The 57,252-nt window shown below is 68.9% G+C and carries 49 protein-coding genes (2 of these 49 only partly in view); 19 read left to right on the top strand and 30 right to left on the bottom strand.

Features of this window, described 5'->3' with window-relative positions:
• From DM194_RS21185 to DM194_RS21195, 3 genes are all read right to left on the bottom strand, one after another.
• On the bottom strand, positions 1–994 hold the 5' portion of the coding sequence (locus tag DM194_RS21185) for an ABC transporter ATP-binding protein (RefSeq protein ID WP_111069542.1). It extends 80 nt beyond the left edge of the window; the window shows 994 of its 1,074 coding nt (coding positions 1–994); the start codon lies at positions 992–994; its stop codon lies off the left edge, out of view.
• A 187-nt stretch (positions 995–1,181) separates the two neighbouring features.
• A complete protein-coding gene (locus DM194_RS21190; RefSeq protein WP_111069543.1) occupies positions 1,182–2,231 on the bottom strand; it encodes an ABC transporter substrate-binding protein in 1,050 nt (349 codons plus the stop codon).
• A 249-nt stretch (positions 2,232–2,480) separates the two neighbouring features.
• Positions 2,481–3,434 carry a LysR substrate-binding domain-containing protein gene (locus DM194_RS21195; RefSeq protein WP_111069544.1) on the bottom strand — a complete coding sequence of 318 codons (954 nt, stop codon included), beginning with the start codon at positions 3,432–3,434 and terminating at the stop codon, positions 2,481–2,483.
• Positions 3,435–3,781: 347 nt separating this feature from the next.
• On the opposite strand from DM194_RS21195, the gene DM194_RS21200 reads away from it, so the two are divergent.
• Genes DM194_RS21200 through DM194_RS21230 form a run of 7 tightly spaced genes read left to right on the top strand, consistent with a single transcriptional unit; the run spans position 3,782 to position 9,384 of the window.
• On the top strand, positions 3,782–4,915 hold the full coding sequence (locus DM194_RS21200; protein WP_111069746.1) for an NAD(P)/FAD-dependent oxidoreductase: 1,134 nt from the start codon (positions 3,782–3,784) through the stop codon (positions 4,913–4,915).
• Complete coding sequence (locus tag DM194_RS21205; protein WP_111069545.1) at positions 4,896–5,207, top strand: (2Fe-2S)-binding protein; 312 nt, start codon at positions 4,896–4,898, stop codon at positions 5,205–5,207. Before DM194_RS21200 ends, DM194_RS21205 begins: the two co-directional genes overlap by 20 nt.
• Positions 5,204–6,676, top strand: a complete 1,473-nt coding sequence (locus tag DM194_RS21210) for an FAD/NAD(P)-dependent oxidoreductase (RefSeq protein ID WP_111069546.1) — start codon at positions 5,204–5,206, stop codon at positions 6,674–6,676. Before DM194_RS21205 ends, DM194_RS21210 begins: the two co-directional genes overlap by 4 nt.
• Before the next feature lie 13 nt (positions 6,677–6,689).
• Complete coding sequence (locus DM194_RS21215) at positions 6,690–7,838, top strand: NAD(P)/FAD-dependent oxidoreductase (RefSeq protein WP_111069547.1); 1,149 nt, start codon at positions 6,690–6,692, stop codon at positions 7,836–7,838.
• 18 nt (positions 7,839–7,856) lie between these two features.
• Positions 7,857–8,204, top strand: coding sequence for a RidA family protein (locus DM194_RS21220; RefSeq protein WP_111069548.1), 348 nt, complete (start codon positions 7,857–7,859; stop codon positions 8,202–8,204).
• Between the two features lie 33 nt (positions 8,205–8,237).
• On the top strand, positions 8,238–9,005 hold the full coding sequence (locus DM194_RS21225; protein ID WP_111069549.1) for a transporter substrate-binding domain-containing protein: 768 nt from the start codon (positions 8,238–8,240) through the stop codon (positions 9,003–9,005).
• A gap of 31 nt (positions 9,006–9,036) precedes the next feature.
• Entirely contained in the window at positions 9,037–9,384 is a 348-nt protein-coding gene (locus tag DM194_RS21230) for a RidA family protein (protein WP_014189196.1), read from the top strand.
• 196 nt (positions 9,385–9,580) lie between these two features.
• Here the strand turns inward: DM194_RS21230 and adhE are convergent, their stop codons facing one another.
• The 8 genes from adhE to DM194_RS21270 form a co-directional block, all read right to left on the bottom strand.
• On the bottom strand, positions 9,581–12,241 hold the full coding sequence (adhE, locus tag DM194_RS21235; RefSeq protein ID WP_246024497.1) for a bifunctional acetaldehyde-CoA/alcohol dehydrogenase: 2,661 nt from the start codon (positions 12,239–12,241) through the stop codon (positions 9,581–9,583).
• 179 nt (positions 12,242–12,420) lie between these two features.
• Positions 12,421–13,161 carry a helix-turn-helix domain-containing protein gene (locus DM194_RS21240; protein WP_111069748.1) on the bottom strand — a complete coding sequence of 247 codons (741 nt, stop codon included), beginning with the start codon at positions 13,159–13,161 and terminating at the stop codon, positions 12,421–12,423.
• 155 nt (positions 13,162–13,316) lie between these two features.
• Positions 13,317–13,727, bottom strand: a complete 411-nt coding sequence (locus tag DM194_RS21245) for a response regulator transcription factor (RefSeq protein WP_111069550.1) — start codon at positions 13,725–13,727, stop codon at positions 13,317–13,319.
• 124 nt (positions 13,728–13,851) lie between these two features.
• Positions 13,852–14,568 (bottom strand): response regulator transcription factor, encoded by a 717-nt coding sequence (locus DM194_RS21250; RefSeq protein ID WP_176581477.1) that lies wholly within the window; start codon positions 14,566–14,568, stop codon positions 13,852–13,854.
• The gene (locus tag DM194_RS21255) at positions 14,558–16,126 is read right to left on the bottom strand and encodes a PAS domain-containing sensor histidine kinase (protein WP_111069551.1); all 1,569 of its coding nucleotides are present in this window, start codon (positions 16,124–16,126) and stop codon (positions 14,558–14,560) included. Before DM194_RS21255 ends, DM194_RS21250 begins: the two co-directional genes overlap by 11 nt.
• 66 nt (positions 16,127–16,192) lie before the next feature.
• A complete protein-coding gene (locus DM194_RS21260; RefSeq protein ID WP_425457317.1) occupies positions 16,193–17,278 on the bottom strand; it encodes an apurinic/apyrimidinic endonuclease family protein in 1,086 nt (361 codons plus the stop codon).
• A gap of 68 nt (positions 17,279–17,346) precedes the next feature.
• On the bottom strand, positions 17,347–18,024 hold the full coding sequence (locus tag DM194_RS21265) for a hypothetical protein (protein WP_111069552.1): 678 nt from the start codon (positions 18,022–18,024) through the stop codon (positions 17,347–17,349).
• A gap of 12 nt (positions 18,025–18,036) precedes the next feature.
• Complete coding sequence (locus DM194_RS21270) at positions 18,037–18,882, bottom strand: helix-turn-helix domain-containing protein (RefSeq protein WP_111069553.1); 846 nt, start codon at positions 18,880–18,882, stop codon at positions 18,037–18,039.
• A gap of 767 nt (positions 18,883–19,649) precedes the next feature.
• Here DM194_RS21270 and DM194_RS21275 point away from each other — a divergent pair.
• The 4 genes from DM194_RS21275 (at position 19,650) to DM194_RS21290 (ending at position 24,543) form a co-directional block, all read left to right on the top strand.
• Entirely contained in the window at positions 19,650–20,840 is a 1,191-nt protein-coding gene (locus DM194_RS21275; protein WP_111069554.1) for a plasmid replication protein, read from the top strand.
• A 113-nt stretch (positions 20,841–20,953) separates the two neighbouring features.
• Positions 20,954–21,514 carry a sugar O-acetyltransferase gene (locus DM194_RS21280; RefSeq protein WP_111069555.1) on the top strand — a complete coding sequence of 187 codons (561 nt, stop codon included), beginning with the start codon at positions 20,954–20,956 and terminating at the stop codon, positions 21,512–21,514.
• Positions 21,515–22,025: 511 nt separating this feature from the next.
• Positions 22,026–23,474, top strand: coding sequence for a hypothetical protein (locus DM194_RS21285; protein WP_111069556.1), 1,449 nt, complete (start codon positions 22,026–22,028; stop codon positions 23,472–23,474).
• Between the two features lie 31 nt (positions 23,475–23,505).
• On the top strand, positions 23,506–24,543 hold the full coding sequence (locus DM194_RS21290; protein WP_111069557.1) for a TAXI family TRAP transporter solute-binding subunit: 1,038 nt from the start codon (positions 23,506–23,508) through the stop codon (positions 24,541–24,543).
• A gap of 4 nt (positions 24,544–24,547) precedes the next feature.
• Here DM194_RS21290 and DM194_RS21295 read toward each other — a convergent pair whose 3' ends face one another.
• From DM194_RS21295 to DM194_RS21320, 6 genes are all read right to left on the bottom strand, one after another.
• On the bottom strand, positions 24,548–25,357 hold the full coding sequence (locus DM194_RS21295; protein ID WP_111069558.1) for an ATP-binding cassette domain-containing protein: 810 nt from the start codon (positions 25,355–25,357) through the stop codon (positions 24,548–24,550).
• Positions 25,354–26,676, bottom strand: a complete 1,323-nt coding sequence (locus DM194_RS21300; protein WP_111069559.1) for a sugar ABC transporter permease — start codon at positions 26,674–26,676, stop codon at positions 25,354–25,356. The genes DM194_RS21295 and DM194_RS21300 overlap by 4 nt, the downstream gene beginning before the upstream one ends.
• The gene (gene xylF, locus DM194_RS21305) at positions 26,676–27,728 is read right to left on the bottom strand and encodes a D-xylose ABC transporter substrate-binding protein (protein ID WP_111069560.1); all 1,053 of its coding nucleotides are present in this window, start codon (positions 27,726–27,728) and stop codon (positions 26,676–26,678) included. The genes DM194_RS21300 and xylF overlap by 1 nt, the downstream gene beginning before the upstream one ends.
• 118 nt (positions 27,729–27,846) lie before the next feature.
• Positions 27,847–29,169 carry a xylose isomerase gene (gene xylA / locus DM194_RS21310; RefSeq protein ID WP_111069561.1) on the bottom strand — a complete coding sequence of 441 codons (1,323 nt, stop codon included), beginning with the start codon at positions 29,167–29,169 and terminating at the stop codon, positions 27,847–27,849.
• Positions 29,166–30,650, bottom strand: a complete 1,485-nt coding sequence (xylB, locus tag DM194_RS21315) for a xylulokinase (RefSeq protein ID WP_111069562.1) — start codon at positions 30,648–30,650, stop codon at positions 29,166–29,168. The genes xylA and xylB overlap by 4 nt, the downstream gene beginning before the upstream one ends.
• Before the next feature lie 25 nt (positions 30,651–30,675).
• Positions 30,676–31,734, bottom strand: a complete 1,059-nt coding sequence (locus DM194_RS21320; RefSeq protein ID WP_111069563.1) for a LacI family DNA-binding transcriptional regulator — start codon at positions 31,732–31,734, stop codon at positions 30,676–30,678.
• 298 nt (positions 31,735–32,032) lie between these two features.
• Between DM194_RS21320 and DM194_RS21325 the strand changes: the two genes are divergently transcribed.
• Complete coding sequence (locus DM194_RS21325; RefSeq protein ID WP_111069564.1) at positions 32,033–33,922, top strand: DEAD/DEAH box helicase; 1,890 nt, start codon at positions 32,033–32,035, stop codon at positions 33,920–33,922.
• Here the strand turns inward: DM194_RS21325 and DM194_RS21330 are convergent.
• A complete protein-coding gene (locus tag DM194_RS21330) occupies positions 33,858–34,766 on the bottom strand; it encodes a LysR family transcriptional regulator (RefSeq protein ID WP_111069565.1) in 909 nt (302 codons plus the stop codon). The genes DM194_RS21325 and DM194_RS21330 overlap by 65 nt on opposite strands.
• Before the next feature lie 122 nt (positions 34,767–34,888).
• On the opposite strand from DM194_RS21330, the gene DM194_RS21335 reads away from it, so the two are divergent.
• From DM194_RS21335 to DM194_RS21350, 4 genes are all read left to right on the top strand, one after another.
• Entirely contained in the window at positions 34,889–35,743 is an 855-nt protein-coding gene (locus DM194_RS21335; protein ID WP_111069566.1) for a hypothetical protein, read from the top strand.
• Between the two features lie 44 nt (positions 35,744–35,787).
• Complete coding sequence (locus tag DM194_RS21340; RefSeq protein ID WP_111069567.1) at positions 35,788–36,384, top strand: YceI family protein; 597 nt, start codon at positions 35,788–35,790, stop codon at positions 36,382–36,384.
• An 89-nt stretch (positions 36,385–36,473) separates the two neighbouring features.
• A complete protein-coding gene (locus DM194_RS21345) occupies positions 36,474–37,475 on the top strand; it encodes a glutathione S-transferase family protein (RefSeq protein ID WP_111069568.1) in 1,002 nt (333 codons plus the stop codon).
• Positions 37,476–37,607: 132 nt separating this feature from the next.
• Entirely contained in the window at positions 37,608–38,510 is a 903-nt protein-coding gene (locus DM194_RS21350; protein WP_111069569.1) for an SDR family oxidoreductase, read from the top strand.
• 72 nt (positions 38,511–38,582) lie between these two features.
• Here DM194_RS21350 and DM194_RS28275 read toward each other — a convergent pair whose 3' ends face one another.
• From DM194_RS28275 to DM194_RS21405, 12 genes are all read right to left on the bottom strand, one after another.
• Positions 38,583–38,735, bottom strand: a complete 153-nt coding sequence (locus tag DM194_RS28275; RefSeq protein WP_162630144.1) for a hypothetical protein — start codon at positions 38,733–38,735, stop codon at positions 38,583–38,585.
• Between the two features lie 90 nt (positions 38,736–38,825).
• Entirely contained in the window at positions 38,826–39,500 is a 675-nt protein-coding gene (locus DM194_RS21355) for a DUF6064 family protein (RefSeq protein WP_111069570.1), read from the bottom strand.
• Positions 39,500–40,429, bottom strand: a complete 930-nt coding sequence (locus DM194_RS21360) for an aldo/keto reductase (RefSeq protein WP_111069571.1) — start codon at positions 40,427–40,429, stop codon at positions 39,500–39,502. Before DM194_RS21360 ends, DM194_RS21355 begins: the two co-directional genes overlap by 1 nt.
• 134 nt (positions 40,430–40,563) lie before the next feature.
• Positions 40,564–41,220 carry a molecular chaperone TorD family protein gene (locus DM194_RS21365; protein WP_162630145.1) on the bottom strand — a complete coding sequence of 219 codons (657 nt, stop codon included), beginning with the start codon at positions 41,218–41,220 and terminating at the stop codon, positions 40,564–40,566.
• Between the two features lie 156 nt (positions 41,221–41,376).
• Complete coding sequence (locus DM194_RS21370) at positions 41,377–42,249, bottom strand: dimethyl sulfoxide reductase anchor subunit family protein (protein ID WP_111069573.1); 873 nt, start codon at positions 42,247–42,249, stop codon at positions 41,377–41,379.
• A gap of 4 nt (positions 42,250–42,253) precedes the next feature.
• Positions 42,254–42,838, bottom strand: coding sequence for a DMSO/selenate family reductase complex B subunit (locus tag DM194_RS21375; protein WP_111069574.1), 585 nt, complete (start codon positions 42,836–42,838; stop codon positions 42,254–42,256).
• 11 nt (positions 42,839–42,849) lie between these two features.
• On the bottom strand, positions 42,850–45,216 hold the full coding sequence (locus DM194_RS21380) for a DMSO/selenate family reductase complex A subunit (RefSeq protein WP_111069575.1): 2,367 nt from the start codon (positions 45,214–45,216) through the stop codon (positions 42,850–42,852).
• 535 nt (positions 45,217–45,751) lie between these two features.
• Positions 45,752–46,957: a CoA transferase gene (locus tag DM194_RS21385; protein WP_111069576.1), complete on the bottom strand. Its 1,206-nt coding sequence runs from the start codon at positions 46,955–46,957 to the stop codon at positions 45,752–45,754.
• Positions 46,958–47,064: 107 nt separating this feature from the next.
• Positions 47,065–47,817, bottom strand: a complete 753-nt coding sequence (locus tag DM194_RS21390) for a glucose 1-dehydrogenase (protein ID WP_111069577.1) — start codon at positions 47,815–47,817, stop codon at positions 47,065–47,067.
• Between the two features lie 135 nt (positions 47,818–47,952).
• A complete protein-coding gene (locus DM194_RS21395; RefSeq protein WP_111069578.1) occupies positions 47,953–48,912 on the bottom strand; it encodes a LysR family transcriptional regulator in 960 nt (319 codons plus the stop codon).
• Positions 48,913–49,111: 199 nt separating this feature from the next.
• The gene (locus DM194_RS21400; RefSeq protein ID WP_111069579.1) at positions 49,112–50,815 is read right to left on the bottom strand and encodes an acyl-CoA dehydrogenase family protein; all 1,704 of its coding nucleotides are present in this window, start codon (positions 50,813–50,815) and stop codon (positions 49,112–49,114) included.
• 73 nt (positions 50,816–50,888) lie between these two features.
• Positions 50,889–53,558 carry a 2-oxoglutarate dehydrogenase E1 component gene (locus tag DM194_RS21405; RefSeq protein WP_111069580.1) on the bottom strand — a complete coding sequence of 890 codons (2,670 nt, stop codon included), beginning with the start codon at positions 53,556–53,558 and terminating at the stop codon, positions 50,889–50,891.
• Between the two features lie 507 nt (positions 53,559–54,065).
• Between DM194_RS21405 and DM194_RS21410 the strand changes: the two genes are divergently transcribed.
• From DM194_RS21410 to DM194_RS21420, 3 genes are all read left to right on the top strand, one after another.
• Positions 54,066–55,151, top strand: a complete 1,086-nt coding sequence (locus tag DM194_RS21410) for a TRAP transporter substrate-binding protein (protein WP_111069581.1) — start codon at positions 54,066–54,068, stop codon at positions 55,149–55,151.
• 139 nt (positions 55,152–55,290) lie between these two features.
• Positions 55,291–55,911 (top strand): TRAP transporter small permease subunit, encoded by a 621-nt coding sequence (locus DM194_RS21415; protein ID WP_111069751.1) that lies wholly within the window; start codon positions 55,291–55,293, stop codon positions 55,909–55,911.
• A 169-nt stretch (positions 55,912–56,080) separates the two neighbouring features.
• Positions 56,081–57,252, top strand: partial view of a TRAP transporter large permease gene (locus DM194_RS21420; protein ID WP_111069752.1) — the 5' portion only. It continues 619 nt past the right edge of the window; the window shows 1,172 of its 1,791 coding nt (coding positions 1–1,172); the start codon lies at positions 56,081–56,083; its stop codon lies beyond the right edge, outside the window.

Raw genomic sequence — 57,252 nt, forward strand, 5'->3', positions numbered from 1 at the left:
TCACCCGCTCGCGCTCCGCCGGCAGGGTCGAACCGTCATGCTGGCGGATGACCATCACGCGGCCGGCGGCGGTCTCGATCTCGAACAGCCACTGGGTGCCCTGGAAGACGCGGGCCAGCACGGTGCCGCTCAGGCCGCCGGCATCGACGAAGCCGATCTTCTCCGGCCGGACGGCCAGCGCGCCCGGTCCCGCCGGCACCGGCTGCGACACCGGCCAGACGCTGTCGGCCACGGTGATGACGGTCCCGCCGGCGCCGCTTGCGACCATGCCCGGCAGCAGGTTGGTGCGGCCGAGGAAGTTGGCGACGAAGGCGTTGGCCGGATGGTCGTAGGCCTCCTGCGGGGTGGCGACCTGCTGGATGCGGCCCTTGTTCATCACAACCACGCGGTCGGACAGCGCCATCGCCTCCGACTGGTCGTGGGTGACGAGAATCATGGTGGTGCCGACGGTGCGCTGGATGCGGCGCAGCTCGATCTGCATCTCCTCGCGCATCTTGGCGTCGAGGTTGGACAGCGGCTCGTCGAGAAGCAGAAGGCTCGGCTTGATGACCAGCGCGCGGGCCAGGGCCACGCGCTGCTGCTGGCCGCCGGACATGCGGCGGGGGTGACGGTCGCCATACTGTTCCAGACCGACAAGCTTCAGCGCATCGGCCACCATGCGGTCGCGGTCGGCGCGGTTGACCTTGCGCATCTCAAGACCGAAGGCGACGTTCTCCGCCGCCGTCATGTGCGGGAAGAGGGCGTAGCTCTGGAAGACGATGCCCAGCCCGCGCTCGTTCGGCTTCTTCGCCAGCAGATCCTGGCCGTCCAGCATCACCCGCCCGCCGTCGGCGTCGAGGAAGCCGGCGATCATCTGCAAGGTGGTGGTCTTGCCGCAGCCCGACGGCCCCAGCAGCGAAATCAGCTCGCCCTTCTCGACGGTCAGCGAGACGCGATCGACCGCCGTCCAATTGGCGAAGCGCTTGGTCAGTTGGTCGAGAACCAGATAAGTCATGCCGTCGTCTCCCTCTCCCTTGCTGCCCTCTCCCGTCCCGGGAGAGGGAGGGGACCCACGAAGTGGGGAGGGTGGGGGTGATCCAAGGAACCGGAAGCGCATGGCTCCGTGCCTGACCCCTCACCCCTCCCACCGCTTCGCGGCGGGCCCCTGCCCTCTCCCGAGGCGGGAGAGGGCGTTTACCGCATCAGCGCTCGATCTCGCGGGTCCAGCGACGGTTCCACTGCTCGCGGTTCTGGTTGATGGTGTCCCAGTCCACCACCAGCAGCTTGCCGACCTGTTCCGGGCCATAGGGGATGCCGGCCTGCTTGTCGGCGGGCAGTTCCACCGTCTTGTTCACCGGGCCGAAGCCGGCGCTGACGGCCAGCGCGGTCTGCGCCTCGACGTCGAGCATGTGCTGGATGAACTTCTGCGCCTCGGCCGCGTTCTTGCTGCCGGCGACCTGGCAGGCAGCGGAGCCCAGCACGATGCCGCCTTCCTTCGGATAGACGAAGGTGGCGGGGAAGCCGGTGTCGGCCAGCGCCTTGGCGCGGCCCGAACCCCAGACGGCGATGACGGCCTGGTTGCTCTGGAACAGCTCGGTCATCTTGCCCGGCGACGGCTCGTAAGCCAGGACGTTCGGGTTGATCTTGTCCTTGAATTCCTTGAAGCCCGGCTCGATGTTGGTCTCGCCGCCGCCGTTCAGGCGGGCCATCATCACCAGCGCGTGCAGGCCGTAGCTGTTGTTGATCGGCGGGACGACCAGCTTCTTCTTGTAGCGCGGATCCTGGATGTCATTCCAGGAGGTCGGGGCCGGGATGTTGTTCTCGTCGAAATACGCCTTGTTGTAGACGATGCCGGTGCCGACCGCGCCGAAGTTGACGGCCTTGCCCGACGGCATCTTCGCCAGGTCGTAGAGCTGGTCGTAGACCGGCGCCTTCTCCAGGTCGGCGCAGAAGTTCAGCGCCACCGCCTGATACATCGGGCCGTCGTCGAGGATGACGACGTCGATCTGCTGGTTGCCCTTCTGGGCCTGCAGCTTGGCGAGGTTGTCGGTGGAGTTGCCAGCGACATACTCGACCTTCACCCCGTTCGCCTTCTCGAAGGCCGGGATGATTTCCTTGCGCATGGTCTGCTCGAAGGACCCGCCATAGGCGGCGACAAAGAGCGTCTTGTCCTGGGCATGGGCCGTCTGGACCGCGGCCATGCCGCACCACAGGGCCGCCGTCGCCATCAACCCGCACATCACGGAGCGCATCGTCATTCTCCTCTTAAGCCTTGGTCCCTGTTGATGGTCGCTGTCCGCAGTTCCGGGGGGCATCCGGGCGTGATCTTCGGACCCGCATTGGAACACGGATCGGGATCGCGGTTTTACCGTCCCTCACCTTGCCGTCGCCGTTGTCGCGGGCTGTTTTTCGGGAAGGTCGCGGTCAGGACGCGGACCAAGGGTGCTGGTGCGGTCACATAACCGTCAAATCGAATAACCGCCATCATTCATCCGAAAATGTTATAATTCCGCGTTCCGAACGGTTTGAAGGCCGTAGCCGGCGCCATCCGGTCCGAGGAAGCTGTCGCGGAAGCGCGTCGCCTCCTTGATGAAACCGGCGAGGAAATCCTCCGCGATCATCGACAGCGGCACCTGGGCGGATCGCAGGACGGCGATGTCGACGCCGATGCTGGGTTCGAACGGGCGGACGATCAGACCATGCGGGACATAGTCCTGGGCGGTGAAGAGATCGACGATCGACACGCCGTAACCGGCCGCCACCATGGCGCAGGCGCTCATGGTCAGCTGGGTTTCCACCCGCATCGCCCGTGACACGTCGTGGTCGGCGAATACGGTGTCGATGCGGGAGCGCAGCAGGGCCGGCGGGCCGGTGGAGATGAAGCTCTCCCCCTCGAAATCCTTCGGCGTCAGCACGTCCTTGTCGGCCAGCGGATGGCCGGGCGGCAGGATGGCGACGGCGGGGATTCCTTGGATCTTCTCGGTGAGCACCGCCGCATGATCGATAGGGGTGTGCGCGAAGCCAAGCTCGCACTGGCCGGTCGCCACCCAGTCCAGAATGATGGGCGAGTGGCTGCCGCGCAGCGCGATGTCCACCCGCGGCCGTTCGCTGAGGAAGCGCGCGACGTAACGCGGCAGGAAGCCGACGCCCAGCGCCGGCATCGCCGCCACCCGCAACGCCCCGCTGCGCCGGGCGGTCAGGTCGCGCGCGGTCTGCTCGATCAGTTCCAGCCCGACGAAGGCGCGGTCGACCACCTGATAGAGCGAGATGGCCTCGCTGGTCGGGGTGATGCGGGGGCCGCGCCGTTCGAACAGGGTCAGCTTCAGTGCGTATTGCAGGTCGCTGATCAGGCGGCTGACCGCGGGCTGCGAGATGTTCAGCAGTTCCGCCGCCGCGGTTATGCCGCCGGTCAGCATCACCGCGCGGAAGGCTTCGATCTGGCGCGGATTGATCATGGCGCCCGCCCTTTCCCGCAAACCAGATCATAACATTCGATCATGAAACACCCCTTCGATCTGATTTGACAGTTATAAGTTGGCTGCCGATGCTGTCGCAAGGATCGAGGAGCGGCCACGCGTCGCCGGGAAACATCCCGCGGCGCCCTGCCAAAGAAAACCCTGCAGTTCGCAATCCATCCATGTGAAACACCGGCACCTTCGGTGTTTTTACAAGGATACGCGCTGCAACGCGAAGTAATCGGCACCGCATGCGAGTGCCGGGCACGGCGATGCGCGCCACACGATAACGGCGGCGGCCGGTACGCACGGGAAACGGTGCGGCAGCGGCGGCGGGAGTGGAGACGATGACGCAGCCCAGTCGGGGCGGAGAGTACGACGTCGCCGTTATCGGCGGCGGGCTGGTCGGATCGGCGCTGGCCTGGGGCCTCGCGCGGTCGGGCCAGAAGGTCGCAATGCTGGACGAGGGCGACATCGCCGTGCGCCCGTCGCGCGGCAATTTCGCCCTGGTCTGGGTGCAGGGCAAGGGATTGGGGATGCCGGAATATGCCGGCTGGACCAAGCAGTCCTCCGACGACTGGAGCGGCTTCGCCGAGCTGCTGCGCGAACAGACCGGGCTGGACGTCGCCTACCGGCGCCCCGGCGGCTTCATGCCGATGCTGTCGGAAGAGGATCTGCAGGACCGCGCCAACACCATGATGCGGCTGCACAACCAGCCCGACATGGTCCGTTACCCCTACGAGGTGATGGACCGCGAAACCCTGCGCAAGGAACTGCCCTTCATCGGGCCGGACGTGGTCGGCGGCACCTATTGCCCGCTGGACGGCCACTGCAACTCGCTGCGGCTGCTGCGCACCCTGCACAAGGGCATCGGCATGCTGGGCGTCGATTACCGGCCCAACCACCGCGTCGAGCGGATCGAGCATCGCGACGGCGGTTTCCGCATGGACACCGCCGGCGGCGAGGTGCGCGCCGGCAAGATCGTGCTGGCCGCCGGCCATGACAGCGCCCGGCTGGCGCCGATGGTCGGGCTGTCGGCCCCGGTCCGCCCGCAGCGCGGCCATGTCATCGTCACCGAGAAGACCGCCCCCTTCCTGCACCACCCCACCGTCTATGTCCGCCAGACCGACGAGGGCGGGGTGATGATCGGCGACAGCTTCGAGGAAGCCGGCTTCGACACCACGTTGCAGCCCGGCATCTCGTCGACCATCGCCGAGCGCGCCATCCGCTTCTTCCCGCTGCTGGGCAAGCTGAACGTGGTGCGGAGCTGGGCGGCGCTGCGCGTGCTGACGCCGGACGGCTTCCCGATCTACGAGGAGTCGAAGACGGCCCCCGGCGCCTTCGTCGCCACCTGCCACAGCGGCGTGACCCTTGCCGCCAACCATGCGCTGACGCTGGCGCCGCTGATCGCGGCCGGCGGCCTCGGCGACCGTTTTGCGCCCTTCAGCGCCCGGAGGTTCCATGTTCCGCAGGCTGCCTGAGATCGAGACCGCCCTCAAGACCGCCGAGACGGTCGCCTTCACCATCGACGGCCGTCCGGCCAGCGCGCGGGCGGGCGACAGCGTCGCCGCCGCCCTGCTGGCCAACGGCGTCGTCGCCTGCCGCAACATGCCGGTCAGCGGCGCGGCGCGCGGCCCCTACTGCATGATGGGCGTCTGCTTCGACTGCCTCGTCACCATCGACGGGACCGGCAACCGCCAGGGCTGTCAGGTGCGCGTGGCGCCGGGCATGGCGGTGGAAACCCAGAACGGCAAGCGCGAGGTGGAACGATGAGCGCGCCCAATTCCAGCTACGACTTCGACATCGCCGTCGTCGGCGCCGGCCCGGCCGGTCTTGCGGCCGCGGCGCTGGCCGCGTCCAACGGCGCGTCTGTCGTCCTGCTCGACGAACAGGCGGAACCCGGCGGCCAGATCTACCGCGCCGTCACCGAAACCCCGGTGCGCGACCGCAAGGTTCTCGGCCCCGACTACTGGCACGGCGCCGAGCTGCTCGGTCCGCTGCGCGACAGCGGCGCCGTCCACTGGCCGGGCAGCACGGTTTGGAGCGTCGCCCGCCCGCGCGAGGATGGCCCGGACGGGCAGCGCAGCATCCAGATCGGGCTGTCGCGCGACGGCGCCGCGGCGATGCTGACCGTCCGCCACGTCATCCTGGCGACCGGCGCGCTGGAACGTCCCTTCCCCATCCCCGGCTGGACCCTGCCGGGCGTGCTGGGCGCCGGTGCGGCGCAGGTGCTGCTGAAGACCTCCGGCCTCGTGCCGTCGGGCGCGACGGTGATGGCGGGCAGCGGGCCGCTGCTGTGGCTGCTGGCATGGCAGTATCTGCAGGCCGGCGCGCGGATCGACGCGATCCTCGACACCACGCCGAAGGAGAACTGGCGCGCCGCCCTGCCGCTGCTGCCGGGCTTCCTGCGCTCGCCCTATCTCGGCAAGGGCATGAAGCTGATGCTGGAGGTTCGGCGCAAGCTGACCGTCATCGGCAACGTCACCGCCCTGCGCGCGGAAGGCGGCGTCGGAAGCGGCGGGAACGAAGGCGTGCTGAAGAGCGTCGTCTACACCCGCAACGGCACCGAGCACCGGTTGCCCGCCGACACGCTCCTGCTGCACCACGGCGTCGTTCCCAACCTGAACCTCGCCAACGCCACCGGCTGCGCCCAGCGCTGGGACGAGCAGCAGCGCTGCTGGCGCCCGACCACCGACGAATGGGGCGCCACCTCGGTCGAGGGCGTGTCGCTGGCCGGCGACGGTGCCGGCATCGGCGGCGCCCGCGCGGCGGAGGAAGCCGGCCGCCTGACGGCGCTCGACGCCCTGCACCGGCTGGGCCGCATCGGCCGCGAGCAGCGCGACCGCTCCGCCGCGCCCTTCCGCGCCGCGCTCGACCGGGCGCTGACGGGACGCGCCTTCCTCGACACGCTCTACACCCCGGCGGAAGCCTTCCGCGTGCCGGCAGACGACACCATCGTCTGCCGCTGCGAGGAGATCACCGCCGGCGCGGTGCGCGAGGCGGTACGGCTGGGCTGTTCCGGCCCCAACCAGGCCAAGAGCTTCCTGCGCTGCGGCATGGGGCCGTGCCAGGGCCGGCTGTGCGGCCCGACGGTGACCGAGGTCATCGCGGCGGAGCGCGGCATTTCCCCGGCGGAGGTCGGCTATTACCGCCTGCGCCCGCCGGTGAAGCCGATCACGCTGGCGGAACTGGCCGCCCTGCCGAAGACCGACGCCGACATCGACGCCGTGTTCAAGCACTGACCGGAGGCGCCCGATGACCGCAACCGCCTCCTTCAGTCCAGACGTCATCGTCATCGGCGGCGGCCTGCACGGCTGCTCCGCCGCGCTGCACCTGTCGATGCGCGGCCTGCGCGTGCTGGTGCTGGAAAAGGACCATGTCGCCCGCCACGCTTCCGGCGTCAATGCGGGCGGCGTGCGCCAGCTCGGCCGCCATGTCGCGGAGGTGCCGCTGTCCGTCGCCTCGATGGCGCTGTGGCACCGCATCCGGGATCTGGTGGACGACGATTGCGGCTTCGAGAGTCACGGCCAGATCAAGGTGGCGGAGACCGAGGCGGAGCTGGAGACGCTGCACGCCCGCGTCGCCGAACTGAACGCCCTGGGCTTCACCCATGAGGAGATGGTCGGCCGGGACGAGTTGCGGTCGCTGGTGCCGGCCATCGCCGATCACTGCATCGGCGCCCTGGTGTCGCGCGGCGACGGCGCGGCGATCCCCTTCCGCACCACCTTCGCCTTCCGGCGCAAGGCCATCGCGCTCGGCGCCCGCTTCCAGGAGGGCGGCGCCGTGACGCGGCTGGCCCGCAAGGGCGGGCTGTGGAGCGTCGAGACGGCCGACGGGGGACGATACGAGGCGCCGGTGGTGGTGAACGCCGCCGGGGCCTGGGCCGACCGCATCGCGGCGCAGGTGGGCGAGCCGGTGCCGCTGGAGCCCGTCGCGCCGATGCTGATGATCACCGCCCGCGTCGCTCCCTTCATCAAGCCGGTGGTCGGAGCGACCGGCCGCACGCTGTCCTTCAAGCAGTTCCCCAACGGGACCGTGCTGATCGGCGGCGGGCTGCTGGGCCGGGCGGTGCGCGACGAGAACCGGGCGGAGCTGGACTTCTCCCAGGTATCGGTGAACGCCCGCACGGTGTGGGATCTGTTCCCCTGCATGCGCGGCGCCACCATCGTCCGTTCCTGGGCGGGGATCGAGGCGCGGATGCCGGACCAGATCCCGGTGATCGGCCCCAGCGGCACCGAACCGGACCTCTACCATTCCTTCGGCTTCTCGGCGCACGGCTTCCAGCTCGGCCCCATCGTCGGGCGGATCACCGCCGACCTGATCACGGACGGAGCAACCGACCTGCCCATCGCCCCCTTCCGCATCGGCCGCTTCGCCGAAGCAGCGACCAGAAACGCCGCCTGACCCATTGGAGCATTCACAGTGACGATCCAGCGCTTCCACCCGACCCCGCGGCTCTGCGACATGGTCATCCACAATGACACCGTCTATCTCGCCGGCCAGATCGTCGACGACGGATCGACCACGGTGGAGGCGCAGACCCGCGACGTGCTGCGCCAGATCGACGCCCTGCTGGCCGAGGCCGGGACGAGCAAGAGCAACATCCTGACCGCCACCGTCTATCTGGCCGACATCGCCACCTTCCCCGAGATGAACGCCGCCTGGGACGCCTGGGTCGATCCGGCCAACCCGCCGGCCCGCGCGACGGTGGAGGCCAAGCTGGCCGACCCGTCGATCCTGGTCGAGATCGTCGTCGTCGCGGCGCGCTGATCCCCCTTCCCGCCTGACATTCCGGAGCCTGCCATGAAGCGCCTCGTCACCGGCGTCGCCGCCCTGTTTCTGCTTGCGTCCGGCGGCATCGCCGCGGCGCAGGAGCCCGTCCGCATCGCCACCGAGGGCGCCTATCCTCCCTTCAACTTCACCCAGCCCGACGGCAAGGTGGCGGGGCTGGAGGTCGATCTCGCCAACGCGCTGTGCGAGCGGATGAAGCGCCCCTGCACCGTCGTGGCGCAGGAATGGGACGGCATCATTCCGGGTCTGCTGGCGAAGAAGTACGACGCCATCATGGCGACGATGAACATCACGCCGGAACGCGCCAAGACCATCGGCTTCTCCACCCCCTACATGGTGGTGCCGGCCTATTTCGTTGCGCCGGCCAAGTCCGCCATCGACGGCTCGCCCGCCAGCCTGCGCGGCAAGACCATCGGCGCCCAGGTCTCCACCACCCATTCCCGCTATGTCGAGAAGCATCTCGGCAGCGATGTGACGCTGAAGACCTACGACACCGCCTCCAACCTGCTGGCCGATTTGAAGGCCGGGCGGATCGACGCCGCCATCACCACCGGCGCCACCGCGTCCGACTGGGTGAAGGGCGACGGCGGCAAGTCGGTCAAGCTGGTCGGCGAGCCGGTGGTCGACGTCGAGGTGTTCGGCCCCGGCATCGGCGTCGGCCTGCGCAAGGAGGACGCCGCGCTGAAGCAGTCCTTCGACGAGGCGATCCGCGCGGTCGTGCAGGACGGGACGCTGGCCCGCATCGGCGCCCGCTACGTCGATTTCTCCATCACCCCCTGAGTCCTTTTCAAACACCAAGGAGCAGTTCCCAGTGATCAAGCGCATCGAGAAGACCAAGATCATGCACCGCGTCGTCGTCAACAACGGCACGGCCTATCTCGGCGGCATCATCGCCGACGACGTCAGCGTCGGCATGGGCGGCCAGGTCACGCAGATCTGCGGCAAGCTCGACCAGGTGCTGGCGATGGCCGGCAGCGACAAGACCAAGCTGCTGTCCGCCCAGCTGTTCATCACCGACATGAGCCTGAAGAACGAGATGAACGAGGCGTGGCTCGCCTGGCTCGACGGCAACGATCTGCCGGCCCGCGCCACCATCGGCGTCGCCGATCTGGGCGCGCCGGAGATCAAGATCGAGGTGGTGGTCACCGCCGCGGTCTGATTTCAGCCTTCCGCGTGACGATGTGACGCCCCGTGCCCGACGCACGGGGCGTCGCCGTTTCGGCAGCGGGATTTTCGGGGGCGGAGGGCATTTGAAATGCACCTTCGTCGCCGGAACGCGGTCGGGGGCCGCCGGGCGCGGGGTTGTCACCCCCGCCCGACGGCCCCCGCCGGTCACTCAGGATCGCGCTCGCGCCTTATTCGGCAGCCGACTTCGTCTTGCCGACCACGCTCAGCGCCGCCGGGCTGCGGTCGCTCTCCGGCTCGGCATAGGCGCGGCCGTAGTAGCTGTCGATGAGCAGCTGCTTGATCTCGGCGACCAGCGGATAGCGCGGGTTGGCGCCGGTGCACTGGTCGTCGAAGGCGGCTTCGGCGATCGCATCGACCCGCTCCAGGAACGCCGCCTCCGGCACCCCCGCCGCCTGGATCGAGGCCGGGATCTCCAGCGCCCGCTTCAGCTCCTCGACCCAGCCGATCAGCTTCTCCACCCGCTCATGGTCGCGGCTGCCGCCCAGTTCCAGGTGCCGGGCGATCTGCGCATAGCGCGCCACGCCCTTCGGCCGGTCATACTGGCTGAACGCCGTCTGCTTGGTCGGGATGTCCGCCGCGTTGTAGCGGATGACGTTGGCGATCAGCAGGCCGTTGGCGATGCCGTGCGGAAGGTGGAACTCGGCCCCCAGCTTGTGCGCCATCGAGTGGCACACGCCGAGGAAGGCGTTGGCGAAGGCGATGCCGGCCAGCGTCGCCGCGTTGTGCACCAGCTCCCGCGCCTTCGGATCCTTCGCTCCGTTGCGGTAGGCCGAGGGCAGGTTCTCCTTCAGGAGCTTCAGCGCCTGCAGCGCCTGGCCGTCGGTATACTCGGTCGCCACCACCGAGACGTAAGCCTCCAGCGCATGGGTCACCGCGTCGATGCCGCCCGCCGCCGTCAGCCCCTTGGGCATGTCCATCACGAGGTTGGCGTCGATGATCGCCATCGTCGGCGTCAGCTCATAGTCGGCGATCGGGTATTTGGTGTCGGTGCGCTCGTCGGTCACCACCGCGAAAGGCGTCACCTCCGACCCGGTGCCCGAGGTGGTCGGCACCGCCACCAGCTGCGCCTTCACGCCCAGCTTGGGGAAGGTGTAGATGCGCTTGCGGATGTCCATGAAGCGCAGCGCCAGATCCTCGAAGGCAACGTCGGGCGCCTCGTACATCACCCAGATGATCTTGGCCGCATCCATCGGCGAGCCGCCGCCCAGCGCCAGGATCACGTCGGGCTGGAAGGCGTTGGCCAGGGCCACGCCCTTGCGCACCACCGCCAAGGTCGGGTCGGCGCTGACCTCGAAGAAGGTCTCCACCTCCAGCCCCAGCGACTTCAGGACGCGGACGCTGTCGGCGACATGGCCGTTCTCGAACAGGAAACGGTCGGTGACGATCAGGCAGCGCTTCTTGCCGCGCAGCTCCTCGAGCGCGAAGGGCAGGCAGCCGCGGCGGAAGTAGATCGACTTGGGCAGCTTGTGCCACAGCATGTTCTCCGCCCTCTTCGCCACCGTCTTCCTGTTGATCAGGTGCTGCGGCCCGACATTCTCCGAGATCGAGTTGCCGCCCCACGAGCCGCAGCCCAGCGTCAGCGACGGCGCGAGGCGGAAGTTGTAGAGGTCGCCGATGCCGCCATGCGAGGACGGCGTGTTGATCAGGATGCGGGCGGTCTTCATCTTGTCGCCGAAATGGCGGATGCGGTCGGCCTGCTGGTCCTGGTCGGTGTAGAGCACCGAGGTGTGGCCGATGCCGCCGAGGGCCACCAGGGCGGCGGCCGTGTCGCAGGCCGCCATGAAGTCCTTGGCGCGGTAGAGCGCCAGGGTGGGCGACAGCTTCTCGTGGGCGAAGGGCTCGGTCTCGTCGACCTCCGACACCTCGGCGATCAGCACCTTGGTGGCGTGCGGCACCGTCACGCCGGCCATGGCGGCGATGGCGTGGGCGGGCTGGCCGACGATGTCGGCATTCAGGTGGCCGTCGACCAGCAGAACCTTGCGCACGGCATCGGCCTCGCGGGCCGACAGGATGTAGCCGCCATGCTTGGCGAAGCGGTCGCGCACGGCGTCATAGACGGCATCGACCACCACCGCCGACTGTTCGGACGCGCAGACCACGCCGTTGTCGAAGGTCTTGGACATCAGGATGGAGGCGACGGCGCGCTTGATGTCGGCGAACTCGTCGATGACGGCGGGCGTGTTGCCGGCGCCGACGCCGATGGCGGGCTTGCCGGAGGAGTAGGCGGCCTTGACCATGCCCGGCCCGCCGGTGGCGAGGATCAGGTTGATGTCGGGATGGTGCATGACGGCGTTGGAGAGTTCCAGCGACGGCGTGTCGATCCAGCCGATGATGTCCTCGGGGGCGCCGGCCTCGACCGCGGCGGCGAGCACCAGGCGGGCGGCCTCGCAGGTCGATTTGCGGGCGCGGGGATGGGGGGAGATGACCAGGCCGTTGCGGGTCTTCAGCGCGATCAGCGCCTTGAAGATGGCGGTGGAGGTCGGGTTGGTGGTGGGGACGATGCCGCAGATCAGGCCGACCGGCTCGGCGATGGTGATGATGCCGCCGTCATCGTCCTCGGAAAGGACGCCGCAGGTCTTCTCGTCCTTGTACTTGTTGTAGATGTATTCGGCGGCGAAGTGGTTCTTGATGACCTTGTCCTCCATCACGCCCATACCGGTCTCCGCCACCGCCATCTTGGCGAGCGGGATGCGGGCGTCGGCGGCGGCCAGCGCCGCGTTGCGGAAGATCAGGTCGACCGTCTCCTGCGGGAATTCGGCGAAGCGCGCTTGCGCCGCCTTCACGCGGGCGATCAGGGCGTTCAGGTCGGCGAGGGTCGTGACGGTCATGCTCATCATCCACTTGCTGTCCGCGAGGAAGGCCGTGACGCCGTCGCGGTGATGGTGCGGAAAGGCCGTGGGATGTGCCGTTCAGGCGATCCGCTGCGGTCCCGGACGCCCAGCGAACATCCGGGGCGCCCGGCATACGGCCGGTTCTTTCGATGCTTTTGAAGATAGGCCGGTGAGGATCAGAAGCCACCGGCGAGGTCGGCCAGGGCTTCGCGGTCCAGCAGTTCCAGCTTGCCGCCGACGAGGATGCGGATCAGGCGGGTCGACTTCAGCTTGGTCATGGTGCGCGACACCGTTTCGGTGGTCAGGCCCAGATGGTCGGCGATGTCGCTGCGGCCCATCGGCAGGTCGATGGCGCGCTCGCCGCCCTTGCGGTCGCTGAGGCGCATCAGGAAGGTGGCGACCTTTTCGACGGCGGTCTTGCGGCCCAGCAGAACCATCTGGTCCTGCGCCGCCATCAGCTCCGACGTGGTGGCCGACAGCAGCTTGCGGGCGAAGGCCGGCTGCGCGTCCATCATGGCGTCCAGCTCCAGCCGCGGAATGCGCTGGATCGTGGTCGCCGTGACGGTTTCGGCGGTGTAGAGATACTGGGCGGCGAAGGCCAGCCCCATCATGTCGCCGGCCTGCAGGAAGCCGATGATCTGGCGCCGGCCGTCGGGCAGCATCTTGTAGAGGCGGACCATGCCGCTGATCACCCGGAACACCGAGCCGGCCGCATCGCCTTCGCTGAACACCGTGGCTTCGCGCTCGTAGACCTTGGAGTGGCCGAGGCCGGCCAGCGGATCGACGGGGTTGCGCGGCTGGATGGCGGCGTCCACACCGGCGCCGATGGCGGCATTCGGCGTCATCGCCAGGGCGGAGACCAGATAACCAGGAACGGCGCGGTTCGCGTGGGCGGCAATGGCGGCGTGCGTGGACATGGTGGCCTCGACCTTTGCGGTGCGGTGCGCTCCGGCCGTTCCGGGGTGCATCTGATGACCCGAAACTACCCACCCGATGCCACTCTGTGCAGTTCGGTGATGTACCTAAGGAAGTTTGCGTACGTAAGTCTACGTACGTAACGGACCATACGGGGTCAGGCGGCGGCCGGCGAGGACATCAGCCCGTTCAGCATGTCGATCAACTGGCCCTCGTCGAACGGCTTCTCCAGCACGGCGATGACGCCGGCCTCGCGGGCACGGGCGAAGGTCGCGGGGTCGCCGCGGCCGGACACCATGATCACCGGCATTCCATGCAGATCGCCGCGGTGGCGCTCCAGGAATTCCAGTCCGCTCATCACCGGCATGTGCAGGTCGAGAACCAGGCAGCCCTGCGGGTTGCCGTCGTAGCGGTCGAGAAACTCGCGGCAGGACGAGAAGTCCCGCACGTCGAAGGAGAAGGCTTCCAGCAGCGCTTTCAGGGAGTCGCGGACCGGCTCGTCGTCGTCGACGATGTGGACGATTCCGGCACCCGGCATTCCGCCCGGCCCGTTGCCCAAATGATCCATGACGGCCTCCGAACTTCCATACAGACAAGACGACGCCGACGGTGCGGCGCGTCATGGAAGATAAAAGGCCGCGCAGGACGCCGATATAAGGACGATTGCGTATGCGGCATGTTTTTGATGCAGATCACATGCCGCCGGGGACCACGCCCGCGGCGATCGCCATGCGCACCAGGGCCGGCAGGCTGTCGGCCCGCATCTTCTCCATCACGCGGGCGCGGTGGATCTCCACGGTGCGCGGGCTGATCGACAGTTCGAAGGCGATGATCTTGTTCGACTTGCCGGCCACCAGCCAGCGCAGGACGTCCATTTCCCGCGGCGTCAGCGCGGCGAGGCGGTCCATGACCTCCGGCGGTGCGGAGGCGGCGGGCGCGGGGGCCGGCTGTTCCGGGGCCGCGGCCGGCTGGGCGGCGGCGGCCGTCCGGCATTCCGCCGCGCGGGCCAGGGCCAGGGCGGAGCGCACGGCGGCGAGCAGCGCCTCCTCCTCGAACGGCTTCTCGACGAAATCGACCGCCCCCGCCTTCATGGCGCGCACGGCGAGCGGAACGTCGCCATGGCCGGTCATCACCACCACCGGCATGGCATGGCCGCCGCTGGCCAGCCGCTCCTGCAGGTCCAGGCCGCTCATCTGCGGCATCCGCACGTCGACCAGCAGGCAGCCGGGGCGCGACGGCGCGCCGGACTCCAGGAAGGCGAGCGGGGTGGAGAAGCTCTCCGCCCGGAAGCCGGCGCAGTCCAGCAGAACCTCCAGGGAATCGCGGATCGCGTCGTCGTCGTCCACGATGAAGACGGTGAGGTCGGAGGCGATGTCCGATCCGGTCTGGGGCATGGTGTCAGCTGGCATCGCCGGCCTCCGGTGCGGCGTCCGGTGCGGACAGCGGAACGGTGAAGGAGAAGCAGGCGCCCGCCGAGGGCGGCGGTCCCGGCGGCTCCAGCCACAGGCGCCCGCCATGGGCCTCGATGATCGAGCGGCAGATCGACAGGCCGAGCCCCATGCCGTTGCTCTTGGTGGTGACGAAAGGCTGGAACAGTTGGGCGCGCACCGTCTCCGGCACGCCGGGGCCGCTGTCGCTGACGGCGACGCGGCGGAAGGCGGGCTCGCCCGGCTCCGCTCCGGTGTGGACGGTCAGCACGCGCCGCCCGCCCGCCGGGGTTCCCTGCGCCATCGACTCGATCGCGTTGCGGACGAGGTTGAGGATCACCTGCTGGACCTGCACCTTGTCGATGAGGACCAGCGGATCGTCGGCGTCGAAGTCGAAGCGCACATGCAGTTCGCGGTCCTTGGCGCCGACCAGGGCGAGCGCGCTCGCCTCCTCCACCACCTTGTTGAGCGGCTCGACGGTGCGGTGGGTCTGGCCCTTCTCGATGAAGCTGCGCAGGTGGCGGATGATCTGGCCGGCGCGGGTGGCCTGGGCGCTCGCCTTGTCCACCATGTCCATCGCCTTGGACACGGCTTCCGGCCGCTCCATCAGCCGCTTGGCGGCCTTGGCGTAGTTGATGACGGCGGTCAGCGGCTGATTCAGCTCATGCGCCAGCGTCGAGGCCATCTGCCCCATGGCGCTGACCCGGCTGACATGCAGCAGTTCCGACTGGAGTTCCTGCAGGCGCCGTTCGGTGGCCTGCCGCTCGGTCAGGTCGCGGACGAAGCCGGTGAAGCAGCGCCGGCCGGCGAGCAGGACCTCCCCCACCGCCAGTTCCATCGGGAAGACCGAGCCGTCGCTCCGCTGGCCGGAGACGATGCGGCCGATGCCGATGATGCGGCGCTCCCCCGTCCGCCCGTAGCGCTCCAGATAGCCGTCATGCTGCTCGCGGTAGGGCGAGGGCATCAGCATGCTGATGTTGCGGCCGAGGACGTCGGCAGCCGTGTAGCCGAACAGCCGTTCGGCGGCCGGACTGAAGGATTCGATCAACCCGGCCTCGTCGATGACGATGATGGCTTCCGGCACGGTTTGCAGGATGGAGGTCAGCCGCGCCTCGCGCTCGCGCAGCGCCGTCTCCGCCTGCTTGGCCGCGGTCAGGTCGCGGATGATGCCGATATAGACGGGGGCGCCGTCCTGGCTCGCCTCGCCGATCGACAGATCCATGGGGAAGCAGGAGCCGTCCTTGCGCAGGCCGGTCACCTCGCGGCCGATCCCGATGATGCGGCGCTCTCCCGTCCGGCGGTAGCGCTCCAGGTAGCCGTCATGCTCCTCGCGATAGGGCGGCGGCATCAGCATCTTGACGTTGCTGCCGATCACCTCGGCCGCGGTCCAGCCGAACAACTGCTCGCAGGCGGGGTTGAAGGTCTTGATCCGACCCCGGTCGTCGATGATGACGATCCCGTCCGGCACGGTATCCAGCATCGCCTGCAGCTGCGAAAGCGCGTCCAGGGTTTCGTCCCGGAGGTCGTCGGCCACGTCCAAACCCTCTTAAATTAATGTCGATCCTTACCCGTCCTTGCCAACAGAGTAGTTGAGTACAACCATCGGTCAAGGCTCCAGATCCGGCGAAGGGGCCACCGCCCCGCTGCAGAGGGCATCCAGCTCCAGATCGTCGACCGCGAGATTCTTGGCTTTGGCCTCCACTTCGAAATCGGCCCAGGACAGGTGATCGGCCACCAGTCGGTTTACGGCGCGGTTCCACATGCGCTGCGAATGGGCGCGCAAATCCTTCGTGGTCAGCCCGCGCGCCGCCAGCGCCGTATAGTCCGGCAGGCTGTCGGCCGGCCAGTCCGCTAGCAGATCCTCGCGCGACACGCTGATATGGGCGACCGGGCGCACCCCGCGCCAGGAGCCGGTGACGGCGGCGATCCGCCGATCGTCGGGGCGCAGATACTCCCCCCGCGTGTGGACCCAGTGATGGTGGAGGTCGAGAACGATCGGCACGGCGTCGGCCAGCGGCAGCAGGTCGTCCAGGCCGAAGGACATCTCGTCGTTCTCGACGGTCAGCAGGTTGCGGGCATCCTCCGACAGCAGGGCGAGGCCGCGGCGGAAGCCGGCGATCCCCTCCCCGCGCCCGCCGCCATGGATGTTGACATGCGCGCCCTGCGGGTGCCAACAGCCGGCCAGCCCCATCATCCGCAGGATGTCGGCATGGTATTCCAGCTCCGCCACCGCGTTTTCGAGGGTGGACGGGGTGGCGCTGTTGAGGACGCAGTACTGGTCCGGGTGCAGGCCGATGCGGATGCCCGCCTCCCTCGCCTTGCGGCCGGCATGCTCCAGCCCGCTCCGCACCAGCGCCCGGATGCCCGGCTGGCGATAGAGCGGCCGTCCGACCTCGTGGGTGTAGGCCGGCAGCAGCCCGCTGTTGACGCGCAGCAGGCGGCGGTAGGCCGGATGCCGGGCGACCTCGTCCAGCTGCAGCTGCAGGGCCAGCAGGTTGCGGCGCAGCACCTCCGTCAGCTTTTCCTCGGCGCGGGCGGGGCCCAGCCTGGTCAGCGTCGCGATGGTGACGGTGCCGGGATTCATGCGCTTGGCAAGTCCGGCGTCGCCATCGGGCGGCACATACTGGCAGCACCAGCCGAAGCGGGGGTGGCGGAGGACGGGATCGGAGAGCTGTCGGGCATCGGTCGGCAACGTGAAGCGGAGGGGCCACTTGATATGGACCGCCGACACCCACCGTCCATCGCCGGGACCGGCCCTCCTCACCCCGCCCCGCCCATCCGGCGCAGCGCCCCGGTCGCGACCGCCTGCAGGCCCAAGCCGCGGGCGTCGCACGGGGCGGCTGCGGCGAGCGCCCCCAGCCGGCCGGCCAGCGCGCGTTCGGGGGCGCACAGCTCCTCGCACAGGGCGCGCATCTCGGCGATGGAGGGGCGCCATTTCCGGCTGCGGCGCCAGTTGCGGGCGGCGGCATCGATGACCCAGGCCGGGTATTCGCCCAGATCCTCGGCCCAGTCGAGCGCCATCATCCGTTCCACCTCGGGCGACAGACCCTTGGCCGGGAAATGGCTGAGCAGGGTGAGGACGCGGCCGAGAAGATGGTCGCTGTCGGCCGGGACCAGCACGGTGGCGTACAGCTCCTCAAGGCTCCGGCGGGCGAGCGAGGCCTGGGCGGCGGTAACGCCGTCGGGCGGCGACCACAGCTCGATCATGCCGTCGAATCCGTCCTCGCCGAAGCGCGGGCGGCGGTCGGTTCGGCCCTGGGCCAGAAGCTGCCGAATCACGGGCGGCAGCGCGGCGGTCAGCCGGGCCTGCCGGTTGGGCGCAGGCAGCGCCGGATCGAAGGCAGCGGCCAGTGAGGTCGGGACGGCCGAGGATGGGGCCAGCGGGGACGGGTTGCGTGGCAGGGCGGTGATGGTGGCGCTTGTCCTGGGGGCTTTCATCGCTTTCCCCTTTTACGACCAGGAGGGGGTGACTGTGCGCTGGCGCAGCTCCGCGGCGGCGGCGGCCCAGGCGCCCAGGCGCTGTTCGGCCGCAGGGGGCGGACGGTTGGTTACGGCGTTCGCCGTCGCGGATGGGCGGTCGCGGACGACCGGGGCCTTGCCCGCCGCGGCATCCTGGGCCAGCCAGGCGCGCCAGGCGGACGAGACGTCGCGGTAGCGGTAGCCGTGGGCCCGGCAGCGCAGGATGAAGCCTTCGACATGGCGGCCGAGGTCGATCTCGGCGTGACGCGCCTTGGCCCAGGCGAGATCGTCGGCGGTCGGCATCCAGTCTTCGGGAACCGTCCGCGCCTGACCATGCCCGCCCGAAGCGTGCGAGTCCGGAATCTGTTTGGAATGGACCTGTTCCTGACTCGCAGGCGGACAGGGGATGTGCATGTCCGAGTCATCCCTGTCGGCGGGCCGGACAGGGCGGGCGGCGGCGGAATCCTGCCGGGAGTCCCGGTGGGAATCTTCTGCGGCACTGTCCTCGGCATAGGCCGGGGTGAATCGCAGGCGGTAGAGGCAGGACAGGCGGGCGCCGTCGCGGCCGCGACGATGCTCGACCCCGACCAGACCGATGTCGCTCAGGCCCTGGATGATACGGTTGATGGTGGGGCGCGACCGCTTCAGCTTGGCGGCCAATGTCGATTGCGACGGCCAGCACAGGCCGTCCTCGTCGGCGAAGGTGGCGAGCGCCGCCAGAACGGCGAAGCCGTCGGCGTCCAGGCCGGGATGGTCCAGCCACCAGGCGGGAATCCGTCCCCATCGTCTGGTGTCGGGGGGATTTGCCGCTGTTGCGGATTGTGTCGGTGTGGGCATGGGGAAAACTCCGCGAGGCCTTGGGGCCGGCATGGATGGGGCCGGCGAACTTGCGCGAAGGATTCCGCCGGCTGCGGCAGCCGTCGAATCGCGGGCAAATGGGACCGATTCGGTTGTGTCCCCTTCACCCGCGATTGTGTCCCATCGGCCCGCGCCTGTGTCCTCCTCGGTCGCGGATGTGTCCCCTTTGGCCGCGTTTGGCTTGCGAATCGGATTCGATCCCGTTTGCCCGCGCTTTGCCGGAGAGCGGCGCCATCCGCGCCGCCGCGCGCTGTCCCACTTGCCCGCGGTTTGAGGCCATGCTCTGCGGTCCGGAGCGCGGACTGTTTCGTGGGAGACGGCCGCAGGCCGGTCCCGCTGGCCTGATATGTCCCATTTGCCCGCGTTTCATGGTCCGGCCGGCCGCATCACGGCATTTTCTGTGTCCCGAATGTTCGCGTTTGGCAGGATTCCGGCGCCGGGGCTGTCCCATTTGCTCGCGCTTCGTGGCCGCAGGGAGGGAGGCCGCGCGTCCGAGTCTCTGTCCCATTTGCTCGCGTTTCGCCGGACCGCCGCGCGATTCGCACGGATCCGGCCCATCCGATGCCCGCGCAGCGGCTCCGATCGGCGGCCCGCGGCCGAAGCGCGGGCAAAAGGGACACAGCTGCGGGCATTTCCTACACAAGCGCGGCCAAACGGGACACAGCTCTGCAGGCGGACTCCGCGCAGCCGGTTGCCTCCCTCCGACCGCAGCTCCTATCGTGGCCTTTGGCGAGGAGGGATGAGCCATGAGCAAGGCGAACGCGGTCCAGCTGACTCTGTTCGAGATGGAGGACCGCAGTCAGTCCCATATGATCGCGCTTTACGACACGGCGCCGCGATTCGTCTTCGTGTCGAAGGGCCGGGGGACGGAGCCGGAGCTTCCGGCCGCCAACGCGTTCGTCCAGTCGGTCCACAAGGAGTTTCCCTTCAAGGACGCCCTGTTCACGCTGACGCTGCAGCCCGCCCGCATCTACCGCCCGGCCAAGCCCGGCCCCGGCGAGGATCCGGCCGACAAGCGGATGGTCGAGTATGAGGTGTTCCCGTCCGAGCGCGAGCAGATCGTCGAGCAGGTGGTCCGCCGCCTCGCCATGGACCGCTCGCGCCTGTCGCTGATGGGCGACAAGCAGGACCGGGTGCGCGTCCATTTCTCGCTTTACGAGATCCGGCGGGAGCTGCGCGCGGTCAACCGCACCATGGACACGGCGGAAATCCGCGAGGCGCTGGAGATCCTGGCGCGCACGCGCATGATCATCAGCAAGGTGCCGGAGAGCGGCCGCAAGTCGGCACGTCCGGTGCTGGAATCCTCGGTCTTCCCGACGCTCTACATCCGCCCGCGCACCGGCGAGGGCGGCGAGGATGACGAGAACGACACCTATCTGGAGTTCAACGCGCTGGTCGCCTCGGCCATCCGCAACCTGGAATTCAAGCCGATCTCCTACCAGTGGATCATGCGGCTGAAGAGCCCGGTGGCGCGCTGGCTCTACAACCGGCTGTCGATCGAATATGGCGACCTCGATCTGGCCCACCTGTCCGACGGGGTGCATGGCGTGCCGCCGATGACCCTGTCGGCCGACGACATCATCAACAACAGCGGCATGAACGAGTGGAGCCGGCGGCGCGACACGTTGCGCACCGTGACCTCCGCCGTGGACTCCCTTGTCGACGAGGGCATCCTCGACCGGGTGGAGAAGACGGTGTCGAAGGACGGGCGGCGCATCAACGACATCGAATACATCATGATGCCGAGCCGCAAGTTCCTGGATCAGGTTCGCCGCGGCAACGACGTGCAGGTGGCGAACGCTGCCACCTATCGCGCCATCGCCGGCAGCGACGAGCGCCCGAAGGAGTTCCTGCCCATCAGCCCGGGCCAGAGCGTCGAGGTGCGCCGCCGCCGCGGCACCCTGCTGAGCGCAGGCTCCGGCCAGGGCGAGGGCTGACCCATCCTCAAGCGTCGGCGCATCGCTTCTCGACATCTGCTCTAATCGGGCGCCCATGGCGGACGATCGTCGGAAATTGCCGCCGGACAAGCGAACGATGCGGAGGATGAGCGATGCAGACGTCCGATGGACGCAGCGAAAAGGAAAAGATGCTGGCCGGCGATCTCTATGACGCCTCGGCCCCGGAGATCCAGGCCGACCAGGCTGCCGCCAGAGAATGGATGGTCCGCTACAATGCCCCACGCGACCTGCCGCCCGGCGAAAGGCGGCAACTGCTGCTGGAACGCTTCGCCGCGGTGGGCGACGGGGCCGTCATCCGCCCGCCCTTCCATTGCGACTACGGCTACAACATCAGCCTGGGTGCCGGCGTCTTCCTCAACTTCAACTGCGTCATCCTGGACGTCGTGGCGGTGAGCATCGGCGACAAGACGCAAATCGGGCCGGGGGTCCAGATCCTGACCGCCGACCATCCGCGCGACTTCGCCGCCAGGGAGGCCGGGCTGGAGTTCGGGCGGCCCATCCATATCGGCCGCAATGTCTGGATCGGCGGCGGCGCGCTGATCCTGCCCGGCGTCACCATCGGCGACCATGCCATCATCGGCGCCGGCAGCGTGGTGACGCGCGACGTTCCGGCCGAGGCCACGGTGATGGGAAACCCGGCCCGGATCCGCTGAGGATAGGCTGATCGGAAGCCACTGACCGGCCGCTGGCGGCACCCCGTTCCGGCAAGGGGGCCGGCCGCCAGCGCCGATGCTTCTCCTTCCGAAGCCGATCCGAATATTACGAAGTAATCCGCCATCTGCCGCAAAGCGGAAAGTGACATCTACGGGATGGTTGTTTTTATTCCGTTACTTCATAGAATAAAAAGATCGCGGTCTGTCGTTCGATAATAATAATCTGGACAACTCGCGGCGGGAATCAACGCTGCATGTCTTTCAAAAGTCCCGGAATGCGTCCTGTCGTCAAATCTGGTCCACGGGGCGGGTCCAAGGGGATCGTGTCAGGGGGGATGCCGCCATGCGAGAAACGCAGTCCGGTTCACTGCGCGGATTTCTGCATCGTGCCTATGTTCTCCGACGCGGAAGCGGATGGGAAAGCGCTCGCTCTTTACTTCCCGTCACAGGCGGCGTCCGGCCCTGCTTTGCCGTATTGGGTGTCCTGGCACTCCCGCTTCAACCTTTCGACGTGTCCGCCCGGTTCGGTCACGATGGCGCCGTTTGGGACATCGGCACCGACTGCTGCCTTCTGCGGACCGGCGCGGTGGAGGGACCGGCCGACACCACGCTGGAAGCCTGGCTCGGCACGCGGGAGAGGGCAGCCGCTCCCATGCCGCAGGCGGATGCGGCACCGACCCGGACGGTGGTGATCCAGAAGGAAAACGAAGCGGAGACGGATTGGCGGCTGATCCCCTTCATCGCGGCACAGGCCTCCAGCGGCATTCCGGGACAGCCGATCCTGCTGTCCATCGCCGTCACCTCCCCCTACGGGCAGCCGAACCCGCAGCATGAGGCGATCACCTATGTGCTGATCGACAACCTGCCGCCCGGCACCGCCCTGTCGAACGGCGACAAGATCGCCGACGACACATGGCGGGTGCGGCTGGAGGAGTTGCCCGGCCTCTCCATGACCCTGCCGCCCGAGACGGCGGGCAGTGTGACGCTGCAGCTCACCGCGGTGACCGATCACGGCGGCGGCGTGATCGCCCGGCAGGCCCGGGATTTGACGATACCGATCCTGGTGACGGCCACGGAGACCGCCGCGGCCGACAGCGCCGCCGTGCCGGATACCGAAGGCACTCCACCATCCGCCCAGGACGGCTCGTCGCGGAGCATCGAGACCGCGGCGCTTGGCGACAGGGCCGAGACGGACCCGGCGGAATCCGGCCGGCCGGCCCCGCAGGCCGCGCCGGAACCGTCCGCAAGCGACGCCGCCGCGCCCGCGCCCGAACCCGTCGCGGAGCCGGCACCCGAAGCGGCGCCGGCACGGGAACCGGAACAGCCGGATGAGGCGGCCGTCATGGCGCTTCCCGCTGCTCCTGCCCCGGTGGCGGCGCCGGAAGCCGTGCCGGAAGCCCCGGTCATCGCCGCCATCCCGCCGTCCGCTGAAACGCCGCCGGCCGAAACACCGGAAGTCGAAATGCCGCCCGCCGAAATTCCGGTCGCCGTTCAGCCGGCCGAGGCGCCCCCTCCCCTGCCGGAGCCGGAGCCGGAGCCGGAGGCCGCGGCGCCCGCCGCCACGGTCGCCCTGGCGGTTCCTCCGCCGGCTGCCGCCCCGCCGCCGGCCCCGGAGCGGGCGCAGCCACAGGAGGAGGCGGCGCAGCGCCCGGCGCGGCTTCCCTCCGCCGTTGCGGAGACGACGCTGATGAAGCGGGGCGACGACCTGTTCGCGCAGGGCGATCTGGCGGGCGCTCGGCTCTATTACGAAATGGTCGCCGAGACCGGCAGTGCGGCGGCGGCCCTTGCGCTCGGCCGGACCCACGATCCGCTGGTGCATGAACGGCTGCGGGTCCGCGGGCTTCCATCCGATCCCGAACAGGCGGCGGTCTGGTACCGCCGGGCGATGGCCGCCGGCAGCGGCGACGCGGAACAGCAACTGCAGAAGCTGACAGTCTGGGTCGCCGGCAAATCCAGGTAGCAAGCTGTCGGGAACCAGGGAGGGAGCCATCATGAAGGCATCGATCGTCCGCGTTCTTCTTCTGGGAGCGTGCCTGTTCGCGGGCGCCGTCTCTCCGGCATCCGCGGCCGATCCGCGCGGCGTCGGCGCCAACAGCGGGACCGTCGGCATCGTGTCGGGCGGGGTCGAGGGAACCTATGTGCGCATCGCCGCCGATCTGGCCGCCGTGCTCGACGACGGCGACGCCCTGCGCGTCCTGCCGATGCTGGGCAAGGGATCGGTGCAGAACCTCAAGGACATCGTTCTGCTGAAGGGGATCGACATCGGCATCGTCCAGTCCGATGTGCTGGCCTATGCCAAGCGGGAAAGGCTTCTGCCCAACCTGGACCGGCGCGTCAAATACATCACCAAGCTCTACAACGAGGAAATGCACATCCTGGCCGCCCCCGACGTGACGCGCATCGAGGATCTGGCCGGCCGCAAGGTGAACTTCGACGTGCAGGGAAGCGGCACGCACATGACGGCGTCGCTGGTCTTCGACATGCTGGGCATCAAGGTGGAGCCGCAGGACAACGACCAGTCCCTGGCGCTGGAGAAGCTGCGGCGGGGCGAGATTGCGGCCATGGCCTATGTCGCCGGCAAGCCGACCCGCCTGTTCCGCGACCTGAAGGCCGGCGACGGCCTGCATTTCCTGTCGATCCCGATGAGTGCCGCCCTGCTCGACACCTATCTGCCCTCGCGGCTGACCAGCGCCGACTATGAGGGGCTGATCAAGCCCGGCGAACAGGTCGACACCGTCGCCGTCGGCGCGGTCATGGCCGTCTATGGCTGGGAACGCGACCTGGAGCGGCACCGCAAGGTCGCCCGCTTCGTCGACGCCTTCTTCGGCAAGTTCGACGAGTTCCTGAAGCCGCCGCGCCATCCGAAATGGAAGGAGGTCAATCTGGCCGCCGACCTGCCCGGTTGGACCCGCTTCGAGCCCGCCGAGCAGTGGCTTCACCGGGAAGCAAGCGGCAGGACGGCCATGAGGGAACCCCAGCCCGCCACGCTGGTGTCGTCGCCGGTACCGCGCGGCGAGACCGCGCGCTGACCCGTCAGCCGGCGGCCCCCGGTCCGGGAACGGCGCCCGGCGGGCATTTGCCGAGGATGATCATGCCCAGCACCTCGTCCTTCGTCACGTCGGCGACGCGGGCGGTGCCGACCAGCCTGCCGTTCTTCATCACATGGATGCGGTCGGCCAGATCGAACACGTCGTGGATGTCGTGGGAGATCAGGAAGATGCCGATCCCCTCCTGCTTCAGCTGCTTCACCAGTTCCCCAACCTGCTGGGTTTCGGCGGGACCGAGCGCGGCGGTCGGCTCGTCCATGATCAGGACGCGGGCGTCGAAATGGATGGCGCGGGCGATGGCGACCGACTGGCGCTGCCCGCCGGACAGTGCCTTCACCGGCTCCTTGAAGCGGCGGAAATGCGGGTTCAGGCGGCCCATCACCTTGCGCGCCTCCGCCTCCATCGCATGGTCGTCCAGCGTGCCCCAGGGGGTCAGCTTCTCCCGGCCGAGGAAGATGTTGGCGGCGGCGTCGACATTGTCGGCCAGGGCAAGGGTCTGGTAGATCGTCTCGATGCCGCAGCGCTTGGCGTCGCGCGGGCTGGCGATGTGGACCGGCTCGCCGTTCACCCGGATCTCGCCATGATCGGCGGCATAGGCGCCGGACAGGATCTTGATCAGCGTCGATTTGCCGGCCCCGTTGTGGCCGAGCAGCCCGACGACCTCGCCGGGATAGAGGTCGATGCTGACGCCGTCCACCGCCTTGATGCCGCCGAAGGCGATGGAGACGTCGCGCATCTCCACCAGCGGTTCCTCCGCCGGGAATGCCGCCCGGAATTCCATTGCGAGAGCGGTCATTTCAACCCCTTGCGATAGAGCGTGTCGATGTAGACCGCGGCGACCAGCACGATGCCGACGACGATGTTCTGCATCGGCGCGTCCACCCCCAGCAGCACCATGCCGGACTGCAGCGACTGCATCACCAGCGCGCCCAGCATCGCGCCCAGGATGGTGCCGACGCCGCCGGCCATGGAGGTGCCGCCGATGATCGCCGCGGCGATGACGTACAGCTCGTCCAGCGTGCCGTTGGCGTTGGTGGCGGCGTTCAGCCGGGCGGCGGCGATGCAGGCGGACAGGCCGCACAGCGCCCCCATCAGCCCGAAGACCATCACCAGCACCCGCCGGGTGTTGATGCCCGACAGCTCCGCCGCCTCCGGGTTGCCGCCGATGGCGAAGACGTAGCGGCCGAAGCGGGTGCGCCGCGACAGGACGGTCACCCCCACCCCCACCGCCAGCGCGATCAGCACCGGGATGGCGAAGCCGTGCGCCACGAAGGGGGGCGTGCCGTCGGTGGAAAGCCCTTGCGCCTCCATCATCCGGCGCACCACTGGAGCGGGGAGCGGATAGGCGTTGACCACCATCACCGCGCCGACGATGGCGGCGGCGACCAGCAGGATCACCACCCCTTCCGCCCACAAGGGCCGGACGGGAAAGCCGAAGCCGGCCCTGCGCCGCCGCGTCACCATAATGGCCGCGACCGACAGCAGGATGGCGGCGATGCCGACCGCCCAGCTGGGGCCGGCGCCGATGGCGCCCTCGAACCCGCCGCCCAGCCGCTTGAACAGCCCGTCCATCGGCGCCACCGTCTGGCCGGTCGTCACCCACCAGGCGGCGCCGCGCCAGACCAGCAGCCCACCGAGCGTGACGATGAAGGAGGACACGCCGAGATAGGCGATGATGGCGCCCTGCATCGCCCCCACCGCCCCGCCGACGGCGATCGCCGCCATCACCGCCACCACCCAGGTCAGCGGATGGTCGAAGCCCCAGATCTCCGGCAGGATGCGGGCCTGGAGCACGGCCACCACCATGCCGGTGAAGCCCAGGATGGAGCCCACCGACAGGTCGATGTTGCGGGTGACGATGACCAGCACCATGCCCGTCGCCATCACGGCGATGGAGGCGGTCTGCACCGACAGGTTCCACAGGTTGCGCGGGGTCAGGAAGGCGCCGCCGGTCAGGATGTCGAAGCCGATCCAGACGACGGCCAGCGCCCCGATCATCCCGACCATGCGGGTGTCCATCTCCAGCGCGCGCAGGGCGTCGCCGATGCCGGCCCGCCGCCCGGCCGGCGCGTCCGAAGGCGCCGCCGGGGACAGGGTGGTGGAGGGATCCGCCATCAGTTGCAGACCTTGACGCTGCCGGGCTTGACGCCCTGGCAGACCACGTCCTTGCCGACCCAGCCGGCATCGACCACGAGGTCGAGGTTGTCCTTGGTGATGGCGACCGGGGTCAGGAACAGGGAGGTCATCTTCTGCTTCTTCGGGCCGCCGTCGAAGGTGGTGGCGCCGGCGATCTCGGTCATCTTCTTGCCGTCGGCAAGCTCGATGGCGATTTCGGCGGCGCGGCGGCCAAGCTCGCGCGCGTCCTTCCACACCGACACCGTCTGGGTGCCGAGCGCGATGCGGTTCAGCGCCGCCTTGTCGCCGTCCTGGCCCGACACCGGCACGCTTCCGGCCAGGCCCTGCGCCGCCAGCGCCGCCACCGCGCCGCCCGCCGTGCCGTCGTTGGAGGCGACCACGGCGTCGACCCTGTTGCCGGTCTTGGTCAGGATCTGCTCCATGTTCTGCTGGGCGATGGCGGGCAGCCACTTGTCGGTGTAGGCCTCGCCGACATTCTGCACGTCGCCGCGGTCGATGGCGGCCTTCAGCACCTCCATCTGGCCGGCGAACAGGAAGTCGGCGTTGGGATCGGTGGAGCTGCCCTTGATGAAGGCGTAGTTGCCCTTTGGCTTCTGCGCGAAGACGCTGCGCGCCTGGAGGCGGCCGACCTCCTTGTTGTCGAAGGTGATGTAGAAGGCCGACGGGATTTCGATCAGCCGGTCATAGCCGACGATCGGGATGCCTTCGGCGGCGGCCTTCTCCACTGCCGGGCGGATGGCGTCGCTGTCCTGCGCCAGGATGATCAGCGCCTGGGCGCCGCGGGAGATCAGCGATTCGATGTCCGACTGCTGCTTGGCCGGCGAGGATTGGGCGTCGGCCGACAGGTATTTGCCGCCGGCCTTCTCGATCACCGCCTTGATCGCCGCCTCGTCGGTCTTCCAGCGCTCCTCCTGGAAGTTGGACCAGGACACGCCGACGGTGGTGCCGGCGGCGAGTGCGGTGGTGGCGGCCAGGGTGGCGGTGAGCGTGATGCACAGGCCGGCAAAGGCGGCGGTCAGGCGGTGCTTCATCGTGTTTCCTCCCGGTGTGGCCGTCCTGGGGCGGCGGCCTTGTCGATGGACGAAAGCGGCGGGGCGGGCGTCATTTCCCTCTCCCGCCCCGGGAGAGGGCATGTGGCATGCCCTGGGTTCAGACGTACCGGTTGACGATGTTCTCCAGGTATTCGTGCCGGCCGGAGCGCGGCTGGGGGTTGATGCCCGAGGTCAGTGCGCGGTCGGCGAGCGTGGCGAGGTCGCGGTCGCCGGACAGGATGGCGCGGCCCTCCGCGCTGTCCCAGCCGGCGTAGCGGTCGGCCAGCGGCTTGGTCAGCGCGCCGTCCTCCAGCATTCGCGCCGCCTGAAGCAGGGCGCGGGCGCAGGCGTCGATGCCGCCGATGTGGCCGTGCAGCAGATCCTCCGGGTCGAGCGACTGGCGGCGGATCTTGGCGTCGAAATTCAGGCCGCCGGTGGTGAAGCCGCCGCCCTTCAGGATGTCGTGCATGACCACGGTCAGCTCGCCGATGTCGTTGGCGAACTGGTCGGTGTCCCAGCCGAGCAGCGCGTCGCCGCGGTTCATGTCGAGCGAGCCGAAGATGCCCAAGGCCAGCGCCAGCGCCACCTCGTGCTGGAAGCTGTGGCCGGCGAGGATGGCGTGGTTCTGCTCGATGTTCACCCGCACGTCGGCCAGCAGGTCGTAACGCTCCAGGAAGCCGTAGACGGTCGCGACGTCGAAGTCGTACTGATGCTTGGTCGGCTCGCGCGGCTTCGGTTCGATCAGGATCGGGCCGTCGAAGCCGATCCTGTGCTTGTGCTCCACCACCATCGAAACGAAGCGGCCCATCTGGTCCAGCTCGCGCTTCAGGTCGGTGTTCAACAGCGTTTCATACCCCTCGCGCCCGCCCCACATGACGTAGTTGGCGCCGCCCAGCGCATGGGTGGCCTCCAGCGCCGCGCGCACCTGCCCGCAGGCGTAGAGGAAGACGTCGGGGTCGGGGTTGGTCGCGGCGCCGGCCATGTAGCGGCGGTGGGAGAACAGGTTTGCCGTGCCCCACAGCAGCCGGACCTTGGCGGTCTCCATCTTGGCCGCGAACAGCTCGGTGACGGCCTTCAGGTTGCCGACGCTTTCGGCCAGCGTGGCGCCTTCCGGGGCGGCGTCGAGGTCGTGGAAGCAGAAGAAGGGCACGTCGAGCAGGCGGAACATCTCGAAGGCGACGTCGGCCTTGGCGCGCGCCGCCTGCATCGGATCCTGGCCGGGGCGCATCCACGGGCGCAGGAAGGTCTCGCCGCCGAAGGGGTCGCCGCCCGGCCAGCAGAAGCTGTGCCAGTAGCAGGCGGCCAGCCGCAGATGGTCCTCCATCCGCTTGCCCAGCACGACGCGGTCCTTGTCGTACCAGCGGTAGGACAGCGGGTCGCGGCTGTCCGGCCCGCGATAGGACACCGGGGACAGGTCGCCGAAGAATGAGGCGGTGCTCAAGTCGCGAACTCCTTGGCAAGGGGGTGGAGCCGGCGCCAGCGCAGCCACGCCCGGCTGTACGCCTCGGCACGGGCCGGATCGGGGGTGAAGGACTCCAGGCGGCGGGGCTTGCGGCAGACGGCGGCGGGGGATTCCCCGGTCGCGGCCATGCGGCCGAGATGGGCGGCGCCGAGCGCCGCACCGACCTCGCCATCCTCGATGCGGTGGATGGTGACGCCCAGCACGTCGGCGCAGATGCGCGCCCACAGCCGCGAGCGGGAGCCGCCGCCGGCAAGGTCGAGCGAGGTGGGGGCGTCGGCTCCCTCGCCGAGCGCGACGAGGTTGTCGCGGGCGGCGAAGGCGACGCCCTCCAGCACCGCCTGGACCAGCGCGTCGCGGCCGGTTTCCGCCGACAGGCCGGCGAACAGGCCGCGGATCGTGGCGTCGTTGTGGGGGGTGCGCTCGCCCGACAGGTAGGGCAGGAAGGCGACCGGCGAGGGGCCGTCCACCGCGTCGCCGAGCGGGGCCAGCAACTCCGCCTCCGGCGCGTCCAGGGTGGAAGCCGCCCAGGCCAGCGAGGCGGCGGAGGACAGCATGACGCCCATCTGGTGCCAGACGCCGGGAAGCGCGTGGCAGAAGGCATGGACCGCCATCGCCGGATTGGGCAGGAAACGGTCTGTCGTCCGCCACAGCACGCCGGAGGTGCCGAGGCTGAGGAAGCCGTCGCCGGGCGTGATGGCGCCGAGCCCGACGGCGCTGGCGGCGCAATCCCCCGCCCCGCCGGCCACCACCGGAGGTTCCCGCATGCCCCAGCGGCGGGCGAGATCGGGAGACAGCCGGGCGACGGCGTCGGAGCCTTCGGCCAGTTCCGGCATATGGGCGCGGGTCATGCGGGTGGCGGCCAGCAGTTCGTCCGACCAGCCGCGCCGGGCCACGTCGAGCCACAGCGTGCCGGAGGCGTCGGACATCTCCTCCACCATCGCGCCGGTGAAGCGCCAGCGGACGTAAGCCTTGGGCAACAGCACCTTGGCCAGCGCGGCGAAGACTTCCGGCTCCTCCTCCGCCACCCACAGCAGCTTGGGCGCGGTGAAGCCGGGCATGGCGATGTTGCCGCTGATGGTCCGCAGCGTCGGAAGGGTTTCCTCCAGCGTCGCGCATTGGCGGTGGGATCGGCCGTCGTTCCACAGGATGGCGGGGCGCAGCACCTGGTTGTCGCGGCCCAGCAGGACGGCGCCATGCATCTGGCCGGAGAAACCGATGCCGAGCACGGCGGCGAGCGCCGCCGGCTGCCGTTCGGCCAGCTCGTCCACCGCGGCGATGGCGGCGGCGACCCAGTCCTCCGGCTCCTGCTCCGACCACTGCGGATGGAGACGGGAGACGGTGCAGGGGCGGGATGCGCTGCCGGCGACGGTCCCGGCCCCGACCCCGCCTCCATCGCTCCCGCCGGCGTCGGTCAGGACCGCCTTGACGCTGGATGTGCCGATGTCGATCCCGAGAAACATGACGGCCGACCTTTCCTGATGCCCGTCAGGGCAGGTTGTCGCGCAGGATGACCTGGACCCGGATGTGTTCCTGTGCCGCGACGATCTCCTGGCCCGAAACCAGGGCGTGGAGCACCCGCGCCATCGAGCGCGCCTCGTGCCCCGGATCCTGGGCGACCAGGGCGGCGAAGGTGCCGTCCAGCAGCATGCGGCGGGTGGCGGGCGTCAGTTCATGGCCGACGCAGAGGATCTTGCGGGCGAGCCCGGCCTCGGCCAGCGCCTCTCCGATGCCGACGGAGCCCTCGCCGGTGTTGTAGATCGCCACCAGATCGGGGGTGTCGGCCAGCATGCGGCGGACCAGATCGCGGTTGCGCCCGGGATCGTCGCGGCCCTCCACCGGGGTCAGGCGGGTCAGGCCGGGATATTCCTCCGCCAGCACCTGCCCGAAGCCGAAGAGGCGTTCGGCATGGTCGCGCAGGCTGCCCGATCCGGTGACGATGCCGACCGAGCCGCCAGCCTCGCCATTGCGCGGGGGGCCGAGGAAGCGGCCGACCAGCGAACCGGCGGTGCGGCCCGCCGCGATGTTGTCGATGCCGACATAATGCTGGCGCCGCGACGACGGAGCGTCCGACACCAGCGTCACCACCGCCATGCCGCCTTCCACGAGATCGTCGATGGCCGCCCGGATTCGCGGGTGGTCGAGCGCCACCAGCGCCACCGCGTCGAAGCGGCCCGGCAGCCCGGCCAATTCCGCCGCCAGCCTGTCGGCATCGAACACATCGGTCTCGACGATCTCCACCGCGATGCGCCGTGCGCGGAACCAATCGGCCTGGGCGCGGATATTGTCGGCGATGTCCATCATGAAGCGGTTGCCGCCGCTGGGCAGGACGACGGCAAAGCGCCAGGAGCGCGACCGCGCCAGCTCCGCCGCCGCCGCCAGCGGGCGGAAGCCCAGCCGCTGCACCGCCTCATGCACCTTGAGCGCGGTCTTGGCGCTGACGCCCGGCCGTCCGTTGACGACCCGGTCCGCCGTCGCAAGGCTGACGCCGGCCGCCGCCGCCACGTCGCGCAGGGTCAGGGGTGCGTCGTTTAGCTGATTGCTCATGGTGCGAACGATATTCCGATGCTCTGAGGTGCGCAACTCAATTTCTGAGGTTCGGCCCTGGATTGGCCTTTTGGCCGAAGCATGGCGGCACAGGGTTCATGTTCTTTCAGGTACGCACCTCACCGCAGGCTGCGGCGCGCCGCCGTCCTCATAGGGCTTACGCGGCGCGAATCGTCGCCCCCGACCGGGGGCTGCGCTACTCCCAATGGAGTCCGTTACCTCCGACTGCACCCATGACCGGGGGACTCGCGGGAATTTAGGCTTGCTCCTCCCTCGCGCCACAACGAGAGCAGGTGGAATGCCGCAGCTGAGAACCCATCAGCAACTGGTCAGCGCCATCGCCAATGCCATCGGCCAGCAGCAGACGGAGGTTCGCGACATTCTGGCGGCGGTGACGCCCGGCGGGGGGAAATCGCTGCTGCCGGTCATCATGGCGGCGGCGCTGCACAAGGCGGGGCGGATCGACCGGGTGTGCTGGATCGTGCCGCGCGACAGCCTGCGCCAGCAGGCGGAGGAAGCCTTCGTCGATCCGCGCTGGCGCGAGGTGTTGGGACACAATCTCGCCCTGCGCGCGGCGGAGAACGGGCGCGACCTCTGCCGCGGCCTGCAGGGCTACATCACGACATATCAGGCGGTCGCCGCCGCGCCGGACCTGCATCTGCAGGAGTTCCGCCGTCACCGCTACCTGTTGGCGGTGGACGAGCTGCACCATCTCCCGGCGGTGTTCGACACCGACCGCATGGCGGCGGTGGAGGAGGAAACCGCCTGGAGCCGGTCGATCCTGCCGCTTCTGGAGAATGCGTCGGCCCGGCTGCTGATGAGCGGGACGCTGGAGCGCGCCGACGGCCGTCCGATCCTGTGGCTGCCCTACCGCACGCCGCAGGGAACCCGCAAGGTGCGGGAAATCGACTTCAAGGCGCCGGGCTGGGCGGTGGTCGGCTATTCCCGCCGGCAGGCGCTGGCCGAGAAGGCGATCCTGCCCGTCACCTTCGGCGCGATGGACGGCTCGGCCTCCTGGCTGGATGCGGAGCGCACCAACCGCTGGGTCGATGCGCTGTCGAAGGCGGGGGAGAACACGCGCGACGCCCTGTTCACCGCGCTGCGCACCGGCTTCGCCCAGGCGATGCTGCGCGAGGCCTACCGCTCCTGCCGGGAGCACCGGGCGAAACGGCGGGCGGAGCTGAAGCTGCCGGCGGGGCGCGACGGTCCGGGGCTGGGCAAGCTGCTGGTCATCGCGCCCGACCAGGAGACGGCGCGGTCGTATCTGGAGACGCTTCAGGGCTGGATGCCGAGGGAGCAGGCCGGGCGCATGGCGCGGCTCGCCATCTCCGACCGCCGCGACGCGCAGGAGGTGGTGGCATCCTTCCGCCTGCGGCCCGAGCCGGCGGTGCTGGTCTCCGTCGCCATGGCCTATGAGGGGCTGGACGCGCCGTCGATCACCCATGTCGCCTGCCTGACCCACATCCGCTCGCGTCCCTGGCTGGAACAGGCGATCGCGCGGGCGACGCGGGTGGATCCGCATGGCGGACCCTATGACCGGCAGCGCGCGCTGATCTACCACCCGTCCGACGCGCTGTTCGAGCAGTTCCGCACCATGGTGGAGACCCAGCAGGGCACCCGCGCCATGGTGAAGACCCGCCGTCCCCAGCAGGAGCTTCCCTTCGAGCGCGGCACGGAGCGCGAGCCGGAGATCATCCCGCTGGAATCCAACGCCACGGCGCTGCGCTTCGCCGTGGTGGCGCCGGGGCCGGATTTCGGCGCGCAATCGCGCGATCCGGGAGAACTGCCGCTGACGCCCAGTGCGGCGGAGCATCACCTGCGCCAGCGCATCGGCCAGCTGGTCGCGGCGCAGGTGATCGAGGACGAGGACAACAACCTCGTCGCCGAGGGGCCGACCGGCTACCACATCTACAACGCCGTGCTGAAGCGGCTGATGAAGAAGGCGCGCTCCGAAATGACCCTGTCGGAGCTGGAGGCGACCGTCGGCTGGCTGGAGCGCAACCGGCTGTCCGACCACCGCCACCTGATCGCCGACGACCCGCAGTTCCAGTGGTCAACGCGGCGGCGGGGGCAGGCTATCCCTTACAACTCCCTCTCCCGGGGTGGGAGAGGGAAATTTTCGGTCACTTCGACCACGGACAACGCCCCTCCAGCAGGTCGCGTTCGCGGGTCAGCGCGTCGGCCATGAAGTCGAGGAAGGCGCGGACGCGGCCCATGTGGCGCAGATCCTCATGCGTCAGCAGCCAGAGCTTGGCATCGGCCTCCGGCACCGGATCGCCGATGCGGCGGAAGGCGGGGTCGCGGTCCACCACCCCGCAGGGCAGCAGGCCGAGGCCGATCCCGGCCCGCACCGCCTCCACCGCCCCGGCGACCGAATTGACCCGGTAGCCGATCGCCGCCGCCGGCACCGCCCGCTTCATCCAGCGGGCAAGCGAGGTGTGCTCGAAGGATTCGTCCAGCCCCACCCACGGGTGGCGGTCGGGGTCATCAACCCCGCCCGCCCGGTCCAGATAGCCGGATGCCCCATAGACGGCGAAAGCCAGCCCAGAGACCGCGCGCCCGACGAGGTTTTCCGGCGGCCGGCTGGTGGCGCGGATCGCCACGTCGGCCTCGCGCCGGGTCAGGCTGAGCGACGCCTCCGCCGCCATCAGGTCGATCCGCAGCTCGGGGTGCAGCCGGCGGAAGGCGGCAATGTGGCGCGGCAGGACGTAGAGGGTCAGGATGTCGACGGTGGTCACGCGCAGGCTGCCGCTGATCCGGGTGTCGCGGCCGGACAGCAGGCGGTTGGCGGCGGCCACATCCTCCTCCATCTTCTGCGCCACCCGGTGCATCTCGTCGCCCGCCGCGGTCAGCACATAGCCGCCGGGCAGCTTGTCGAACAGTTGGGCGCCCATGGCCTGCTCCAGCGCCGTCACCCGGCGCAGCACCGTGCTGTGGTTCACCCCGAGGACGCGGGCGGCGGCGGACAGGGAGCCGTGCCGCGCCACCGCCAGCAGGTAGCGCAGATCATCCCAATTGCTGCCGCTTGCCATTTATTCCCGCTTATTGATGCAGATGCTTTTTGCAAATCTCGCCAATTCGCGCTCATCAAAGCACAGGTTAAGGTCGGCACCAAGCGCATCCCGCGTCACCACATCCCAATCCGGCCGACCGCATGCCCGAGCTGCTTCAAGATCCCTTCATCCAGTCCAGCGCCCTGCCCCTGCTGGTCAGCCTGATCCTCGTCGGTGCCCTGCATCTGCTGCGGCGTCCGCTGGCGGCGGCCGGGATCGCGGCCGGGTTCCTGGTGGTCTTCGCCTTGGTCGTCGGCCTGCCGGCCCTGCCGCCGCCGTCGAGCATGGGCAAGCTGTTCTGGTCGTCCGCCATCGGGCTGCTGCTGGGCGTCGCCGCCGACGCGGCGGGTTTGCGGGGCCGGGTGGCTTCGGCCGGGTTGGCGCTGTGGCTGGCCGGTTCGCTTCTGTGGATCGCCCTGCCCGTCCTCGATTCCATGGCGGCGGTCGTCGGTTTCTTGATCCTGCTCGCCGTCGCCGCGTGGGTCGCCTTTGCCCGCGGCTCGCAGGCGCCCGGCGCTGATAAGGCCGAGAGCCCGACCGCGCCGGCCGCCTCGCTGCTGGCGCTGGCGCTGGCCGTCGGCGGCACGGCGCTGATCGGCTCCTCGGCCTCGATCGCCCAGATGGCTTTGGCCCTGGCGGCATCGGCCGGCGGCTTCCTGCTGTGGAACTGGCCGGTCGAACGCCATGGCTGGGGCCTGCCGGGCCGGGTTGCGACCGGCATCGCGGTGCTGCTGGCCGGCGTGCTGACCCTCTTCACCCAGGCGCAGACCGCCGTCCTGCTGCTGGCGCTGCCGGCGCTGCTGGCCGGGCGTGTCAGCCATTTCGTTCCCCAGGGCCATGGCCCGGTCGGCCGGGCCGCCTCGTCGGCCGCCGTCACGGTGGCCGCGGTCCTTCCGGCGCTGGCCGCCATCGGTGCGGCCTATGCGCTGACCGGCGGCGAAGCGTCGCCCTACTGATCCTCCATCCCCATCACTCTTTCCCAGTCCCCGGAGCCTTGTTCATGAAGAAGACCCTGTTCGCCGCCGCCCTGTTCGTCGCGACCGCCGCCGGCGCATTCGTTCCGATGGCGGCCCCCGCCTTCGCCGCCCCGGTCAGCTACAAGATCGACCCGGCGCACACCGCCGTCGCCTTCATCGTCGACCACATCGGCTTCTCCAAAGTGATCGGCCGCTTCAACACCGTCGGCGGCGACATCAGCTTCGACAAGGACGCGGTGGAGAACAGCACGGTCAACGTCACCATCGACGCCGCCAGCATCGACACCAACCATGCCAAGCGCGACGAGCATCTGCGTTCCCCGGACTTCTTCAATGCGAAGGAGTTCCCGAAGGTGACCTTCAAGAGCACGAAGATCGAGAAGACCGGCGACAAGACCGGCAAGCTGCACGGCGACCTGACCATGCTGGGCGTGACCAAGCCGGTGGTTCTGGACGTCACCTTCAACAAGGACGGCGTCAGCCCGGCCAGCAAGCTGGAGACCGCCGGCTTCTCCGCCCGCGGCACGGTCAAGCGCACCGATTTCGGCATGAAGTACGGCGCGCCGGCCGTCGGCGACGACATCCAGCTGCTGATCGAGATCGAGGCGGTCAAGTCCTGACCGAAAGGCCGTTCCGGTCTGTTGCGGTGTGGAGGGGACCGGTTCGCCGGTCCCTTTCCCGTTTCCACTCCCGGCGATTGGAGGCCGTGATGCCGCAGCTTGTGAATGGTGTCTGGGTGAAGGGCGACATCGCGGCCAGCGAGATCAGGAACGGCGCCTTCCACCGCGAGCCGACCCGCTTCCGCGGCTGGATCACGCCGGGCGGCGGCCCCGACGCGGAGGGGCGCCCCACCCTGCCGGCGGTGGCCGGACGCTATCACCTCTATGTCTCCTACCTGTGCCCCTGGGCCTCGCGCACGCTGATCTTCCGCGTGCTGAAGGGGCTGGAGGGGGTGATCGGCCTTTCCGCCGCCGAACCGGTGCTGGGCGAGGACGGCTGGGTCTATGCCGAGGATCAGGATGCCGGCGAGGGCGTCGGCCCCTTCCGCCACCATTACCGCCTCTATACCGCGAGCGATCCCACCTATACCGGCAAGGTGTCGGTGCCGGTGCTGTGGGACCGGCAGGAGCGCCGCATCGTCAACAACGAGTCGGCCGACATCATCCGCATCCTGAACAGCGCCTTCGACGGCCTGACCGGCAACCGGCTGGATCTCTATCCCGAACCCTTGCGGCCGGAGATCGACCGCTGGAACGATCTGGTCTATGGCAACGTCAACAACGGCGTCTACCGCTGCGGCTTCGCCAAGTCGCAGGCCAGCTACGACGAGGCGTTCGACGGGCTGTTCGCCACGCTCGACCGGCTGGAGGATCGTCTGTCGTCCAGCCGCTATCTGGCGGGGGAGCATCCGACCGAGGCCGACTGGCGCCTGTTCGTGACGCTGGTGCGCTTCGACGCCGCCTATCACGGCGCCTTCAAATGCAACCTGCGCCGGATCGAGGACTATCCGAACCTGTCCGCCTACCTGCGCGAGCTGTACCAGTGGCCGGGAATCCGCGACACCGTGAAGCTCGACCACATCAAGCTGGGCTACTACACCAATCCCGCCATCAACCCGACCCTGATCGTGCCGAAGGGGCCGGCCCTGGACTTCGACCGCGTCCACGACCGCGACCGGCTGCCGGGCAAGGGGATCTGGCAGCGGGGGTAAGCGGGTCCGGACTCACCGCCTCGACGACCGGCACGGCCATTCCCGGTTCCGGCATGGCTGCCGCCCGTCCCGGCCGGCAACCAATCCGGTCCTGTCCGGTTCTGTGTGTGACGCCCGACCGAGGAGACGCGCATGGACCGGAGTGACGACACCGCATCGCCGCAGGACCCGCGGTACAAATATCCCCAGCCGCCCTTCAAGGGCCAGTCGCAGCCCTGGCCGGGTCTGGCCCGCGACATGGACCCGCCGCCGGACCATGGCGAAACCAGCTACAAGGGATCCAGCCGGCTGGCCGGGCGGAAGGCGCTGATCACCGGCGGCGATTCCGGCATGGGACGTGCCGCAGCCATCGCCTATGCCCGCGAAGGCGCCGACGTCGCCATCAACTATTTCCCGACCGAGGAGCCGGACGCCCGCGAGGTCGTGGCGCTGATCGAGGCGGCGGGCCGCAAGGCCGTCGCCATCCCCGGCGACCTGCGGGACGAGGCGTTCTGCCGGCAGATGGTGGCTGATGCCGTCGCCGGGCTCGGCGGGCTCGACATCCTGGTGTGCAACGCCGCGCGGCAGCAGGCCTGCGAATCCATCCTCGACCTGACCAGCGAGGAGTTCGACGCGACGATGAAGACCAACATCTACGCGCCGTTCTGGACCATCAAGGCGGCCTTGCCGCATCTGAGGCCCGGCTCGGTCATCATCGGCACCACGTCGGAACAGTCCTACGACCCGACCCCGGAGCTGTACCACTATGCCCAGACCAAGGCGGCGACGATGAACTACGTCAAGTCGCTGGCCAAGCAGTTCGCCTCGAAGGGCATCCGCGTCAACGGCGTGGCTCCCGGCCCGATCTGGACCCCGCTGCAGGTCAGCGGCGGCGCCACGCAGGAGAAGCTGAAGCAGTTCGGCGGCCAGACCCCGCTGGGCCGTCCCGGCCAGCCGGCCGAGCTTGCCGGCATCTATGTCCAGCTCGCGGCGGAGGACGGCAGCTTCACCACCGGCCACATCTATGGTGCCGCCGGCGGCAGCGGACAGCCGTGACCGGGCTTGCCGTCGCACGGATGACCGGTGTGGCCGCCGGGATGCTGCCGGCGGCCTGAACCCGTCCTGCCGCTATCCCATGATGTCCTCGCCGATCCTGCCGCCGCTGGGCCGGCCGGTCTTCGCCCCGGCGGTATCCGAAGGCAGGCCGGTGCAGAAATCGAAGCCGACCAGCAGCGCGAGGCTGAGGATCGACAGGGCGATGGCGATGTTGAGGGCGGTCATGGGATCGCTCCATCCGGTGGTCTTGCGCGGTGCAGGAGCGATCCTGCACCCGGTCGCGATCCGGCGCTGTGAGCGGCCCCACAGTGGGCTTCACTCCGTGCGGGCGGCGGGCGGGGCGCCGAGCATCGCCATTGCCCCCGCCCCTGCCCCCGCCGCAGCCAGCAGGACCCAGCTTTCCGCCGCTCCCATGCCGTACAGGGTCAGCCAGCTACCAAGGCACCAGATGAGCGGAATGACGAGCAACAGCCACGACCAGCGCCCGGCCGCCATCAGGACAAGCCCGACGGTCGCGATGGCGGTCGGGTCCGGCGTGATGCCGAAGACCTCCGCCCCCCGTATCGACCGCCCCGCCAGCGGCGCCGTCAGCGGGTGCAGGACGACGGCATAGAGAAACAGCCCGAGCCCCACCACCCCACGCGCCGACCGGTCGAACGACCAGCGCAGCCGGGGGCCGACCGAGGCCAGCAGCACGGCCTGCAGCGCGAACAGCGGTGCGACGTAGACCGCCGCCCAATTGATGGTGGTGTAGCGCTCCCACAGGAAACTCCAGGCGACCCAGCCCCACAGGAGCGCCAGACTTCCCGCGATCGTCCGGTGCGACCATGGCCGCGGCCGGAACAGGAGCCACAGAATGGCGATGCCGAGCAGCAGGATCGGCACCTGCGCCGGCCAGAGCGCCTCATTGTGGCGTTCGATCAACCGCCAGTAGGCGCGCGGGCTGAACAGCAGGAAATCCTCGGCGGAGTAGGTCCACCATTCCGGCATCAGAGCGCCCTCACATGGTCGGCCATGCGCCTTCTCATCGCGGCGTCGGGCAGCGGTCCGCTCATCGCGGCCATGTTTTCCCGCACATGCGCGACCTGGCTGGTCGCGGGGATGGCCACCGTGACGGCGGGATGGGAGATGATGAATTTCAGGACGACCTGCGCCCAGCTGGTGGCGCCGATGTCGCCGGCCCAGGCGGGCAGCGGCTGGCCGGCCAGCCGGCGGAGCAGGACGCCCTGCTGGAACGGGCGGTTGACGATGACGCCGATCCCGCGCGCCGCCGCCAGCGGCAGGATGCGGTCCTCCACCTCGCGGTCGACGATGTTGTAGGTGAGCTGCACGAAGTCGAGCGGCTGGCTGGCCATGATCGCCTCCAGCAGGTCGTGGCGGCGGCCTTCCGAGGTGGTGATGCCGACATAGCGGAGCCGGCCCGCCGCCTTCATCGCGAACAGCGTTTTCAGATGCTCATCCCACGACAGCAGGTTGTGGACCTGCAGCAGGTCGAAGCGCGGCACGCCCCACAGGCTGCGCGACTGTTCGACCTGCGACGGCCCGCGGCTGCCGGAGGAGATCCAGACCTTGTCGGCCGAGAACAGGCTTTCGGGCTGCCCCAGCTTCCGCAGGCCGTAACCGACCACCTGCTGTGAGGAGCCGTACATGGGAGAGGAGTCGATCATCCCGCCCCCGGCCCGGAAGAAGGCGTCCATGACAGCCGCGCATTCGTCGCGCAACTCGTCGTCGTCGCCGACATTGAAGGTGATCCAGGTGCCGAGCCCGACGGCGGGAATCGCCTCGCCCGTGGAGGGAATGCGCCGTGTCGCCGCGGCACCGGCCAGTGAATTCGCCTGTGTCCGGGCGAAGGCCGGCTGCATCGCCATGGCTGTCGCGGCAAGAGCGCCCTGCAGGATCGCCCGTCGTGTCGCTGTCATGCTCCCTCCTTCCTGCACACTGCCCTCCCGCGCCCGTATCGCATGGCCTGTCGGCGGCTTCGGACAGTTAGGTAGTGCGCAAGGGGCGGGACAGCGTTACCCGATCTTTCGAAGATCCTGCATCCGTACGGCGATCATTGTTCCTGCCGGTCCGGAATCGCGGCGGGAGCATCCTGCGGGAAGGGGACGGCGCGATGCCCGGCGACGCCCCGCAGCACCGATTCCGCGAGCGCCGCCGCGTCGGCATAGAACGCGGCGGTCTCTTCGCCGGACGTTACCCTGGCCTGCGCCGCCAGCCGCAACGTCCGCAGATAGCGCGGCGCCCAGGGCAGGAGGTGCTGGCCGAGCAACTCGTCGAAGCTGTCCAGCCGCTCCTCGGTGACGAGCCAGGCGCCGATCCAGCACAGCGTGCCGAAATGGTCCTCCGGCCCGGAGGAGGGCGCCTGCGCGGCGATCCCTTCCCGGATCAGGAAATCCCGGAGGCGCAACGTGGACGGGCCGTAGAGGGAGCGTTCGACGTCGAGATGGACGGACCCCCAGGGCGGCGCCTCCAGGGGCGCCGGGCCGACGAACAGGTCCATGTAGGTCCGGTGCAGCGCCGCCCGGTCGAAGGGCCGGCCCAGCCGGGCAAGGATGTGCGAAGTCTCGCCGGCCCCGGCGCCGGGCGACGCCATGGTCGCGGATTGCCGGGCCAGCTCCGCCAGGACGGGCTGCATGCGCGCGTCCTCAGGATCGAGACTGAACAGGGCGCCGACCAGATCGAGGAGTTCGGCGGTATCGCTGCTGTGCATGGTCACTCCCTTTCGCCTCCATGACGGCGCCACGCCGCTTCGGCGGCGATCGCCGCTAAAGCGGCGTGGCGCCGTCATGGAGGAAAGAACACCCGGAGGCCGGGTTTCGTGGCGCCGGGGACGAGGAGTGGGAGCCTGCCACCCCTCGTCCGGCGATCAGCCGTGGATCGCATAGAAAACATACCGGCCGACCACTTCGCCCGAAAGCAGCAGCAGACCGGCGACGGCGGCCAGCGGCCAGCGGCCGCGTTCGCCGTTTCGCGACACCTGCCAGGCGGCCAGCATCATCAGCGCGGCGCCGGCCAAGCCGAGAACCCACCGCGCGGCCCGAAGACCGCCGTTGGCCTCGAAGGCCTCGACGGGGTGCAGCGGGTAGGTCACCACCTCGTTCAACGGGCTGGCGCCGATCGCCGCTACATAGGACGGCTGCACCAGGAGCTGGGCCGCCAAGCCGGCCAGGACCAGCGCCGCCGTGGCGGCGAACAGCTTGCGCGTCGTGGCGGGGTCGACCCGTCCGGCGACGCCGGGCGCGATCAGGAGCAGCCCGAGGACGGAGCCCATCAGGATGAGCCCGCCCAGGAACATGACGTGGGTGTTCAGGTGCATCCACGTCACCACGGAGGTGTTGCGGTAGATCTCGCCCATGGCCAGGACGCCCAGCACGCCGATCAGGAACGCCCCCGACAGCAGGCGGCTCTGCGCCTTGCCGCTCCGGAGCGCCCACAGCGTGGTCAGGCATATGGCGCCGATGAACGCCGAGACGAGCAGGATTTCCCGGCTGAGCCAGGACGACGCCACGTGCCGGATCGCGTTCGGCGCGTTCATGGGATAGCCGAGATGGGCGAAGGACGCGGCAAGCCCCGCCACGGCAAGGCCGCTGGCCACCAGCATGGGCAGCCGCAGCACCTGGAAGCGCTGGCGTTCCTGCAGCGCGTCGTGCAGCCAGTAGCCCGCGAGGGCGGTGTATCCGGCCAGGCCGACCGCGGAGGTCAGCAAGGCGGTGAAAACTAGGATTGGCCACTCTTGCATGGCATCAGCCCTCCAACTGGGCACCCTGATGGGGCCGTATGACGAGGTTGGGCCTGGTGATCGAGGAACTGGGCAGGCCCTTGGCGTCGGCGACCGTGCCGTATCTGGCGCGCAGCTCCTCGATGGGGCCGTATTTGATGGCGTTGAGGGGGCAGGCCGCGACGCAGACCGGATCCTCGCCCTTCGCCTGGAGATCGATGCAGAAGTCGCATTTCGACATCTGCCCGGTCGCCTTGTTCATCTGCGGCGCGCCATAGGGGCAGGACCACGCGCAGGTGCCGCAGCCGACGCATTTCGCCGTGTCCACGACGACGACGCCATCCTCCGTCCGTTTGGTCATGGCGGTGGTCGGGCAGTTCTTGACGCAGACGGGATCCGAGCAGTGGTTGCACGAGATCGACATCGTGTAGGCGAAGACGTTGTTGACGTAGCCCTTGCCCGCTTCCGCGAAGCCGCCGCCGCGAACCTCATGGATGCGGCGGAAGGCCCGGCCGTCGTCGAGGCCGTTCTTGTCCTTGCAGGCGACCTGGCAGGTCTTGCAGCCGCTGCAAAGACTGGATTCTATGTAGAACCCGAGTTGCTTTCCCATGGTCGTATTCCTTACGCCTTGCTGACTTCGACAAGCATGGTCTGATGCGAGTTGCCGTGAGCCAGTGGGGTCATGCGCGTGGAGCTCAGCACGTTGGCGCAGCCGCCGCGGTCGATGCCTTCCGGACCGGGCCGCCACCAGGCCGCGCTTTGCAGGGCCACCACGCCGGGAATGATGCGCGGGGTGATGTCGATGCCGATCTCGGTGATGCCGCGGTCGTTGAAGATGCGGACCGTGTCGCCCTTCTTCAGGCCGCGCTTGGCCGCGTCGATCGGGTTGATCCAAAGCTGCTGGGGCTGGACCGCCTGTTCCCAGGGATTGAGCTGGAAGGTCGAATTCGCCCGGTTCTTGCCTTTCCAGGTGATGAGCTGGAGCGGGTATTTGCCGGTCAGCGGATCCTGCGGCCCTTCCCAGGACGCGACGTAGCGCGGGACCGCCGGGATTTCCGGGTTCTTCATGTCGTAGAGCCGCTTGGAGAACAGCTCGATCTTTCCCGACGGGGTGTCGAACCTGTTGTTCGCGGGATCCTCGATCTGCTTCTTGAAGGCGACGTAGCCGGTCGATTCGAAGTAGTGGACCCGTTTCGCCAGAAGCTCATCGAAGCTTGGGAAGCCCGGAGTGTCCTTGCGCGACTCCTCGACGATGGCGACGATCCAATCCTTCTGCGAGCGGCCGAGCGTGAACTCCTTCTCGACGCCGAGCTTGCGCGCGACGTCGGTCAGCCAGTCGTACTCGTCCCTGGCCTCGTGCAGGGGTTCGATCAGCTTCTCCGACAGCATGACGTAGTTGCCGGTGCCCCAGGTCTCGCCCAGGTTCCAGCGCTCCGCGAAGGAAATCGCCGGCAGCAGGATGTCGGCGTATTTGGCGCTCGGCGTCAGATACAGGTCGCTGCAGACGATGAACTCGACCTTGCTTTCGTCGGCCAGGAGCCTGGCGGCGGCGTTGACATCGGGATTCTGGCTGACGAGGTAGTTGCCGGCCAGGCAGAACATCATCTTGATGTTCGTCTCCAGCGCCTCGGCGCCTTTCAGCCCCACCTCCGGCGTGACCTTGCCGGCGTCCTCGACGGCCTGCTGCCAGTTCATGATCGAGATGGAGGCCTTCACCGGGTTCGCAACGCTGTCGGGGAAGGACGGGAACTTGCGGTTGCCGATGCCGCCGTATCCGGATGCCCAGCCGCCCGACTTTCCGACATTGCCCGTCAGGCTGGCGAGCAGCGTGCCGCCGCGGGCGATGCGTTCACCGCAACCATGGCGCTGCGGTCCCCAGCCCTGGATCAGGGCCGCCGGCTTCGCGGTGGCGTAGCTGCGCGCCAGTTCGCGGATGGTGTTGGCCGGTACCTTGCAGATCGCCTCGGCCCATTCCGGGGTTTTCGGCGTGCCGTCCTTGCGGCCCATCAGGTAGGACATGACGGACTCGTCCGCCGGAACCCCCTCGGGCATGTGCTCCTCGTCGAAGCCGACGCAATAGGTATCGAGGAACGCCTTGTCGTGCAGGTTCTCGGTCACGATGACATAGGCCATCGCGTCCATCAGCGCGTTGTCGGTGGTGGGGAGCAGGGGAATCCACTGGTCGGCGTAGGCCGACACGGAATCCGAATAGCGCGGATCGACGACGATGAACTTGATGCCGCGCCGCTTCATCTCCTGGAAATAGTGGTTGGTGTGGCCGAAGATCGTCTCGGCCGGGTTGTGGCCCCAGAGGATGACCAGCTTGCTGTCGAGCAGGGTGTCGATGCTGCTGCCGCTGCGGCTGGTTCCGTAGGTGTAGGGCGTCACCGCGGCGGTGTTGCCCATGCTGACGGAGTGATAGTAGTCGAGGTAGCCGCCGGTCAGGCTGAGCAGCCGCCGCGCCATCACGTCGCCCGAGAACGGCCCGCCGGTGCCGGCCGTGTTCACATGGCAGAAGCGCGAAGCCGGCCCGTGTGTGTCGCCGATCCGCTTCCATTCGCGGGCGATGATGTCGGTGGCCTCGTCCCAGGTGATGCGCTCGAACTTGCCTTCGCCGCGCTTGCCGACGCGCTTCATCGGATATTTCAGGCGATCCGGGTTGTAGATGAACCGGCGGTAGCCGCGGCCTCGCACGCAGCCGCGCATGACCGGCATCTCGGGGTTCACCTCGCCGTCGAGCCGGGTGCTGATCCGGGTCAGGACGCCGTCCTTGACATGCGCCTTGATCGCGCATTTGCCGCCGCAGTCGAAGGTGGAGCAGGTCTGGACGATCCGTTCCAAATCTCCCGATGGACGCGCGGACGCGGCGGCGACCGGGAAAACGAAGCCGCCGGCCAGAAACGGCAGACTTGCCAGCCCGCTCGCTTCCAGAAACCTCCGGCGCGTCAGATTGAAAGTACAGCCCATGTCCTTGTCCTCACAGCGCATGAATTAATGCATCGTACTCCCGAAAAGACACCCCCAGGCGCGGCACCTCGTCGCACACAACTGAATGTCACAGACGGCAAAATTATTTGGACAAATAGGGCAAGCTACTTCCAGGCAATTTGGAAGTTTGCGCTATGCGGGAGAATTTTACATTTGACGCGACCGTGAGTAGGTGTGCCGTACTCCGCGTGGCTTGAGCGCGGCCGGGTGTTTCGAGGGCTGACTTTGGCGCACGAACGGGGATGCGGCTGGCACGCAGCGCCTTGGCGGGCACCGCCGATTTGTCGGCGCAGGATGGAGAATTCCGGCTATGGGCGGAACTTGAGCCCGGCGGCGGGACGGAAATCAGGGTTCCGCGCGGCTGATGCGGTGGTTGGGGCGGTGTGGAATCACTACAGGGCCGCCGGCGCGGCCGAAGGCATGCGGCGTTGCGCTCCTTCAGCCGCGTGGAACTCTCCGGCGGCATGATGCACGCCTGCCCCGGCAAACCGGCCGGCTGGGCCGGTCTGCCGGCGAAACGGTGGTCCAACGGCCTCTACGCGACGATGCCGGCATCATGAAGACGGCCGATCTCCGCGGAGGGCAGCCCCAGCAGATCGGCCAGCACCGCGTCGGTGTCCTGCCCCAGGCCGGGCGCCGGGCGATGATCGGTGCGCTCGCCCATGCCGGGAAAGCCGAGCGGCGATCCGGGAACCAGCAGCGACCCGACGCCGGGCTGGTCTATTTCACGGAAAAGCGGGTTGGCGGTGGAGCAGCGGGCATCCTCGGCGACGAGCTGGCCGAAATCGCGGTAGGGGCCCCACAGCACGCCCGAGCCGGCGAATGCGGCCTCGACCTCCGCCAGCTTGCGGGCGGCGAACCAGGGGGCGAGCACGGCGGAGATCGCATCGCGGGCCTGGAAGCGCCCGCCTTCGTCATCCATGTCCACGCCCATCAGCGGGCCGATCATCGCCAGCCTGTCGGTCAGCCCGGTGGCCTTGCCGAGCGCCTTCCACTGGCGGTTTGAAATGGCGACGACCATCGCGCGCCGCCCGTCGGCGGTGGCGAAGTCGCGGCCATAGGCGCCATACAGGTCGTTGCCCATCGGCGGACGCACGGCGCCGTTCACCCGGACATCGGCGAGGTAGCCGAGATTGCCGATGGTCGCCAGCATCACGTCGGCCAGCGCCACCGTCACCTCCTGCCCCCGGCCGGTGCGTCGCCGATGCCGTTCGGCCGCCAGCAGCCCGGTGGCGAGGTAGAGGCCGGCCGCCACGTCCCACGCCGGCAGAACATGGTTCACCGGCTCCCCTCCCCTGCCGGTCGCCATCGGAAATCCGCCGGCGCAGTTGACGGTGTAATCCACCGCCGCCGATCCGTCCGGATTGCCGGTCAGCCGCAGCATGATCAGGTCGTCGCGCTTGGCGGAAAGCGCCTCGTAGCCCATCCAGCCGCTGGCCGGCAGGTTGGTCAGCAGAAAGCCGGCATCCTCCCCCGACGCGGTGATGATGGCCTGGGCGATCTCCCGCCCCTCCGGCTTGTCGAGCGCCAGGGTGACCGACCGCTTCGCCTTGTTCAGCGCCGTCCAATAGAGGCTGGTGCCGTCGGGCGCCAGCGGCCAGCGGCGGTAGTCGATGTTGCCGCCGATGGGGTCGATGCGGATCACCTCCGCGCCCAGCTGGGCCAGCGTCATGCCGCCCAGCGGAGCCGCGACGAAGGCCGAGACTTCGACGATGCGCAGATCGGAGAGTAAGGAGGACATGGGAGAGGGCTTCCGCTCGGGGTGGATGGATTGGGGCGGCGGCGGTTTGCCGGAGGGGTGCGGTCAGCTCGGGGCAAGTCCGCACCCCGACCTTACACGAACCGTCCTCAGACGCAGCGGCCGCCGTCGATTTCCAGCACCACGCCGGTGATGAACGCCGCCTCGTCGGAGGCGAGATACAGCGCGGCATTGGCGACGTCGGAGGGCTGGCCCAGGCGGCCGAGCGGAACGATGCCGAGCATGCGCGCCCGCTTCTCCGGGGTGTCGCCGCCCATGAAGGTGGCGAGCAGAGGCGTTTCGGTGGCGACCGGAGCCAGCGCGCAGACGCGGATGTTGTCGGGCGCCAGTTCCAGCGCCAGCGACTGGGTGATGTTGTGTACCGCGCCCTTCGTGGCGTTGTACCAGACCAGCCCGGGGCGCGGACGCAGCCCGGCGGTGGAGCCGAGGTTGAGGATCACGCCGGACTTCTGCGCCCGCATCGTCGCCACCACCGCCTTGGAATAGAGGTAGATCGACTTGACGTTCAGGGCGAAGACGCGGTCGAACTCCTCTTCGGACACGTTTTCGAACGGGCCGTTGGCGTGGGTGGAGCCGGCGTTGTTCACCAGGATGTCGAGCCGCCCGAACTTCTCGACCGTGGCGGCGATGGTCATCTCGACATCGGCGGCCTTCGTCACGTTGGCGGCGATGCCGATGGCGGCGTCGCCCAGCCGTTCCGCGACCGCGCGGGCGGCGTCCGCGTTGATGTCGACGACCGCCACGCGGGCGCCCTCGCGCACGAAGGTTTCGGCCATCGCAAGACCCAGGCCCTGCGCCGCCCCGGTGATCAGGGCAACCTTGCCGTCCAGGCGCTTCGTCATTCTCGGTTCCTCCCCAGGGGATTATGTGTGATGGGGGGAGGCTATCCGCGCCGATCGGGCCGTGCTATGGACCATCCGTCATAACTGCTATCAGTGCCCGAAGCATAACGCGGTTAAGCACGGCTCCACGTTCCTTCAAAGCACGCTGTTCTCCCCCGCGCTGCCGGGAGCGACGACCTTGCCCTTCAGCACGCCGTTGGCGACGCATTTGACGACTTCGACATGGATCAGCCGCAGCAGGGCACGGGTCGCCTTCGACACCGGCTGATGCAGCGGCGTCGCGGTGACCAGCATGGCGTTCATGTCCTTCGACGCGATCTCGCGCGCGACCAGCCGGCCCTGGCGCACCTCGCGGTGGACGGCGCCGAAGGGAAGAATGGTCGATCCCATCCCCTCCTCCACCAATTGCTTGATCGCGGTGACGGAGTCGATCTCCATATCGACCTGCAAGTCGATGTCGGCCCGGCGCACCGCCGCGTCCACCACACGGCGCAGGCCGTTCTCCAGGCCGGGCAGCACGAAACGCAGGTCGCCCAGCATCTCCACCTCGACCTGCCCGTCGTTGCCGGCGCCGGCATCCTTCGCGGACTGCACCAGCAGCAGGTTCTCCACCAGCAGGGGCGACGACAGCATGCTGCGCCCCCGCCGGGCGTCGTAAAGGACGGCGAGGTCGAGGCGTCCGCCCTCGACCCATTCCAGCAGCGTGCCGCTGAACACCTCGTGGATGCGCAGTGTGGCGTCGGGATAGTTCTCGTGGAACCGGCGGGCCAGCGGCGCCCCCAGCGTCGCGCAGATCGATGGCGGCAGACCCAGTGTGACCGACCCGGTCAGCCGTTCCGACTGGTCCTGGATCTCCTCCTTGATCTCCGACAGCGCGCCCAGCAGATGGCGGACCACGTCGTACAGCTTGCGTCCCTGCTGCGTCAGCGACACGCCGCGCCCATGACGGTAGAACAGGCTGGTGCGCAGCTCGTGCTCCAGCTTCTGGACCTGCCGGCTGAGCGCGGGCTGGGTGATGCCAAGCTTGACCGAAGCCTTTGAAAAGCTGCCAAGGTCAGCCACCTGAACAAAGTAGCGCAGTTCCAGAAGTTCCATTCGCGGCGGGTCTCGTCGTTCGGCCTCCATGTCGGATAGCGAATACGCGAGTATGACACAAGCGGAGTCGCGGCAGGTCAGTCCTGCCCCGTCCTCCGCCGCGTCCAGCCGTCCTGTCATCGAGCGCAAAGCCTGACGCATCAGGCTTTACGCTTGCCCTCGAACGCCGGGCGCAAGTCGGAACCCGCGCCCGGCGGTATCAGTTGCGCCGGGTGAGCAGGCCGCGCGCCACGACCTGGGCCTGGATTTCCGCCGCCCCTTCGAAGATGTTCAGGATGCGGGCATCGCACAGCACGCGGCTGATCGGATATTCGACGGCGTAGCCGTTGCCGCCGTGGATCTGCACGGCATTGTCGGCATTCGACCAGGCGACGCGCGCGGCCAGCAGCTTCGCCATGCCGGCCTCGATGTCGCAGCGGCGGTCGCTGTCCTTCTCCCTCGCGGCGAAATAGGTCAATTGGCGGGCGATCATCGTTTCCACCGCCATCCAGGCCAGCTTGCCGGCGACGCGCGGGAAGGCGGCGAGCGGACGGCCGAACTGGATGCGCTCCTGGGCATAGCGCAGGCCGAGTTCCATGGCGTTCTGCGCCACGCCGACGGCGCGGGCGGCGGTCTGGACGCGGGCGGATTCGAAGGTCGCCATCAGCTGCTTGAAGCCCTGGCCCTCGACACCGCCCAACAGGTTCTCGCGGGGAACGGCGAAGCCGTCGAAGCCGATTTCGTATTCCTTCATGCCGCGATAACCCAGCACCGGGATCTCGCCGCCGCTCATGCCCTCCGCCGGGAAGGGATCATCCTCGGTGCCGCGCGGCTTCTCGGCCAACAGCATCGACAGGCCGCGATAGCCGGGAGCGTCGGGATCGGTGCGCACCAGCAGCGTCATCAGATCCGACCGGCTGCCATGGGTGATCCACGTCTTCGCCCCGGTGACGCGATAGGTGTCGCCGTCCGCCACCGCGCGGGTGCGCAGGCTGCCCAGGTCGGAGCCGGTGTTGGGCTCGGTGAACACGGCGGTCGGCAGGATCTCGCCGGACGCGATGCGCGGCAGCCAGCGCGCCCGCTGTTCGGCGGTGCCGCCCATGCGGATCAGTTCGGCCGCGATCTCCGCGCGGGTGCCGAGAGAGCCGACGCCGATATAGCCGCGCGACAGCTCCTCCGTCACCACGCACATGGCGAGCTTGCCCATGCCCAGCCCGCCGTCCTCCTCCGGCACGGTCAGGCCGAACACGCCCATCTCGGCCATCTGCTCGACGACGGCGAGCGGGATCAGCTCGTCCTTCAGATGCCAGTCATGGGCATGCGGCTCCACCGCGTCGGCGACGAAACGGCGGAACTGGTCGCGGACCATGTCCAGCGCCTCGTCCTCCAGGGCCGGGTCGCCGAAGCCGCCGCCATGCAGCGCATCGGCCAGCAGTTCGGCGATGCGCAGCCGGAGGCCGGAGGCGTTGCCGGCGGCGATCAGCCGCCGCACCGCCTCGGTTCGGAAGGCCTCCCGTTCCGCCTCGCCCAGCCCGAAATCGGCGGGGCGGACGATCTCGCCCTGGCTCATCGCCAGACCGCCGTCGAGCTGGGCCAGATACTCGCCGAACGCCGCCTGGAGCATGGCGGATTCCAGCTCGCCCAGCCGGCCGGCGCGGTCGAGCCGTTCCGCCCAGCCCCGCATCTGGCGCAGCGCCTCGGCATAGGTCGCGACCCAGGCGAAGCCATGCGCCGCCACCTGATGGCGGTCGAGCAGTGCGGCGTCAACGCGCCCATCGGGCGCCACCAGCGCCGCGACGCCGCGCTCCGCCGCCACGGCCAGCTGCGCCACCGCGTCCAGCGCCGAGGCCGTGGCCTGCAACAGATCGGGAAGCAGATGCGGAGCGGCTTCGGACGGGCTGACGGTGCTCAAGGTGGAAGACATCGGCGCGTTTCCCCGGTGTTCGTTGTGTTGTGTTTGCCATCGGGACCAACCGTCGCTGAAGACGGCCGTCCCGTCACTCCGCCACCGCTTCTTCGCGGGACGGCAAGCCGGCTTCGACCCCGGCGAAGGCCCGTTCGACCAGCCGGCGCTGGTCGGCGTCATGGTCGCCGTGGAAGCTGCCGGCGGGAGAGGCCGCCTCGGCACGGGCCACGCAGGCGACGCGCGGTTCGGCGCAGCCGGCCGCCTCCCGCAATGCCTCCAGCCGGCGGTCGAGATAGGTCCAGGCCCCCAGGTTTTCCGGCTCCTCCTGCACCCACAGGCAGGACGCGTCCGGCCAGCGGCGGAACAGAGCCGACAGCTCCGTCTCGGGCAAAGGATACAGCATCTCCAGCCGCACCACCGCCACATCCTCGGCGCCCAGGGCGGCCCGTTCGCGCTCCAGCTCGTAAGCCAGCTTGCCGCTGCACAGCAGGATGCGGGTGGCGCGCTGGCCGGCGGTGACGACGACCGGTCGGAAGCCGGTGCCGGGCGCGAAGTCGGCCAGCGCGGACACCGCCGCCGGCAGGCGCAGCAGCGTCTTCGGGCTCAGCACGATCAGCGGCTTCCGGTCGCGCCGCAGCATCTGCCGGCGCAGCAGGTGGAAGTAGTTCGCCGGGGTGGACGGATGCGCGATGCGGATGTTGTCGCGCGCCGCCATCTGGAGGAAACGCTCCGGCCGGGCGGAGGAATGCTCCGGCCCCTGCCCTTCCAGCCCGTGCGGCAGCAGGACGACGAGGCCCGAGGGTTGGCGCCACTTGTCTTCCGCGCTGACGATGAACTGGTCGATCATGATCTGGGCGCCGTTGGCGAAATCGCCGAACTGCGCCTCCCAGATCACCAGCGCGTCGGGCCGCTCCAGGCTGTAGCCGTATTCGAAGCCGAGCACGGCATATTCCGACAGCGGGCTGTTGACCACGTCGAAGCGGGCCTGTGCGACGCCCAGATGGTTCAGGCTGACATGGCGCTTCCCGGTGACCGCATCGGTCAGGGCGAAATGCCGGTGGGAGAAGGCGCCGCGAACCACATCCTGGCCGGTCAGCCGCACCGGCACCCCGTCGGCCAGCAGCGTGGCGAAGGCCAGCGCCTCGCCGGTCGCCCAGTCCAGCGGCTCCTCGGCGCGGCGGCGGATGACGCGCTCCACCTTGCGGTCGACCGCCAGCCCGTCGGGGATGGCGGCCAGCGCCGCCAGCAGGGCCCGCAGCCGGTCGGAACCGATGCCGGTGTCCGGTTCGGCGGCCGTTGAGCCGCCGGACGCGAACGGCGCCCAGCGTCCGCCGGGGAAGCCGTCATGGTTCGGCCGGTGATCGGTGGCGGCGGCCAGCGCGTCCTGGAAGCGTGTCTTGTGCCCGGCGGCGAGCGCTTCGGCGGCGCCCTCCTCCACCAGCCCTTCGGCGGCAAGACGCCCGGCATAGAGCGCGCGGACAGGCGGGTGGGCGTCGATCGCGGCGTAGTCCAGCGGCTGGGTGAAGCGCGGCTCGTCGATCTCGTTGTGGCCGTTGCGGCGGTAGCCGACGAGGTCGATCACCGCATCGCGCCCGTGCGTCTGCCGGAAGGCGACCGCGAGATCGGCGGCCCGCAGCGCCGCGTCGGGATCGTCGGCGTTGACGTGCAGGATGGGGCTGTCCACCGCCTTCCACAGGCCGGTGCAATGGAGGGAGGTCCGCGCCTCGTCTCGTTCGGTGGTGAAGCCGATCTGGTTGTTGACGATGATATGGATGGTGCCGGCGACGGTGAAGCCGGCGACGCCGGACAGTTGCAGCGCCTCCGTCACGCTGCCCTGGCCGATCACGCTGGCGTCGGTGTGCAGCAGCACGCACAGCACCCGCCGCGCCTCGCCGCCCTGCTCCCGGACCAGATCCTGCCGTGCCCGCGCCCGGCCCAGCGTGACCGGATTGATCGCCTCCAGATGCGACGGGTTGGGGGACAGGGTCAGCGCCAGCGTTCCTTCGCCGAAGGACAGGCTGCTTTCCACCCCCATGTGATAGGGAACGTCGGCGGGAACCGGCGGGTCGGACAGAAAGGGATGCATCCCCTTGATGCCGGCGAACAGCTCGACCAGCGGCTTGCCCAGCACATTGGCCATCAGGCTCAGCCGGCCGCGGTGCATGGTCCCGACCTGCACCTCGGTGACGCCCGCCGCCGCCGCCGCCGCGAGGATGCGGTCCAGCAGCGGAGTCAGCGTCTCCATTCCCTCCGCGCCGAACCGCTTCTTGGTCGGGTAGCGGGTGCCGAGCAGCCTTTCGAACTCCTCCGCCGCGCTCAGCAGCGACAGCGCCCGGCGCCGCGCTTCCGCCGGCGGGGCGGCGGCGGCGACCTCATAGGCGTCGCGCAGCCAGGACCGCAGTGCCGGGTCGTCGATATGGGCGGTTTCCAGCGTCAGCGTGCCCTGATAGAGCCGTCGCAGCCGCGCGGTCTCCGCATCCTCGGGCGCCGGGCCGGCGGCGGGCGCCGCACGGCCCAGCGGATCGAGGGCGGCGGCGGCATGGCCGCGCTGACGGATTTCCTCGTGCTGCAGCAACAGCCGCCCGGCCGCCGGCTCGCCGGGGTCCGGCGAGGCCGGGGTGAGCGCGCCCAATTCCTCCAGGATCTGGAAGACGGCGCGCCAGCTCACGTCCACCGACGCGGGATCGTCGCGGAAGCGCTCCTGCAGCGCTTCGAGATAGGCGGCCCCGGCGGCGTTGAGCGGAGAGGACGGCCTAGACATGGCGCTTACCGTTCATGCGGTTGAACATCCGTCGTTTGAGGCGGTTGGGAACAGTTCATCCCAGACTAGCGGTCGGCCCCTCGTTACGGAGCGCGTGGCGTGCCTGTAACAGATATTCATTGCGGGCATAGCAAACCGTCAGCAGATCCCCGGTTTGGCGGCGGATGGCGGGCTCCGGCGGAAACGGTTCGTAGTACTGATGGCTTGTCCAGCTTATGGCTGTTATGCCCCCGAAACACATTCCGCTGTGCGGCCGGTTGCGCCACTGTCACGGTCACCACATGGCCCAGGCGGCCCCCGGCCAATCACCGCCGATGCCGGGAACAGCCGCCGCCAACTCCACGGATACCGTCAGAAGGAGACGCCGCGACCACCGTCAATCATCGAATGACAAGGCACCTGTCTGCTCCGCATCGGTGGGACAGCTGTCTTGGCGACAACAGTGGTCTTTGGCGTTCAGCCGGTATGTTGCCGTCACACAACAAGAACTTCGGGAGGAACAACAACATGAAGCGCCGTCAATTCTTCAAGGGTGCCGCCGTCGCCGCCGGTGCCTCCACGCTTGCTGCTCCGGCCATCGCGCAGTCGGAGCCGACGATCCGCTGGCGCTGCGTGTCCAGCTTCCCGAAGAACATCGACGTGCTCTATGGCAGCGCCGAGGTGATGGCGAAGAACGTCGCCGAGGCCACCGACGGCAAGTTCCAGATCCAGGTCTTCGCCGCCGGCGATCTGGTGCCGGCGCTGCAGGCCCTGGACGCCGCCAGCAACGACACGGTGGAGATGTGCCACACCGCGTCCTACTACTATGTCGGCAAGGATCCGGCCTTCGCCTTCGGCTGCTGCCTGCCCTTCGGGCTGAACACCCGCCAGCAGAACGCCTGGTTCTATCACGGCGAGGGCGGCAAGCTGCTGGAGGAGTTCTATGCCGGCTACAATCTGAAGGCGCTTGCCGGCGGCAACACCGGCTCCCAGATGGGCGGCTGGTTCCGCAACGAGATCAAGAGCGTCGAGGATCTGAAGGGCCTGAAGTTCCGCATCTCCGGCCTGGGCGGCCAGATCCTGGCCAAGCTGGGCGTGGTGGCGCAGCAGGTCGGCGGCGGAGACATCTACCCGGCGCTGGAGCGAGGCACCATCGACGCCGCGGAGTTCAACGGCCCCTACGACGACGAGAAGCTCGGGCTCTACAAGATCGCGCCGAACTATTACTATCCGGGCTGGTGGGACGGCACCTCGCTCCAGCATTTCTTCATCAACACCAACCGCTGGAACGCCCTGCCGAAGCACTATCAGGCCGCTCTGACCGCGGCCGCGGCGCTGGCCAACGTCGACAGCGTGGCGCGCTACGACGTGCTGAATCCGGCGGCCCTGAAGCGCGTGGTCGCCAACGGCGCCAAGCTGCGCGCCTTCCCGCAGGACGTGCTGCAGGCCAGCCACAAGGCGGCGATGGATCTCTATGACGAGCTGTCGGAAAAGAACCCGGCCTTCAAGAAGTTCTACGAGAGCTACCGCCGCTTCCAGAACGACTCCAACCTGTGGCTCCAGGCATCCGAATACGCCTATGACAGCGCCACGCTCCGCCTGACCCGGCGCTGATCCGCCGTCTCTCCTTGCGATATCCCCGCCATGACCGGGCAGCGGCACCGCCGCTTCCGGCCATGGCGGCGTCGCGACCTTCGCGACCGGTCTTCCGGGAGAAGCTGCCCCCATGACGAGTCCACCCCCCTCCCCCATGATGACGGCCCTCGTGCGGGCCTGCCAACTGGTCGACGCGGTCACCGCGTGGCTGGGCAAGACGATTGCCTGGCTGATCCTGCTGGCGATCCTGGTGTCGGCCGTCAACGCCGTCATCCGCAAGCTGTTCGACGTCAGTTCCAACTCGTGGCTCGAACTGCAATGGGTGCTGTTCGCCGCCGTGTTCCTGCTCTGCTCCCCCTGGACGCTGCGGGAGGACGAACACATCCGCATCGACATCGTCAACGCGACGCTGAAGAAGCGCACGCGCGACGGGATCGACATGTTCGGCCATATCGCCTTCCTGCTGCCGTTCAGCTTGGTGATGATGATCACCTCCTGGCCCTTCGCGCTCGGCTCCTACGCCATCGGCGAGCAGTCGATGAATGCGGGCGGCCTGCCGCAATGGCCGGCGAAGCTGCTGATCCCCGTGGGCTTCACCGTGCTGTTCGTCCAGGGCCTTTCCGAACTGGTCAAGCGCGCCGCGATCATGGCCGGCCATCTGGAGGATGCGAACCAGCGGGCCGGTGGCCATCAGGCGGCTGCCGAAGCCGAAGCCGAGAGGTTGCTCGCCGCGGAGCGCGAGCGAACCGCCCATCCCGACACCATTCCAAGCCGGTAGACGCGCGATGAGCACGACCTCCCCCACCCCTTCGACGCGCACCGTCCGGCTGTCCGTCATCTCCCTGCTGCTGCTGGCCGCCGTCGCCGTGGCGCTCTATGTGCTGCCGGTGCCGGGTGCCGGCGCGCTTGCCGAACAGGACGGCTGGCGCGGCTGGTTCGGCCACAACATGGCGCCGATCATGTTCGCCACCCTGGTGGTGATGCTGCTGCTGGGCTATCCGGTCGCCTTCGCACTGGCCGCCAACGGCCTGCTGTTCGGCCTGATCGGCATTGAGCTTGGCCTGTTCCGCCCCGACCTGTTCCAGGCCCTGCCGGAACGCGTCTACGGCACGATGAACAACGACGTGCTGCTGGCGGTGCCGTTCTTCACCTTCATGGGGCTGGTGCTGGAACGCTCCGGCATGGCCGAGGATCTGCTCGACACCATCGGGCAGCTGTTCGGTTCGATCCGCGGCGGCCTGGCCTATGCCGTCATCTTCGTCGGCGCGCTGCTGGCGGCGACGACCGGCGTCGTCGCCGCTTCGGTCATTTCCATGGGGCTGATCTCGCTGCCGATCATGCTGCGCTACGGCTACGACCGCCGGCTGGCGTCCGGCATCATCGCCGCATCGGGCACGCTGGCCCAGATCATTCCGCCGTCTCTGGTGCTGATCGTCATGGCCGACCAGCTCGGCCGTTCCGTCGGCGACATGTACGAGGCCGCCTTCATCCCCGGCCTGCTGCTGTCGGGCCTGTACGCCCTCTACGTCTTCGTCGTCTCGATGATCTGGCCCAAGGCCGCTCCCGGCCTGCCGCCGGAGGCCATCGCCTACCGCGAGCCGAACGGCGAGCGCGGCGTCTGGCAGCTCGGCCTGGTCACCCTGTTCTCGGGTGCCGTCGCCTATTGGGTGATGGGCCGCACCGAGGTGAAATCCGGCGCCGACTATGTCGTGCTGCTGCTGTCGGTGGCGGTGATGGTGGCCTTCCTGGCCGCCACCTTCAACCGGACCTTCGGCGCGCAGCGTCTGGTTCTGCAGTCGGCCGTGACCGCGGCGCTGACGGCGGGGGCCGCGTGGCTGACGCTGAACGGCTGGACCACGCTGGCGCTGCTCGCCGATGCCGTCGCGGCCGGCGCGCTCTACGCCCTGGCGGTGGCGCTGGTGGAGCGGGCCAGCGGGCGTCGCCTGATCTCCCGGATGGCGGAACAGGCGACCTTCGTCATGGTGCCGCCGCTGGCGCTGATCTTCCTGGTGCTCGGCACCATCTTCATCGGCCTCGCCACCCCGACCGAGGGCGGCGCCATGGGCGCCGTCGGCGCGCTGGTCCTGGCGGCGACGAAGAAGCGGCTGAGCCTCGACAT

The sequence above is a fragment of the Azospirillum ramasamyi genome, from assembly GCF_003233655.1.
GTDB lineage: Bacteria > Pseudomonadota > Alphaproteobacteria > Azospirillales > Azospirillaceae > Azospirillum > Azospirillum ramasamyi.

Excerpts from the sequence above, each read along its gene's own strand:
- DM194_RS28275 (WP_162630144.1), bottom strand. The coding sequence starts at position 38,735 with ATGACCGCCCTCAACATCGCCATCGCCCTGTCGATCCTCAGCCTCGCG.
- DM194_RS21300 (WP_111069559.1), bottom strand. The coding sequence starts at position 26,676 with ATGGCGGATCCCTCCACCACCCTGTCCCCGGCGGCGCCTTCGGACGCG.
- DM194_RS21405 (WP_111069580.1), bottom strand. The coding sequence starts at position 53,558 with ATGTCTAGGCCGTCCTCTCCGCTCAACGCCGCCGGGGCCGCCTATCTC.
- DM194_RS21190 (WP_111069543.1), bottom strand. The coding sequence starts at position 2,231 with ATGCGCTCCGTGATGTGCGGGTTGATGGCGACGGCGGCCCTGTGGTGC.
- DM194_RS21295 (WP_111069558.1), bottom strand. The coding sequence starts at position 25,357 with ATGACCGCTCTCGCAATGGAATTCCGGGCGGCATTCCCGGCGGAGGAA.
- DM194_RS21350 (WP_111069569.1), top strand. The coding sequence starts at position 37,608 with ATGGACCGGAGTGACGACACCGCATCGCCGCAGGACCCGCGGTACAAA.
- DM194_RS21280 (WP_111069555.1), top strand. The coding sequence starts at position 20,954 with ATGCAGACGTCCGATGGACGCAGCGAAAAGGAAAAGATGCTGGCCGGC.
- xylB (WP_111069562.1), bottom strand. The coding sequence starts at position 30,650 with ATGTTTCTCGGGATCGACATCGGCACATCCAGCGTCAAGGCGGTCCTG.
- DM194_RS21275 (WP_111069554.1), top strand. The coding sequence starts at position 19,650 with ATGAGCAAGGCGAACGCGGTCCAGCTGACTCTGTTCGAGATGGAGGAC.
- DM194_RS21240 (WP_111069748.1), bottom strand. The coding sequence starts at position 13,161 with ATGTCCACGCACGCCGCCATTGCCGCCCACGCGAACCGCGCCGTTCCT.
- DM194_RS21395 (WP_111069578.1), bottom strand. The coding sequence starts at position 48,912 with ATGGAACTTCTGGAACTGCGCTACTTTGTTCAGGTGGCTGACCTTGGC.
- DM194_RS21210 (WP_111069546.1), top strand. The coding sequence starts at position 5,204 with ATGAGCGCGCCCAATTCCAGCTACGACTTCGACATCGCCGTCGTCGGC.
- DM194_RS21385 (WP_111069576.1), bottom strand. The coding sequence starts at position 46,957 with ATGTCCTCCTTACTCTCCGATCTGCGCATCGTCGAAGTCTCGGCCTTC.
- DM194_RS21215 (WP_111069547.1), top strand. The coding sequence starts at position 6,690 with ATGACCGCAACCGCCTCCTTCAGTCCAGACGTCATCGTCATCGGCGGC.
- DM194_RS21205 (WP_111069545.1), top strand. The coding sequence starts at position 4,896 with ATGTTCCGCAGGCTGCCTGAGATCGAGACCGCCCTCAAGACCGCCGAG.
- DM194_RS21325 (WP_111069564.1), top strand. The coding sequence starts at position 32,033 with ATGCCGCAGCTGAGAACCCATCAGCAACTGGTCAGCGCCATCGCCAAT.
- DM194_RS21370 (WP_111069573.1), bottom strand. The coding sequence starts at position 42,249 with ATGCAAGAGTGGCCAATCCTAGTTTTCACCGCCTTGCTGACCTCCGCG.
- DM194_RS21250 (WP_176581477.1), bottom strand. The coding sequence starts at position 14,568 with ATGCCAGCTGACACCATGCCCCAGACCGGATCGGACATCGCCTCCGAC.
- DM194_RS21320 (WP_111069563.1), bottom strand. The coding sequence starts at position 31,734 with ATGAGCAATCAGCTAAACGACGCACCCCTGACCCTGCGCGACGTGGCG.
- DM194_RS21360 (WP_111069571.1), bottom strand. The coding sequence starts at position 40,429 with ATGACAGCGACACGACGGGCGATCCTGCAGGGCGCTCTTGCCGCGACA.
- DM194_RS21270 (WP_111069553.1), bottom strand. The coding sequence starts at position 18,882 with ATGCCCACACCGACACAATCCGCAACAGCGGCAAATCCCCCCGACACC.
- DM194_RS21340 (WP_111069567.1), top strand. The coding sequence starts at position 35,788 with ATGAAGAAGACCCTGTTCGCCGCCGCCCTGTTCGTCGCGACCGCCGCC.
- DM194_RS21195 (WP_111069544.1), bottom strand. The coding sequence starts at position 3,434 with ATGATCAATCCGCGCCAGATCGAAGCCTTCCGCGCGGTGATGCTGACC.
- DM194_RS21245 (WP_111069550.1), bottom strand. The coding sequence starts at position 13,727 with ATGGATCATTTGGGCAACGGGCCGGGCGGAATGCCGGGTGCCGGAATC.
- DM194_RS21365 (WP_162630145.1), bottom strand. The coding sequence starts at position 41,220 with ATGCACAGCAGCGATACCGCCGAACTCCTCGATCTGGTCGGCGCCCTG.
- adhE (WP_246024497.1), bottom strand. The coding sequence starts at position 12,241 with ATGACCGTCACGACCCTCGCCGACCTGAACGCCCTGATCGCCCGCGTG.
- DM194_RS21265 (WP_111069552.1), bottom strand. The coding sequence starts at position 18,024 with ATGAAAGCCCCCAGGACAAGCGCCACCATCACCGCCCTGCCACGCAAC.
- DM194_RS21375 (WP_111069574.1), bottom strand. The coding sequence starts at position 42,838 with ATGGGAAAGCAACTCGGGTTCTACATAGAATCCAGTCTTTGCAGCGGC.
- DM194_RS21380 (WP_111069575.1), bottom strand. The coding sequence starts at position 45,216 with ATGCGCTGTGAGGACAAGGACATGGGCTGTACTTTCAATCTGACGCGC.
- DM194_RS21390 (WP_111069577.1), bottom strand. The coding sequence starts at position 47,817 with ATGACGAAGCGCCTGGACGGCAAGGTTGCCCTGATCACCGGGGCGGCG.
- DM194_RS21335 (WP_111069566.1), top strand. The coding sequence starts at position 34,889 with ATGCCCGAGCTGCTTCAAGATCCCTTCATCCAGTCCAGCGCCCTGCCC.
- DM194_RS21330 (WP_111069565.1), bottom strand. The coding sequence starts at position 34,766 with ATGGCAAGCGGCAGCAATTGGGATGATCTGCGCTACCTGCTGGCGGTG.
- DM194_RS21290 (WP_111069557.1), top strand. The coding sequence starts at position 23,506 with ATGAAGGCATCGATCGTCCGCGTTCTTCTTCTGGGAGCGTGCCTGTTC.
- DM194_RS21200 (WP_111069746.1), top strand. The coding sequence starts at position 3,782 with ATGACGCAGCCCAGTCGGGGCGGAGAGTACGACGTCGCCGTTATCGGC.
- xylF (WP_111069560.1), bottom strand. The coding sequence starts at position 27,728 with ATGAAGCACCGCCTGACCGCCGCCTTTGCCGGCCTGTGCATCACGCTC.
- DM194_RS21355 (WP_111069570.1), bottom strand. The coding sequence starts at position 39,500 with ATGCCGGAATGGTGGACCTACTCCGCCGAGGATTTCCTGCTGTTCAGC.
- DM194_RS21345 (WP_111069568.1), top strand. The coding sequence starts at position 36,474 with ATGCCGCAGCTTGTGAATGGTGTCTGGGTGAAGGGCGACATCGCGGCC.
- DM194_RS21225 (WP_111069549.1), top strand. The coding sequence starts at position 8,238 with ATGAAGCGCCTCGTCACCGGCGTCGCCGCCCTGTTTCTGCTTGCGTCC.
- DM194_RS21415 (WP_111069751.1), top strand. The coding sequence starts at position 55,291 with ATGACGGCCCTCGTGCGGGCCTGCCAACTGGTCGACGCGGTCACCGCG.
- DM194_RS21400 (WP_111069579.1), bottom strand. The coding sequence starts at position 50,815 with ATGTCTTCCACCTTGAGCACCGTCAGCCCGTCCGAAGCCGCTCCGCAT.
- DM194_RS21410 (WP_111069581.1), top strand. The coding sequence starts at position 54,066 with ATGAAGCGCCGTCAATTCTTCAAGGGTGCCGCCGTCGCCGCCGGTGCC.